Source organism: Campylobacter sp. 10_1_50 (assembly GCF_000238755.1).
Classification (GTDB): Bacteria; Campylobacterota; Campylobacteria; order Campylobacterales; family Campylobacteraceae; genus Campylobacter_A; species Campylobacter_A concisus_R.
This window is the reverse complement of the sequence record NZ_JH414887.1, coordinates 259,701-317,371: the sequence shown is the minus strand read 5'-3', so window position 1 is coordinate 317,371 and position 57,671 is coordinate 259,701. Positions and strand designations below refer to the sequence as shown.

Sequence of the window (57,671 nt, the reverse complement as noted above, 5' to 3'; positions counted from 1 at the left end):
AGCTTGTGATGCTACTAAAGTTAAGACCAACACCGATCGCAAAAAGTGCCACTGGAGTGACGCTACCTTCAAACATCCTAAGTGGCGCAAAGATAAAATCTGGAAGCGGGACTTCTTTTAAGATAAGGCCCATAATGAGCGCGATAAATGGTGGAAATTTTAAAATTTTCATTGTATTTTGAAATAGCGAAACCTTCTCTGGTGCGGCAAAAGATAGGATGAGTGGTCCAAGGATCGAAAGCGGGATACCAGTGGCTATTTGATCATAAAAGATGACCTCATTTACCATCGCATCGCCAAAGAAGCCCTGAATGACAGGCATACCGACAAATAGTGTGTTACCAAAAAGGCTTAGCATGACCATACTGACGGTTGTTATTTTGGTAAATTTAAAAACCTTACCTATGACAAATGCCAAAGCGGCACTAATGGCGGTTGAGGCAAAGCCGATAAGGATCGTGTTTATAAGCGAGGCATCGACATTTACGTGGTAAATTTTGTCGAAAATTAGCGCAGGCATTGCAAAACAAAGGACAAAATCCACAAAAGGGATCGAGTGCTTTTGCTCAACAATGCCGACTTTTTTAGCAAAAAAACCAGTTGCAATTATAAAAAATATTGCAAAAAGTGGTGTGAAATTCATAGCAGTCTCTTTTAAGTTTGGAATTTACAAAGAATTGATTATATGCCCCAAAAGATTAAATTACAATAAACTTTTTTTGATTTTACCCTCAAATTTAAACCCTAGCATCAACCTTTTTGTAAAATTTATCTCTTTCATCTATCTTTTCTATATTTTTTAGATCGTTTTCAAGATAGCTGATATTATAAATTTCTCTTGCGGATATGCTTTTGCCGCTATTTAGGCTGATTAAAAATTTACTCTCAAATTTATTTGATAGGTTGATGATAGCGATCGCTCCAGCATCTTTTAGGCTTGTGATCTTGCCACTTTGCATGACGGCAATATCATTGAAATTTAGCCCATTTAGTTGCGCATTGTCCATCTTTTTTGCCTCTAAATTTACGCTAGTTTTTAGCTCGCTTGGCGTATTTAGTTTGCCAGTGTCATTGTAAAGCTCATTTACGTCTAGCTCTCTGCCGCTATCAAATTTTAGTCTTATCGTGCCATCTTGATTTAGCTTCATAGCTATGACGCTATCGCTATCTCGCAGTGCAGTGGCGGCTGTGGCTTCATTTGCACTAAAAGCTTTTTTTACCTTTTTTAGATTTGAGATGCTAAAATCAAGCCCAGTTGCTTGCTTAAATTCATTTTCCATTGCAATCATTTTGGCTGATTTTGTATCTTCAAGCTTTGATATGTAAGCGTCTGCATTTTCGTCAAATTTCTTTAAATTAGCGCTAAGATTTTCTATCGTCTTTTCATGCGCATCAAGCTCAGTGTTGTAGTCACTATAAAATTTCATAAAACTATCTTTTTGAAATTTTGTATATGAGAAATTTTCATCTTTTTTCTGCTCTTTGCTCGGCTCAATGATCGGATTAAACTCGCTTAGTCTTGCAGTGTCATCAAAGCCTATTTTTGTATAAGCGAAATTTTTAAAAGAGCTATCCTTGCCAAAGATATTATTGTGCCTTAGATCGACCCAGCCGTCATTTTGAGCATATTTTTTAAAGAAATTATTTATATCATTTTTGCCTATCTTTTCATATCTATTTTCTGCAGCAAACAAGGTATTTGGATCTGAGGCGTAGTAGGAGTGCCTGTGATCGATCTCTTTTGTATCTACGTAAAGATCGGGACTATTTGTGATTATTGCTTTATGGTTTAGCTCTTCTCTTGTTATTTGATTGTGATTTATGACATTTGTGCTGATAAACTGCCTAAGATCAACTCTAGTCGTGACGTCACTTAAATTTGCTATTTTTTCATTTCCGTCTTTGTCGTATCCTCTTACTTTTAGCTTGTCAAAGAGCATATCTTTTTGATCTAGCGTGCCGTCATTATTGCTATCAAAGCTAAAAAGTGCGCTGTTGTTTTCTAGCTTTCCAACGCCTAGCTCGTCGTTATCGCCATAAATGTCTAAAAAGACTTCCACTTCGCCATAATTTGTCTTTAGATTGTTTGAGTGGGCGTAGTCATTTAAATTTTTAAATTTTGTATTTTCTAAGTAACCACTTTTTAAGACAGGTAGCATGGTGGCATCATCTGTGGCATTTATATTTTTAAAGTAGGCGTTTTTGCTAAAGCCATTAGAAAGTTCGTCTGAGTAAATTTTATTGTTGCTGTTTATTAAATTTTGCGAGTAATCTTTTAAAATTTCTTTTGCTTTTTGTGTTGCTAGACGTTTGTTGTATTCTTTGATATCAGCCTCAGTTATGTAGATGGTATCTGTTTTATTTGCTTCATAAAGCTCGTTAAACTGCCTTAAATTTACTTTTGAGCTATTTTGATCGCCATGATTTGAAAATCTTTTAGAGAGATTTTGCAAATCATCTAAATTTATAAAATCATACTTTTGCGGTGCAACATTCATCTAAAATCCTTTTAAAGAAGTTGCACTCAATATCGGCTAAATTTATAAATTATTTAAATCAACTGATCTTACCTCTATAAAAGAGGCAAATTTATTTATAGATATAGCATCGTCCCAAGGCGGATCATGTTTGAGCCACATTTTATCGCCAGCTCGAAGTCGCTACTCATACCCATCGAGCAGATAGTTGCGCCTTTTGGCTTTAGGCTCTCGTAAATTTTATATGTTAGCTCGAAGCTCTTTTGCACCTCTTTTGGCTCATCCACATGCGCTCCGATGCTCATCACGCCTTTTAAATTTATATTTTTGCACTCGCTTTGGATGCGCTCATAAATTTCAGCCGCATTTGCGACGCTGACACCTTGCTTTGTATCTTCGTCGGCCGAGTTTATCTGAAGTAGGGTGTCTAGCTTGTAGCTAAGCCTTTTATCGACCTCTAGGGCTCTTTCGAAGCTATCGCAGCTTTGCCAAAGCACTGGTTTTAGGCTTATCATTTGATTGATTTTGTTATTTTGCAGGCGGCCTATCATATGCCATTTGATGTCAGTGAAATTTTGCAACTCTAGCTCTTTTTTGGCTAGCTCCTGGACTCTATTTTCGCCAAAATTTCTCTGCCCTTGTGCGTAAAGCTCCCTCACTTCAGTGCATGTCACATTTTTGCTAACGGCTATCAGCGTCACATCTTTGCTTAAATTTTCTATCTTTTCAAGTAGATCTTTTAAAACTATCATCATAAACCTCCGCTTAATCTCATAATGTCATTGAATGTCGCGAGCACCATGATGCCAAGCAGTAGCGCCCAGCCGCAGTAGGTAAGCGTAACAAGCACTCGCTCATTTATCTCGCGTCTGAAAATTAGTTCATAAATGTTAAATAAAATGTGCCCGCCATCAAGCGCTGGGATAGGAAAGAGGTTTAGCACGCCCAAATTTACAGAGATGAGCGCTACGATTGTTAAAAGCACACTAAGGCTGATCTTAGCGGCCTTTGATGTGACATCGGCGATCTGCACGATACCGCCAACCTCTTTTAGTGGCACAGCTCCAACGACTAGCTTTTCAAAGCTTTTAAAGATGAGCTTTGAAGCCTCAACTGTCTCACCAAAGGCAAATTTTAAGCTCTCTAAACCTGTGTGATAAATTTTCACCACTTCGCCATTAGGCTGGATGCCGATAAGTGGGCGCTGCATCTTTTCATTAAATAAATTTATCGTTTCACCTATCTTTGGTGTTAAATTTATAGTCATTTGCGAGCCGTTGCGATCTATCAAAATGGCGCTAGGTTCAAGCTTTACATTTTTGCTGATCTCGTCCCACTCGTTTATTTTTACGCCATTTATCTCTAAAATTTTATCGTTTATTGCTATGCCAGCGCTTGCAGCTGCCGAGCCTTCAGCTATGTGTCCGACACTTGGCGCAAGTCTTTCAACACCGATAAATCCAAGCAAAATGTATATGAAAAATGCCAAGATAAAGTTAAAAAATGGTCCTGCAAAGAGGATGTAGATGCGCTTTATGGGACTTAGTACGTTGTAGCTATCAGCGTCGTAGTTTTTGGCCTTTGGGTCGGTGTCGTCTTGCCCTTTTAGCTGCACGTATCCGCCAAGCGGGATAGCGCTTAGGCAGTAGTCGGTGCTGCCAACATTTTTGGTGTAAATTTTCTCGCCAAAGCCGATGCTAAAGGTATTTACTTTGACGCCGAGCATTCTTGCTGCTAAAAAGTGGCCAAGCTCATGGAAAAATATGAGAAAACTAATGGCTAAAACGGTCACTAAAAAATAAAACGAATACGCATAAAGCCCAAGGCAAAGCAGGGCTAGCGTGAAGAGAATGCCTTTCAAAACTTACCTTTTTTTGAAAAAATTGATGAGATTTTAGCCAAAGTTTATAAATTTACTCTCAAATTTGGCTTGCCATCTAGCTAGGCGAAAATTTCTCTTAGCCAAGAGAGTGTTTTGGCTCTATTTAGCCCTTTGCTGAGACTAAAATAAGTTTTATCTTTATCGTCTAGGTCAAATTTCACATTAAAACGTGACTTTGCTTGATCAACAAATGGCTTTAAATTTAAAATATCAGGGCAGGGCAAAATATCTTTTGGCAGCTCTTGTAAAAAGCTCATGCCATCATCGTTAAAATTTATTCTAGCCCTTGGCACAGCGTCGTTTCTAAGCTCTATCTCAAATGTGTGATCATACACAAATGGCGCAAAAAGGCGAATTTCTAAGTGAAATTTACCGGCTAGCTCATCATCGCTTAAGCCTTGATTACTAAACCAGTAGCCAAAATTTACAGCATTTAGCGAGATGTCAAAATCATAAGGATCAGCAGGGCTCACGCCTATACGGCGCAAAAGCTCATATATAGGCAGTTTTGCCTGCAAGTCACCATAATAGTCATAAAGCTTGGCAAGTAGCGGATGTGAACGGCCGGCTCTCTCTTGCAAGCGTAAAATTTCAAAGATATATCTGTGCGCAAACGAGCGGTGCGATACCGAGCGAGTGACCTGCGTGCTTAGATAGTCTAAAATTTCAGGGCTTTTTGAAAAGCTCATCGCGCTCCAAATGCCACGCAAAGTCTCTACGTCGTTATCAAACGTATCAAATTTATCTGCATGGGTTTTGTTGTATTCTAAAGCGCAGCTTAATAAAAATTCATTTAGCTCGGGACCGATCACACCGCCGATCTTTTCTAAATTTTTAGCATCGTGATAAAAATTTGTATTAATGATCTTTTGATTTAGTTTTTTCGCTTGTTTTTGCAGTGCCAGCTCTAAATTTGCAACGCGTTTTAGAATGATCTCTTTTAGTTCGTAGCTCAAATTTAACTCTTTTTCATCGCCTTTACATAGGCAAAGATGTATTCAAACCCAGAATAAAGAGTGAGCGCAACAGCGATCCATAGCAAAAGCTCGCCACCAGGCCAGCTCATCAGTAAAAATCCAACCGCAAACATCTGCGAAACGGTTTTGACCTTGCCAGCCATCGAAGCTGCGACTTCGACGCCGTCACTTGCCATCACGACACGAAAGCCAGTTATAAAAAACTCTCTTATCAAGATAAGATAAACAGCCCAAGCACTCGCTCTACCAAGCATCATAAGGCCTAAAAATGCAGCCAAAATCAGCATCTTATCGGCTAGTGGGTCAAGGATCGCGCCAAGTTTAGTCTTTTGATCCCAGCTTCTAGCGATGTAGCCGTCAAAAAAGTCAGTCACCGAGGCGATCACAAAGATGAGGGCTGCGAAGTAGTTTATCCAGCTTATATGAATTTGCGTAAAAATCCCTGGCGCATTTACGAGCATAAAAAACATAAGCGGAGCTAGCAATATCCTAAAAAATGCCAGTGAATTTGGTAAATTTAAGCTCACAAATATGCCTTTATGCTTAGAAATTTCACTCTCATTTAAAAGTCGTGCCACCATCTATTATAAATGTATGTCCAGTCACCCAGCTAGCCTTAGACGAGCATAAAAATAGACATGCTCCAGCTAGATCAGCAGGCTGTCCCATGCGGTTTAGCGGGCTAAGCTTTGCCGTCATATCGCGCACCTCTTCGTAGTTGGTAAAGGCTCTTAGCGCGTCTGTCTCGATAGGGCCGCCGCTTACGACATTTACGCGGATGTTTTTCTCACCAAGCTCGGTCGCAGCGTATCTTGCCATCGCTTCAACGGCTGCTTTTGCTGTGCCGTGGCCTGCGTAGTTTTCGATATAGACTAAATTTCCAGTTGAGCTTAGGCTAATGATACTGCCTCCACCCACTTTTTCCATGCGTTTTGCAGCCTCTTGCGCGCCCACGACAAAGGCATTTACGGTTGCTGTGAAGATATTATTTATACCTCTTGGTTTTAGCTTCATAAATTTAGTGTATCCACCAGCCACTGCGCGACCTGAGATAATAGCGTTTGAGATGAAAAAATCAACTCTGTCAAAGTCCTCATCTATCTTTAAAAATAGCTCCTTATAAGTCTCTGGCTCAAGGATATTTAGCGCGTAGGCTCTAGCTTTTATCTTGTAGGTAGTCTCAAGCTCTTTTGCCTGCTCTTTGGCAAGCTCCTCGTTTGAGTTGTAGGTAAATGCTATATTTACGCCAGCTTTTGCAAATTCTTCGACTATGGCTCTGCCGATGCCTCTAGTGCCGCCGCTGATGACTAGCGTTTTACCTTTAAATTCGTTTAGTGCGTCCTTCATTAAAATCCCTTTATTTCGTAATTTTTAATAACTTCTTCGATCTTTTTGAAATTTTCTTTGCTCGGTTTGCAAAGTGGCAAGCGGTACTCCAAAGTGTTGATCAGTCCTGCTAGATACATCGCCGCTTTGATCGGTATCGGGTTGCTTTCGCAAAAGAGCGTTTTGTTTATCGTATAGAGGTTGTCATTTATCAGTTTTGCTTTTTTGTACTCTTCATTCATCGCAAGGTGAGTAAGCTGTGAAATTTGATCTGGTAAGAGGTTTGCAGTGACCGAGATGACGCCCTTTCCGCCGTATGATAGGATAGGGTAGTTTATCGCATCTTCGCCGCTAATGACCACTAAATCAGGCTCGTGAGCTAGCAGATCGACGCATCTATCGATGCTGCCTGTTGCTTCTTTGATGCCAAAAATATTTTTACAATCTTTAAAAAGTCTAAAAACGGTTGCTGGCAAGATATCTACGCCAACTCTGCCTGGGACGTTGTAAAGAAGCACCGGAATTTCTATGCTGTTTGCGATAGCCTTGTAGTGCTCGTAAAGCCCTTCTTGCGTCGGTTTGTTATAGTAAGGAGCGACTGATAGGATGCCGTGAGCACCGTGAGCTTGAGCAAATTTAGCGATATCGATGGCCTCGTGAGTGGCGTTGCTGCCAGCACCAGCGAGCACCTTGACATTTGTGCCTTTACATGCATCTACTGCGATCTCGATGCAAATTCTATGCTCATCATGCGTTAGAGTTGCGCTCTCACCAGTTGTTCCCACTGGCACAACGACGTCTATGCCGTTTTTTATCTGTCTTTTTATCAGTTTTTCAAAACTGACTTCGTCTATTTTTTGGTTTTTAAATGGCGTAACTAGTGCTGTCATCGCACCTTGAAGCGAATTTTTCACGTCTATTCCTTTTTTAAGATTATTGTCGTGCTAGTTTTTTCGTTGAAATATCTATTTGCTATCTCTTTTAAAAGCTTGGCATCTATCTTATCTATATTTTTTTCAAGCTCGTAAAGTGGCTTTATATCGCCTCTAGCAAGGTATGAGCCGTATAAATTTGCCACCTTGCTCGCGCTCTCAAATGAGTAGATAAAATCAGTTTTTATCAAATTTTTAACTCTTAAAACGTCCTCTTTGTCGATCGGCTTTCTCTTTAGATCATCTATGATCTTTAAAATTTCAGTCTCAACCGCGCTAGCCTCGACGTCTGGGTTGCAAACTGCTAAAAATATAAATAAATTTTCATCAACGCAGCTCATATTGTAAGCGTAAATTTGATTTACAAGCATTAGCTCATCGACAAGGCGTTGCTGCAAGATAGAGCTTTTGCCAGTGGCTAGATATTCACTTATCGCATTTAGCCCCACTTGATCAGCATGCCTAAAGTCTGGGATCTTATAAGCGATTGCTAGCATTTGCGTTTGGCTATCTTTGTAGATGATAGCCCTTCTTGCACCGTCTTGCTCAGGCTCTTTGCAGTGTAGTTTTGGTATAGCTCTTTTATTTTTTATGCTGCTAAAGTTTTTCTTAGCTAGCTTAAATGCCTCGTCTTTGCTGATGTCGCCACTTACCATTAAAATGGCGTTTTTTGGCTGATAGTATGTAGCGTGAAATTCTTTTATATCAGCGATCTTCCAGTTTTCGATATCTTTTATAAAGCCTATTGGTGTCCAGTGGTATGGGTGGTAGATAAATGCGTGGTTGTAGAGCCTAAAGTAGAGGTATCCCATGGGGTTGTTGTCTGTTCGCCACCTGCGCTCTTCGTGCACCACCTCGCGCTCTGGCTGAAATTCTTTATCTTTTAGGCTTAAATTTTTCATAAGCTCGGCAAAAAGACCAAGCGTTTTGTCTAAATTTTCATTTGAGGCTTTTATAAAGTAGTGAGTGTAGTCAAAGCCCGTGCTTGCGTTATTTACGCCGCCAAAACCCTTTACGATCTCGTCAAACTCCCCAGCTCGTAAATTTTTGGTTGATTTGAAATTTAGATGCTCTAGCATGTGAGCGATGCCACTTTTGCCCATCACTTCGTTTCTGGAGCCAACTTTATAAAAGACATCAACGCTTATCACTTTTGAGCCAGGATTTACTGGCACGTGATAAATTTCAAGTCCATTTTCTAGTTTAAATTTATTAAATTTTATCAATCTCTTGCCCTCTATTTTTTAACATTTGCGCCGACTGCTTCGCTGATAGAGGCAAAGCCATCTCTTTTTAAAAGCTCTAAAATTTCTAAATTTATATCTCTTGCGATCATCGGCCCTTTAAAGATAAAGCTTGTAAAAATTTGGACTAAATTTGCTCCCATTTTTATGCGCTCATAGGCCTCTGCACCGCTATCTATGCCGCCACATGCGATAAGCGTCGTCTTGCCATAAAGCTCGTCTGCCACGGCTTTAAAGATATCTTTTGATTTTTTGGCGATCACCTTGCCGCTTAGTCCGCCAAAATCCTTTAAATTTGACGAGTGAGAGAGCGAATAATCAACGCTTGTATTTGAAACAAGCACGCCACTAGCGCCGTTTTCTACCGCGCAGCTACAAAGTTTGATCGCATCTTCGTGGCTCATGTCAGGAGCTATCTTAAAGATGATCGGCTTTTTGGTTAGTGGCAAAATGACGCTAAAAAGCTCTTTTATGAAGCTTTCATCTTGAAGAGCTCTTAAATTTGGCGTGTTTGGCGATGAGACATTTATGACAAATGTGTCGCAAATTTCACTAAATTCTCTTACTAAAATTTCATAGTCTTTTATCGCATCTTCATTTGGCGTAACCTTGTTTTTACCGATGTTTGCCCAGATCGGTATGGTAAAAGGATAGATCTTTTTTACTCTATTTTTGATAGCCTCACAGCCTTCGTTGTTAAAGCCCATCGCATTTTGGATGCTCTCTTCGTCTATGAGTCTAAAAAGCCTTGGTTTTGCGTTACCAGGCTGCGGTTTTGGCGTAAATGTGCCAAATTCTAAGTGTCCAAAACCAAGGGCAGTAAGCGCCTCAAACATCGTGGCGTTTTTATCAAAGCCGCCAGCTATGCCAACTGGGTTGTGGTAGGTGCTTGAGAATAAATTTTGTTTTAGCGCGTTGTCATCGACCACGCATTTGTGTGCCAAAAAGCTTAGCGAGCCAGGGAATATTTTATTTGCCCCAACCATCGCGACTTCAGCGATCTTATGGGCTGTTTCAGGATCAAATTTGAAAAATATAGATTTTAAAGTATTGTAGTTTAAGCTCATTTTAACCTCTTTAAAATGCCTAAAAATTTACGCAAATCTTAGCAAAAATCGCCTTAAACTAAGGCTTTGCCCTTAAGTTTTGCATAAATTTCATTTCTCTTGCTAAGCTCCTCGTCGCTTCCAGTATCAACTATCTTACCATCACTCAAAACCGCGATCTTATCGGCACTCTCGACCGTGCTAAGGCGGTGAGCGATGACGAAGATGATCTTTTTGCTTCTTAGATTATTTATCGCTTTTGTGATCTCTTTTTCGCTCTCGTTATCAAGCGCTGAAGTAGCCTCGTCAAAGATTAGGATTTGTGGGTTTTGATAAAGCGCTCTAGCTATGGCGATGCGCTGTCTTTGACCACCTGAGAGGTTGGTGCCAAATTCATTTAAGATAGTGTTTATGCCGTTATCAAGCTTGCTTACAAACTCGTAAGCATTTGCTAGTTTTAGTGCGTTTACAACGGCATCTTCATTAAATTCTCTGCCGTAAGCTACGTTTTTAGCAACTGTGTCGTTAAAGATATAGACGCGCTGGGTTACAAGCCCGATATTTTGGCGAAGTGAGTGAATTTTGATATCTTTTAAATTTATGCCATTTATCAAAATTTCTCCGCCATTTACGTCGTAAAATCTCATAAGCAAATTCATAAGCGAGCTTTTTCCGCCGCCACTTGAGCCAACAAGGGCTATAAATTCTGACTTATTTGCCTCTAAATTTATCCCTTTTAAGACCTCTTTGTCGCCGTAGCTTAGGCGGACATCGTTAAATTTGATCAAATTTATCTCTTCGTTTAGCTCTTTTTTGCCATCTTTTATCTGACTTACTTTATCCATTAAGAAAAACGTCCTCTCGCTTGCTGCGATGGCATCTTGCATCTTGTTGTAGATATTTACGATGCGTTTTAGCGGGGTGTAGAGCATGAAAAGCGCTGTTAAAAATGAAAAGAACGCGCCCATATTTATCTGTCCGTCGATGACGTCTTTACCGCCTATTATTATGACCGCTGCCACGCCTATCGAGCCTATGGTCTCCATTAGCGGGCTTACTAGCTGTTCGATCTTGACGCTTTTTAAATTTAGCCTAAAAAATTTATTGTTTTCATCAACAAAGCGTGAATGCTCGTATTCTTGTGCGTTATTTGCTTTGATTATCTCGATATTTGTAAAAATTTCACTAAGCGCAGATGTGATGTCTGATGTTTTTTCTTGCGACTGCTTTGAAATTTTCTTCATCCTTTTAGCAAGGCGCGAGATCGGATAGATCGCCACTGGCATGACGACAAGGGCGAAAAATGCCAGCTTTGGACTTTGATAGATGACGACGCAAAGAAGTCCGATGATAGTTATAAATTCCCTCGTAAGTTCAGGGATCATGCTTGATACTATCGATCTTATGCGATCGATGTCGTTTGTTGTTCTACTGATTAGCTCGCCAGTTCTAAATTCATTGAAAAAGTCCATATCTAAATTTAAAAGGTTTGCAACCATCTTTTCGCGAAATCTTCTAATCGTATCTTGCCCTATATATGCCGTAAAATAGGCCTGCATGAAGGTTCCGATGTTTTTTATCACGTAGATCGCGATGATGGCGCAAGGCAAGATGTAGAGCAACTTTTCGTTTTTCTCAACGAAAATTTTATTTAGCACAGGCTCTACGAGATAGGCACTTACCGCCGTTCCGCCACTGGCAAGCCCCATGCCGATGATGGCAAAAATAAAGTGTGGGATATAGTCTTTAAAATATGGACCAAAGCGCTTTAGCACATCTTTTAAGCCAAAATTATTCATTATTTTTCTCCCAAACTGCGCCATTTGGTGTATCCATGATAGAGATATTCATTTTTGCTAGCTCATCTCTTATCTCATCAGCCCTTGCAAAATTTCTCTCTTTTTTAGCTGCTGCGCGCTCATCAAGAAGCCTCTTTATCTGCTCTTTTTGTTCGTCACTTACGCCAAACTGAAAGTACTCCACATAGTTTGTGATAGCAATGCCTAAAATTTCGCCTATAAGACCCAAATTTGCCACCACTTCGGCCTTATATGCTTTATCTTTTGGATTATTATTAAGTCTTTCATTTGCCGTTTTTACAAACTCATCGACGCTTGCAAGCGCTTTTGAAGCGTTTAGATCGTCACTTAGTGCCTCAAGTAGCTCATTTTTAAAGCTCTCATTTGCCATGCCAGCTTGCACGCCATCAACTCTTTTTTTGAGGCGGTAAATTTTATCAAGTCTCTTTTTTGAAGCTACTAGATCTTCATCTGAATAGTTAAAATGCGCTCTGTAATGGCTCGTAAGCAAATAATATCTAAGCACTTCGCCATGAACGTTTTTTAGGGCATCCTTTACGAAAAAGCTGTTATTCAGGCTCTTGCTCATCTTTTCGTTATTTACCTTTATAAAGCCATTGTGCATCCAGTATTTGCTCAAATTTTTATGATAGGCGCATCTGCACTGGCTAGCCTCGTTTTCGTGGTGCGGAAAGAGTAGGTCGATGCCGCCAGCATGGATGTCGATCTCAAATTTATCATTTTCTTTGTCGCTTAAAAACTCCCTTATCATCGCTACGCACTCAGTATGCCAGCCAGGGCGACCCTTGCCAAATGGGCTCTCGTACCATTTTTCGTCAAATTTCCAAAGCACAAAGTCTTTTTCGTCTCTTTTCTCGCCAAAACTAGCCACACGCGCGATAAGATCAGTGTTATTGTCCTTGCCGCTAATGCTAAAATATCCACTATCCTTGCTCGTGTCAAAGTAAATTCCATCGCTGGTTTTATACGCCACACCTCTATCCATAAGCACCTTGATGTAGCTAATGATCGCCTCCAAGCACTGCGTAGCCTTTGGCTTAAAGTCTGGATCAAGCACGTTTAAAGCGCCCATGTCGCTCTCGTAGTGCGCTATATATTTGTTTGTGATCTCCTCTAGGCTTTGACCAGTTTGCGCCATTTTATTTAAAATTTTATCGTCGATGTCGGTGTAGTTTCTTGCAAATTTGACCTTGTAGCCAAGCGCTTTTAAGACCCTTCTTAAAAGATCAAAGCTAACGGCTGACTTTGCATGCCCCAAATGCGCGTCGTCATAGACCGTTGGACCACACAGATAGACGCTCACCTCGCCATCTTTAATAGGGCTAAACTCAACCTTTTCTCTTTTAGAAGTATCAAAAATTCGCATTAAATATATCCTTTAAAAATGTTAAACCAAAATAGAGCAAAACCGCCAAAATAGCGATGGCGGCTATAAATTTAGGCTCGATTATAGCTAAAAATCGCTTAGCTCCAAAGGCTCTTATATATAAAATAAGCTGCAAAAATCCCCCAAGCGAGCTTGCAAATGCAAGGCCAGCAGCTCCAAATTTCTGCATCAAAATGACCGCTAGGATCAAATTTATCACAAGGCAGATGATAGAAATTTTAGCTGCTTCTTTTTGCTTCATATTTGCATAAAGCCAAAGTGAGAAAATTTTAGCTAGACCAAATGGCGTAAGCCCCACTAAATAGGCACTTAGCACCTTGGCGCACTCGGTCGTGTTTGCCCTTGTGAAATTCCCTCTCTCAAACAAGAGCCAGATGATAAACTCACTTAGCACGACGCCTGTGATCGTGGCTGCTAGTAGGGCGCAAAGTAGCAGATAAAAGCTCTTTTTTGTCCAAACTAGGGCGTTTGCTTCGTCTTTTTGCTTTAAAAGCCTAGTGATCTTTGGAAAGAGTGCCTGAGAGAGCGCGATCGCAAAGATGGCAAGCGGGAGCTGGAAAATTCTATTTGCATAAAAAAGGTAGCTTATCGAGCCACTTACCAAAAAGCTAGCTAGCCAAGTGTCCATAAATGCGCTTATCTGCATCGCACTTGAGCCAAGTAAGCCGTGGTAGAAATTTATAAAAAAGCCTTTGCTTTGCGCTCTTTTGCCTTTAAAATATCCGCTTAGACCACCCCAAAAAATTTTATTTAAGGCGTTAAATTTCATAGCGATTAGATGCACCAAAACTTGCAAAAAGCCGCCTATAACGACGCCAAAGCTAAGATAAAGCGCAACCACACTCTCGCTCTTGCCACGAGCCAAAAGTAGCGAAGCGATCATGGCTAAATTTAGCAGCGCAGTAGAAAACGCAGTCGTTGCAAAGTGCCCTTTATACTGAAGCAGCGCACCCATGAAAGTGACGATATAAACAAGTGCTAGATAGTAGAAATTTATACGCACGAGTGGCACTGCGTCTGTGATATTTTGCTCGCTCAAGCCGCTTGCGATGATCTTTATAAAGTAGGGCGTAAATAAATTTACAAGAAGCGTCAAAATGCCTATAAAAAGTAGAAATTTGATGAAAATTTCAGCCTGAAAGATCGCTTTTTTCTTGCTATTTGCAAAATTTGGCAAAAATGCCTGTGTAAAGGCACCCTCACCAAAGATGCGGCGAAATAAATTTGGTATCTTAAATGCTATGAAAAAGAGGTCGCTAAATATGCCAGCACCAAGGATAGAGGCCGTCAAAAGATCTCTTATAAGCCCTAAAATCCTTGAAGTCATGATGCCAACTGAGTTTGAAAAAAAGCCTTTTATAAACATCGCCCACCTAGTAAATTTAAAAACGCAATAGTAACAAAAGATGCTTTAAAGCTTACATAACCCAAATTTAATAAAGTTTTAGAGATAATAAGAGCCAAAATTTTATGTGAAATGGATCAAATTTGAGCGAGAACGTGCAAGAAAACGAGAGATTTTTACCGCCAACGCAAATTCAAACTTCAACACCTTATCTATCGCTTAAAGAGCTAAGCAAACAATACAGCGTGCCGGTGGAATTTATAGATTACAAACTCTCAAATATCTTAACTTACTATAAAAATAAAGACAACGTCGAGCCAGTTTTTGTCCCTGAAGAAAATTTAAGCTTTTTTGATGACAACACATTTTATCTTGACGAGACGCTAGAGATCGAGCAGGTCTATGACGTGGAGTTTTTTGACGTTAGACTAAATGCCATGCCAAAGCTGCCAAAGATCGATATAGGCGTAAATTCAACCATCACAAAGGTCATCGCAAAGATTAGAGCGAGCAAAGAGTGCGAATATGAGCAGCACTACGAAGATAAGCTTTATGAATACATCGCAAAGCAGCTTATGAAGGCTCAAATTTTAATAGGCATAAGGATCGGCAAGCTAAAAGAGGAGCTAAAGCAAATCGCCTCGATAATCCACGTAAAAGGCGAGCTTGACAAGGACTACACGCTAAATTTAACCCAAGGCATCAACCCTAAAAAAGCGATTGACGCAAAGATCATCTACTACTACAAAGATAAGCTTGATGGGTTAAAAGACGAGGATAAGGTTGATTACGCTGATAGGGGCTTTGTCTTTGGCGTGGCAAAAGATGAAGTGATAATGGAGGAGAAAAAGTCTCACGAGGGCGCAAATGGACGCGATGTAAGAGGCAAGCTTATAGAGGTTGCAAAGCCAAAAGAAGAGAGCGAAAAAGAGATAAGCATAAGCGAAAATATCGAGCGCGTAGAAAATGATGAAAGTATAAAATATATCGCTAAAAAAGCAGGCTACGTGGTCGAGAAAAACGGCTCTTTTGACATAGAAGAGCGCATAGAGATAAATGAAGCAAATTTTAAAACAACTGGCTCTATCCAAGCAGGCACCGACACAAACGTCACTTTAGTAGTTCGTGAGACTGACACGATAAAAGACGCTATCGGCACTGGCATCATCGTGGAGGCTGATGAGATCGAGGTAAAGGGAAACGTCGGTGCAAACGCGATGGTCAAGGCAAATGATGTAAATATCGGCGGTCAAACTCACCAAAAGGCTAAAATTTATGCCAAACACGCCAAAATTTCTATCCACATCGGCAAGGTAGAGGCTGAAAGCGTCGAGATAGATAGGCTTGAAGGTGGCACTGTCATAGCAAAAAGAGTGAAGATAAATAGCGTAGTTGGTGGCTCTATAACAGCTCAAAATATCCAGATAGACACGCTTGGCTCAAACTGCACCATCACAGCCTCGCACCTAATCGACGTTAGATATCTAAGAGGCACTGATAATAAATTTATCATTGACGCCAGCAAGATGCCTGAGAGTGCGGAGGCTACGCAAGATCAGCTAAGCAAGATCGAAAGCACCAAGTCTGAGCTAGCTACGCTTCTAAAAAACATAGAGAGCAAGAAAAATGTCATCAACGAGAACAAAGACTCGATCTATACGATAAAAGCTAAGATCGAGGAGCTATCAAAAGCCAAGGTAATACCGCCAGTTACGTTTATGAAAAAGCTAAAAGAGTATCAAGGGCTCGTTAATGAGTACAACACCTTGCTTAGGATATTTAAAGAGAAAAAAGAGCTTTTGGCTGATCTAAAAGATGAGCTTGAGATCATGCAAAATGGCATATTCTCAGCCAAAGTGATAAACAGAGGCAACTGGATCGAGCTAAATGAGATAAGATTTGTCATAGTCGATCCTCCGCAAAACGTCACCTACATCTCAAAACAAAACGAGACCGCTCACGTCATCACGCTAGATAAATTTGATAACGGCGGCGAGGTCGAATACAAGATAAAAAAGTCAAACAAACTCGAAGACTACGCGGATATAAATTTCATGGAACAAAAGGTTAAATGATGATAAAAGCAATCGAAGGCGTCGTTACAAAAAAAGAGCCCGCATTTGCCATACTTAAGACAAATAGCGGCGTAAGTTATGGGATTTTCATCTCGCTTTTTTGCTCAGCAAAACTCAGTAAAGGCGAAAAAGTCGAGCTCGCCATAACGCAGATCATAAGAGAGGACGCAAATTTACTCTACGGCTTTTTAGACGCAAATGAGCAAAAGATGTTTGAGATGCTTATAAAGCTAAATGGCATAGGGGCAAGTACAGCAATGGCGGTTTGCTCAAGCCTTAGCTCGCAGGCATTTACAAACGCCATAATAAGCGGCGACGCCGACACCTTTAAAAGCGTGCCAGGCATCGGACCAAAGACAGCTAGGCGCATAATAGCCGAGCTAAGCGATGCTAAACTTATAAGCGACGATAGCGTGCCAAGCTACCAAAATGAGGCGCTTTTGGCACTTGAGGCACTTGGCTTTAAGCGTGAGAAGATAGTGAAAATTTTGCCTGATTGTAAGAGTGAAAACACGAGCGATCTTATAAAAGAGGCACTTAAAAAACTAGGATAAGGATAAAAAAGATGAATTTAGGCGTGATATTTGGGGCAAAGAGTTTTGAGCATGAGATAAGCATAGTAAGCGCGATAGTTTTAAAAAACGTCCTAAAACAGGAGCTAAAATTTATATTTTGTGATGCAAATAGGGACTTTTACCTGATCGAGCAAAAAGATATGAGGGCAAATTTTTTTAGCTCTGGCAAATACAAAAACTCAAAGAAGCTATCTTTAGCAAAGGGCGGCTTTTACGCGCACTCGCTTTTTGGCGCAAACAAAGTTGAATGCGACGTCATTATAAATTTGATCCACGGTATGGACGGCGAAGATGGCAAGATAGCGGCACTTTTTGACTTTTACGGGGTCAAATACATAGGTCCAAGGCTTGAAGCAAGCGCGCTTAGCTACAACAAAGAGCTTACTAAATTTCTAGCGCAAAAGGCTGGTGTAAAGGCGCTTGACTATGAGATGCTAACTCGTCAAAGTGAGCCAAAATTTCACTATCCTATTATATTAAAGCCAGCAAGGCTAGGCAGCAGTATCGGCGTGAGCGTCGTGCATGATGATAGCGAGCTTGCCTACGCAAAAGACGTGGCGTTTGAATTTGACAAAGATGTTTTGGTAGAGCCCTTTATAAAAGGCGTCAAAGAGTACAACCTTGCAGGTTGCAAGATCGATGGAAAGATCAAATTTTCTATCGTCGAAGAGCCAAAAAAGAAAGAATTTCTTGACTACGAGCAAAAATATCTAAGTTTTTCAAATGAAAACAAGGTAAAAGAGGCGGAAATTTCTGAAGAGCTAAAGCAAAAGCTTAAATTTAACTTTTCTAAAATTTATGATTGTGGATTTGACGGAGCGATCATTAGATGCGACTTTTTTGTGATAGATGACGAGGTCTATCTAAACGAGATCAACCCAAACCCAGGCAGCCTTGCGAACTATCTATTTGAGGACTTTGAGAGCACACTAAATGCCCTTGCAAACTCACTTCCAAAAGAGCGTGAGATAAAGATTGATTATAAATTTATAAACTCGATCACTTCGGTAAAAGGTAGCGGTAAGCTCTAGTTTATTTAGCGATATATAAAGTAGTTTGTGATATTTTACGTAAAATTTTACATAAAGAGCGACAATGGTAACTTTTACAAAAGATGAAATTTATACAGCAACCGAGGTGGTTAGAAATTTTAGCTCAGTGCTTTCACGTGTGGGAGCTAGCGAGTTAAAGCGCGCTGTCATCGTTAAAAACAATAAATTTGAAGCAGTCCTTTTAAATATGGAGGAGTACGAGCGCCTTTGCGAGGCAGTAAGCGTGCTTGAGAGCATTTACGCTGCTAAAAAGAGAGAAAACGATGGCGAGTAGGGCGGTAAAATACGGCTCAGACGAGTACGATATCAGCTACGAAGTAGTAAATCCAAAATGCAAAAAAGTAGTGCTTTTCTTGCACGGCTGGGGCGCAAACAAAGAGATAATGAAAAAGGCTTTTGGGCACTATCTAAATGACTTTTGCCACGTATATATCGACATGCCAGGCTTTGGTAAAAGCTCCATTTTTAAGCCTTTAAAAACAAGTGACTACGCAAAAATCGTTGCAAATTTCTGTGACGAGCTACAAATAAAACCAGACATCATCGCAGGACATAGCTTTGGCGGCAAGGTTGCAACACTTCTAAAACCGCCATATCTAGTGCTTTTAAGCTCTGCTGGCATAGTCGTCAAAAAGCCATTTATCGTGCGAGCAAAGATAGCGATATTTAAAATTTTAAAGATATTTGGCTTTGGTAAATTTTATAAACTCTTTGCCACAAAAGATGTGAGCGGCATGAGCAGAGTGATGTATGAAACCCTAAAAAACGTCGTTGATGAGGATTTTGCAAAGCATTTTGCTGACTTTGGTGGCAGAGCTTTTATATTTTGGGGAGAAAATGACAAGGCAACGCCTGTAACAAGCGGCGAGAGCATAGATAGACTTATCAAAAATAGCTCATTTTTCCCGCTTAGTGGCGATCACTTTTTCTTTTTGCTTCACGCTAAATTTATAAGCGACGAGATAGAAAAAGGGATAAATTTTGAGCCAAATGAGGCAAAAAATGTCGTGCTAGATGACGATGAGAGCGGGATCGAGGAGATAAGATGAGTATATTTTTAAGCATAAGCACAGTTTTATTTATCTTTGCGCTTGCTTTTTATGTGATCACTTGCTTTCAGTGGTTTTCATATAGGCCTGAGCGCGTGCTCTTTCACTTCACAAAGCCCGCTTGGCACGTTTTTTTCTTCATCGTGCCTTTGGTGCTATTTTACACGACTGGCAAGTGGTTTTTTATCTATTTTTACTTTGCGCTTTTGCCAGCTCTTTATCTTTGGCATAAAAAACTTGATAAAAAGCTAGTCTTTACAGGTAGGATCAAGCACTTTTTTGCCATCCTTGCTTGCGCTATCATCTTAAACTACGCTTTAAATTTCATCATCCACAAGGCGTTTTTGGCTCCTATGCCACTTTTTGTCTTGGTCGTGAGCCTATTTTTTAGTGAAATTTTAGAAAAGATCAAATTTCAAGGCTTTAAAAACAAGGCGCTTAAAAAACTGGGCGCAAACAAAGAGCTAAAGATCATCCTAATCACCGCAAGCTACGGCAAAACGAGCATTAAAAATTTCCTATTTGAAATTTTAAAAGATAGCTTTGTCTGCTACAAAACGCCTCGTAGCGTAAATACAATGGCTGGCATCATCAAAGATATCAACGAAAATTTAAGCGAGCAAACGCAAATTTACATCGCTGAAGCAGGCGCTAGGCTAAAGGGCGACATCCTAGAGATCACTAAATTTCTAAATCCACAAATCGTCATCGTTGGCGAGATCGGCGCGCAACACATTGAGTACTTTAAAACGCTTGATAACATCCGCGCGACAAAGCTTGAAGCACTTCAAAGCGCTCGCTTGCAAAGGGCATTTTTGCATAGCTCGACAAAAAAAGAGCCAAGCCAAAATTTAGAAATTTATGATGAGAACCTAAAAGATATAAACGCAAATTTAGATGGAATTTCATTTACGCTTGATGGCAAAAACTACGCTTCGCCGCTACTTGGCAAATTTAACGCTACAAATTTGGCCGTCTGCGTCAAGGTGGCAAGATACCTAAAAATGAGCTATGAAGCGATAAATGGTGCGCTATCTAAGATGAAAAACGTCGAGCACCGTCTAAGCAAGATCGAGGCTGGCGGCAAGCTGATAATCGATGATAGCTTCAATGGAAATTTCTCAGGCATGAGCGCAAGCTACGAGCTTGTAAGCACCTACGCTGGCAGAAAAGTACTGCTAACGCCTGGTATCGTTGAGAGCGATGCGGAGCAAAATGCTAATTTAGCCAAGGTGATAAATGAAATTTTTGACCTCGTCATCATAACAAGCTCGCTAAATGCCGAAGTCTTGCTAAAACACATCGTTAAGCCAAAGATCATCATCCTAAAGGACAAGAATAAAATGCAAGAAATTTTAGCCCAAAACACGCATGCTGGCGATCTTATACTATTTTCAAACGACGCACCGAGTTTTATATGAAAAAGATAGTTTTTTTAGCTCTAATCTTAAGCTTAGCCTCAGGCTTTGACATCGATGACTACGATAGGGGCAATGAGGCTAGAAGCGCCGGAGACTACGCAACTGCGTATGAAATTTTTTACGATGGTTGCGAGCAAAAAGATGTGCTTTCTTGCGAGGCTTTGGGCGATATGTTTGTAAATGAAGAGATAAACGAGCAGATGGATAGTGATCTAAAAAAGCACTCAAATATCGAGCTTGGAGTGAGTTATTTTATGAAAAGCTGCGACCTTGGCTATCAAAACGCCTGCGATGATGTGATGAGCCTAAAAGATGATCTAAACATCACCTTGCCATCTGGCGTATACGAAAACGCTAAGGCTAGGTATGACGAGCTTTTTGAAGAGTTTAAAGAGCAAGAGGCAAATAAGACGGTAGAAGAAGAGGAACCAAAGGCTAAAAAATAGTCAAATTTGACTTTGCAAGCAAGCTAAATTCCTCATCAAATTTTAAATTTAAAACTTTAGTATTTTGCTGTCTTTATGAAGGTGGCTCATTTAAAAGAGTTGTAAAAACAAGCCACATCTTGCGTTAAAACTACACACTTTTTATATAAGCAGGGTTAAATTTATACCGCGAGGTTTTTGGCTTGCTCATCTGCAATTTTTATGTTTTCTCTAAATTTTGCTTTCTGGTGGCATTACAAGCTCTGAAAAGAAAATAGTTATGATAAAGCCTAAGGTGCCAACTATAAAATTTGCTCGGATTAGTCTAATGGCATTTTGCAGATATTCGTTTATAATGTTTGTAACTGCGTCAAGTGTCGCACCGGTTATGACTATAAAAAGGACGGCGTGAGCTAGAAAAATGGCTAGTTTTAGCGCTCCAAGCCAAATTTGCCTTGTTATAAAGTTGAGAGTGTATAGGCGGTTGCCTTTGGATTGCTTGGGCTTTAAGCTAAATTTGTCCCGTCATAAAGCGGTTTATGTCAAGCGCACCAAAGATGAAGCTCCCCACTCAAAAGACAAAGTAAATTTAAGATCGCTATCTTTTTTAAGCTAGCTCATCAAGTCTTTTATCTTCAAATTTCTAGCATTTTTGAGAGAAGCAAAGTCCTTTGACAGCTTGCCTTGCAATAACAAAATGATAAATTTGAGTTTTTTAGCTATTAATGAGTAAATTTTGATTTAAATTTACTCATTCGCCAAGTCCTCAGCCACTTTGGCAGCGAGCTTTAGCTTGTCGCTATCAAAGTGCGTGTAAATTCGTGAGGTATTTAGGCTCGCATGTCCAAGGGCTTCTTGCACTAACACAAGGTCTTTTTGCTTTTTATAAAGCATCGTCGCAAAGGTGTGGCGCAGCATGTGAGCGCCGTTTTTCTCTTTTCTGATGCCTGCTTTAAATAAAATTTGCTCCACGATACGGCTAACATAAGCTTGCGTGAGCCTTGTGCCTTTTTTATTTATAAAAAGATAGCCCTCTTTGTTGATGTAGTTTATGGCGATTGCGTTTAGATGATCTTCTATTAGGTGGCGCTTTATCATTACTATGCGGTATTTGTTGCCTTTACCACGGATTCTAATGATAAAAAGATCGCCATCTTCGGTGATATCTTTTCTCTTTAAATTTAGCGCCTCGCTCACGCGGATGCCAGTAAAGATAATGACCTTGATGATGAGCTTGTTGCGGTTTGAGTTTTGCTTAAAGTCGCTCTCCTCGATCGCTTCAAGAAATTTCTTGACCTCCTCTTCGCCCATAAACTCAGGCAGCTTTTGGCCTTTGTTGCCACTAACTCCGCCCCAGTTTTTTAAATTTATATCAAAAACATGAGCCTTGCCGTCCTCTTCGTTTTGTTTGTCTAAAAAGGCAAAGAAATTTATCACTGAAATTCTGTAGTTTTTCTTGCTTGCATCGCTTAGCCCGCCAGTAGTACTTGCTAGAATTTCACTTAGCAGCTCTTCATCGATCTGCTTTAGGCTGCTAAGCTCATAAAATTTCATCGTCTCATATATCTTTTTAAGTGGGTTAAAGTAGGTATTTATACCAGTTAGACCTGCATTTCTAGCGCTTTTTACCAGCCCATCAAGCTGCTCTATATTTTTTATCTCACGGCTTAGGGCGAAATTTACACTTGCAAGCGCCTTTGGGTCTCTTAGCTCCTTGTTTGAAAGCGAGCTAAGTTTAAATTTGACATAACGAGTTAGCCAAAAGATAAATGAGCTCTCAAAACTATCTTTGCAGTCAAGTGGAAATTTCATGCTTAAAGCGTTCTCTCTTTTATCACTCTGGCTGTCTCTATTGCGATCTCTAGCTCTTCGTTGGTTGGGATGATGAGCGTTTTTATCTTAGCGCCTTCTTCATCTATGCACCTCTCGCCTCGCTCATTTGAGAAATTTAGCTCGTGGTTGATGTGGATGCCAAGATGTTTTAGATCATCACAAATTTTTTGCCTTGTATTTGGCGCATTTTCGCCGATACCGCCAGTAAATATGAGCGCATCAACACGTCCTAAAATGGCGTAGTATGAGCCGATATACTTTTTCACTCGGTAGCAAAACATCTCAAACGCAAGCTTTGCGCGCTCGTCGTTTTGCATCTTGGCTACGACCTCTCTCATGTCGCTTGAGCCACAAATTCCAAAAAGTCCGCTCTTTTTGTTTAAGAAGTTATCGATCTCGTTCCACTTTAAAACGCCGATATTTAGCAGATAGATGACCACGGCTGGGTCCATATCGCCGCTTCTTGTGCCCATTATGAGCCCTTCAAGCGGGCTAAGACCCATCGAGGTGTCGATGCTTTTACCATTTTGCACCGCACAAGCTGAGGCGCCGTTGCCTAAGTGAAGCGAGATGGCGTTAAATTTATCAAACTCTATGCCAAGCATTTTAGCAGCTTGCCTGCAGACATATCTGTGCGAAGTGCCGTGAAAGCCGTATTTTCTGATGTGATGGGTCTTGCAAACGTCGTAGGGTAGGGCGTAGCGGTAAGCGTACTCTGGCATGCTTTGATGAAAAACAGTGTCAAAAACGACGACGTGAGGCACGTTTTTGCTCTCTTTCATCGCGTTTTTGATGCCAGCAAGGTGCCCTGGGTTGTGAAGTGGGGCAAGTGGGCTTATCTCCTCGATCTTTTTTATCACGCTCTCATCAACGATCATCGAGCTAAAAAAGCTCTCGCCGCCATGAACTATCCTGTGTCCGATGCCGTCAAGCTCGCTTAGATCGTGCAGTGTATGCGAGGTGGTAAAGAGCTCGTTCATCGCCTCAAGTCCGTCGTGGTGGTCTTTTATGAAGCGTTTTATCTCATAAACTTCGCCATTTGCTTTTAGCACCGCCCTTGAGCTAGAGCTGCCGATCTGCTCGACTAGACCGCTTGCTAGGCTCGTTTTTGTCTGCATTTCAAAAAGTTGAAATTTTATCGAGCTGCTACCTGAGTTTAAAACTAAAATTCTCATATCACTCTCCTGCTTGTATCGCGCTTATTAAGATGGTGTTTACGACGTCTTCGACGAGGCAGCCGCGGCTTAGGTCATTTACTGGCTTTTTTAGCCCTTGAAGTATCGGACCCACCGCTAGAGCGTTTGCACTTCGCTGAACTGCCTTATAGCAGATGTTTCCGCAGTTTAAATTTGGAAATATAAATACATTTGCAAGACCTGCGACATCGGAATTTGGCATCTTTTTGCTAGCCACGCTTAGATCAACTGCCGCGTCAAACTGAATTGGCGCAGCTATTTTTAAATTCGCATCAAGTTCGCTTGCTTTTTTGGCAGCCTCTTTTACAAACTCCACGTCAGCCCCGCTGCCACTATCAGCAGTTGAGTAACTTAGCATGGCGATCTTTGGGTTAAGACCAAAGGCACTTGCTGTTTGAGCGCTACTTAGCGTGATGCTAGCTAGCTCGTCCGCGCTTGGGTTTGGCGTGACGGCGCAGTCTGCAAAGAGTAAAATTTCCTCTTCAAGCGCCATGAAAAATGCCCCGCTTACCACACTTACATTTGGCTTTGTTTTTATGATCTGAAGGGCTGGGCGGATCGTATCAGCCGTGCTCATCGTAGCGCCACTTACCAAAGCATCAGCTATGCCTTCATGAATTAGCATCGTGGCAAAGTAAATTTTATCTTTTGCAAGCGCATTTGCCTTGGCTTCATCCACACCTTTATGTTTTCTTAGCTCATAAATTTTCTTTGCAAATTCATCTGTTAGCTCATTTTGCGCAGGGTTTAACACTTTGGCTTTGCTTAAATTTAGCCCCAAAGTGGCTGCCTTTTTTGAAATTTCGCTCTCAAGCCCTAGCAAGATGATATTTGCCCCACCTTTTTCTAGCACGATGTGAGCTGCTTTTAAAATTCTCTCATCATCACTTTCTGGCAAAACGACCGTTTTGTTTGCCGCTTTGGCTCTTTTTAGAAGCAGGCTTTGAAATTTAAATGGCGTGATGATCTCATGCTTGTAGCTTAAAATTTCATCAAATTTATCAGTTATTAGAAGCTTTGAGTTTAAATTTAGCGCCCTTAGCTCGCTTGCATCTTCGTCAAAAACAGGCGCGTTTAAATTTCTAGCTAGCTTTAAATTTAGCTCGCTCTTGCCAAAGACGCTAAAGCCCTCACAGCCAACGACTACGACGAAGTCGCTTTTAGCCTTTATCTCTTCAAATTTATCTATAAATTTTAAAAAAACTCCTTATCATTTAAATTTATTAGATTTTTTTTGTCGTTTTCGTCTGGAGTTATCTTAAAGATCTCAACTTTTTTGAATTTTGTAGCTATAATTTCCTGCAAATATGCTAGATTTTTGTCTGAAAAAATGTAACAACTTTTCATTTGTGACCTTTTTGGGAACTTAAATTGCTTAATCTTAGCACAAAGATACTTATTTTAAGGCATTTTATGAACTATAAAAAGATATGGCTCGTCACATTTGCGGGCATTTTTTACACAGGTTGCACCCCAAGTGCAGATCCTCACATCAATATGAAACCTCCGGTTTATGTCGAGCAACTCCCTTCAAAAGATAGTGGCAGCGGTCAAAGCAACGCCGGTAGCCTCTTTGGCAAGGGCGAAAATCCGCTATTTTCAGACAGAAAGGCGATGAATGTAAATGACATCGTAACCATCGTCATCTCAGAAAATGCAAGTCAAATTTCAAGCGGCAGCAAAAGCACCAACAAAGATAGCACCATTTCGCTTGGCGGTGGCGTTTTCACAGCTGGAGCCGCACCGCTCTCAACCGTGGCTGATAATCTAAACAAATATGGTGACATCGGCTTTAAAGCAGGTGGCGGCAATAAATTTACAGGAAGTGGCACTAGCAACAGAAGCGAGAAATTTACCGCGACCATCTCAGCTAGGATCATCAAGATCCTAAACAACGGCAACTACTTCATCGAGGGCAGCCGCGAGCTACTCATAAACGGCGAAAAACAGATCATGCAAGTAAGTGGCGTCATCAGGCCTTATGACATCTCGCAAAACAACGAGATCGACTCAAAATACATAGCTGACGCCAAAATTTTGTATAAAACTGAGGGCGAGCTAGACAAATCAACCAAAAAACCTTGGGGCACAAGGCTTATGGAGGCTATCTGGCCATTTTAATGCAAATTTAAAAGCCTAAATTTAACCCATTTAGGCTTTTAAAAATTTATATTTCAAAGCTCTTTCTTATAAAATATACTAAATTATATTTTTTAAAAATTATTAAAATTTAATTGATATTTACTTTCAGAAAAATAGAATTTTTGCCATATCATTTCTCAAAATAGGATAAATTCTCACTAAATATTATTTTTTAGCATATTTTATGATTATTGATATCAAGGCATTTAAAATTTTATTTTAAAATTTATTTAAATATAATTATTAATGAAATAAAATAATATTTGTCTTTTTTAAAAAAGATAAGATACAAAATAAACAAATTTCAAATGAAGGAGCTTATATGAATAATGACTTGCGTCAAAAGATAAATAGACGCTTAAGCGAACTTAGTGCATTGCCTAAGATGAAAAATGACACTAGCATTGCGCAGCTTTTAAAAGATAAGGGCTTTACTAGGCGTGATTTTATGAAGTGGGCTGGTGCGATGACAGCTTTTATGGCATTGCCAAGTGCGATGACACCGATGGTTGCTCGTGCTGCTGAGCTAAGCGATAGGCTCCCTGTGATATGGCTTCACATGGCAGAATGCACTGGCTGTAGCGAGGGCCTACTAAGAACCGACGCTCCAAGCATAGATAGCCTTATATTTGACTACATAAGCCTTGAATACCACGAAACTATCATGGCTGCTGCTGGCTGGCAGGCTGAAGAAAATTTAGAGCATGCGATAGAAAAATATAAAGGCAGATACATCCTGCTGGTTGAGGGTGGCGTGCCAACGGGAGCAACTGAACACTTTTTAACAGTCGGACCTCACGGCACAAGCGGCAAAACTCACGCTGTAAATGCCTCTGCTAACGCGGCTGCTATCTTTGCCATTGGCACCTGTTCTAGCTTTGGCGGTATCCAAGCAGCTAAGCCAAATCCAACAAATGCAGTCGGTCTTTCAAAGGTGACTGATAAGCCAGTCATAAACGTGCCAGGCTGTCCTCCAAGCGAGAAAAACATCGTTGGCAACGTGCTTCACTACTTGCTATTTGGCACCTTGCCTGCACTTGATGTTTATAACAGACCAAAATGGGCTTATGGCTTAAGAATTCACGATCTTTGCGAGAGACGTGGTCACTTTGATGCAGGCGAGTTTGTCCAAAGCTTTGGCGACGAGGGCGCAAAAAATGGCTATTGCTTATATAAAGTAGGCTGTAAAGGTCCATATACATTTAATAACTGCTCACGCGAGAGATTTAACCAGCACACATCATGGCCAGTTCAAGCAGGACACGGCTGTATAGGCTGCTCAGAGCCAGACTTCTGGGATACGATGGGGCCGTTTGAAGAGCCAATGGCTGATAGGCTATTTGACACTGTTTTAGGGCTTGGCGCTGATAATGTAAGTGATAAAATAGGCATTGGAATTTTAGCTCTAGCTGGTATTGGTATAGCGGCTCACGCTACACTAGCTTGTATGAGTAAAGATAAAGAATAAGGCGAAAAAATGAGTGAAAAAAGAATAGTAATAGACCCTATAACACGTATCGAAGGGCACTTAAGAATAGAAGTCGTAGTTGATGAAAACAACGTTGTAAAAGAGGCTTACTCTGGCTCAACTCTTTGGAGGGGCTTAGAGCAGATAGTAAAAAACAGAGACCCAAGAGATGCTGGCTTTTTCATGCAAAGAATTTGCGGCGTTTGCACATACTCACACTACAGAGCAGGCATAGTCGCAGTTGAGGACGCCCTTGGCATCAAGCCTCCACTAAATGCAGAGCTAACTAGAACGCTCATGAACGCAGCTTTATATCTTCACGATCACATCGTGCATTTTTATCAGCTCCACGGCATGGACTGGGCGGACGTCGTCTCTGCACTAAGTGCAGACGTGCATAAAGCTAGCGAAGAGGCGTTTAAATACACAAGCACGCCATTTGCCACGGGAGCTGACAAACTAAAAGAGGTAAAAGAGAGGGTTGAAGCCTTTGTTAAAAAGGGCAACCTTGGACCATTTGCCAACGCATACTGGGGACATAGCACATATAAATTTACTCCAGAGCAAAATTTAATCGTCCTCTCTCACTATCTTGAGTGCCTTAGAATCCAAAGAACAGCAGCTCAGATGATGGCTATCTTTGGTGCAAAAAACCCACATCCACAAAGCCTAACAGTTGGCGGCGTGACCTGTGTGATGGACCTTATGGATCCAGCTAGAATGGGCGAATATATGAGTAAATTTGCCGAGATCAAAGAATTTGTAGATAGAGCTTACTATCCAGATATTTTGATGGCTGCTAAGGCTTATGCAAACGAGCCAAGCGTTTTAAACGACGTTGGTGTATCAAATTTATTCTGCTACGATGAGTTTTTGATCGGCAAAAATGACCATCTATTTAAAGGCGGTATCATCTTAAATGGCGATCTTAGCAAGGTCTATGACATAGACGAAGACAAGATCACAGAAGAGGCGACAAGAGCTTGGTATAAAAATGACAAAGCACTTCATCCTTATGATGGTGAGACAGAGGCAAACTACACTGGCCTTGTCGATGGCGAGAGCATAGATGGCGAGGGCAAGCTAGCTCACAGCAAGCTTTTTGACACAAAGGGCAAATATAGCTGGATCAAAGCGCCAAGATATGACGGCATTCCTATGCAAGTAGGACCGATCGCAAGCGTCGTCATAAACTACGCTAAAGGCAACGAGAGAGTTAAAAAGATAGTTGATGAGTTTTTAGCAAAGAGTGGCTTGCCACTAAGCGCAGTTTTCTCAACTCTAGGCAGAACCGCTGCTCGTATGCTTGAAGCAAAAGTGGTCGCAGAGCACACAATGGACGCATTTAATGCCTTGATCGAAAATTTAAAGACAGATCAAGAGACTTGCGCAAAATATGTAATCGATAACAAAAAGGAGTACAAAGGAAATTTTCAAGGCAATGCTCCAAGAGGCGCGCTAAGCCACTGGTGCCGCATAAAAGATGGCGTCATCTCAAACTGGCAAGCGGTCGTGCCAAGCACTTGGAACGCCTCACCAAAAGACGCTAAAGGTCAAATGGGCAGCTACGAGGCGTGCTTGGTTGGTATGAAGATCGCTGATCTTTCAAAACCACTCGAGATAATACGAAAAATTCACTCTTACGACCCTTGCATCGCGTGTGCCGTGCATGTTATGGATACGAAGGGAAATGATTTGAGTACTTATAAGATAAATCCAAATTTATAAGGAGAAAAGATGTCACATAAAAATCCTGACAGGATCAGCGAATATGAATTCTCCATCGGCGTTAGGCTGACACACTGGATTAGATTTGTAGCTATCACACTTTTGATTGTGAGCGGCTACTACATCTCTTATGTCTTTATGAGCCCAGAGATCACAAGCGAGCCTACAAATTTCATGCAAGCAAAGTGGCGTTTGGCGCACCAGGTCGCTGGCTTTGTGCTAATAGCGGTATTTATCTTTAAATTCTATCTATTTGTCTTTGATAAACACAGCAAAAAAGAGTGGATGAGCGTGCTTGACTTTTTGAGCCCAAAAGTTTGGATAGCGCAGATAAAATACTACATTTTTATGGGCCCACACCCGCATTTAAGGGGCGTTTATAACCCATTGCAGTTTGCCTCATACTTTTTCTTTTATGTCATCTTGGCACTCATTTGCCTAACTGGCCTAGTGCTTTACGCTCACGTTTATCACGAGGGGCTTGGCGGAGCGATCTACGAGCCAGCAAGATACTTTGAAGAGCTTATGGGCGGACTAGCAAATGTTAGAACGATACATAGAATTTGCATGTGGATCATCATGATATTTGTGCCAATTCACGTTTATATGGCGATATTTAACGCCGTTAAAGGCAAAAATGGAGCGATGGACGCCATCGTTAGTGGCTATAAATTTGTAAAAGAACACTGATGAGAGTGCTGGTTCTTGGCATTGGCAACGTTATGTTTGCTGATGAGGGCATAGGTGTTCATTTTGTAAATTTGATGGCTAAAAACTATAAATTTACAAGTTCTAAAAACGAGCTTACTCTAATGGACGGGGGCACTTTAGCCCTCGCTCTAACTCACATAATAAGCGAATTTGACTATCTCATCGTCGTTGATTGCATTAGCGCAAATGGCGCAAGCGTGGGCGATGTTTATTTTTTTGATTTTCTAAACATGCCAAATTTTATCAGCTGGGACGGCTCGGCTCACGAGATCGAGATGCTTCAAACCCTTCATCTAATGGAGCTTGCAGGCGACAGGCCGACAACTAAAATCTTAGGCATCGTACCTAGCCGCATAGAATCATCAAATTTTAGCCTCTCAGATGAAGTGATAAAAGCTTCTAACATCCTAGAAAAAACGCTACTTGATCACTTAAAAGAGCTTGATTTTAAGTGCGAAAAGGTGGCAAATTTCACCCTAAACGATACCCTCCTCGATGACTACGCCAAAAAAGGTTTAAAATGATACTTGCTTTTAAATTTGACTGCTTTAAAGAGCCAGCCTTTTTGGCGCCATTTTTACGCTCATTAGCTGGGGAGCTTAAGCACTCTATAAGCTGCAAAAATGATCAAATTTGCCTAAAAGTAAGTGGCTCTGTCGAGGAGCTTAGCGCCCTAGCAGATAGAGCAAGCGCCATTTTGCCTTATAGCCTTTTTATAAAGCATAGCGAGGTTGATGTGGCAGATGAGCTTGACGAGGCGGGTGAAATTAAAAAGATAAAATTTGGCACGCTTAGCCCATCTCAAGCGGCGGCATTTTTGGCTAATGGCAAGGCTATTTTAAATGAAAGCGGCGTACTTACTTGGAGTAAATTTGATGGCGAAATAACGCTTGGTAATTTTAATGAAAAGCTAAAAACTTGCCTGAATTTATTAAAAAACGGCAAAAGTGTTTGCATAGAGCAAGATGAAAATTTATATGAAATTTCTCTTGGGGTAAATTTTGATGCAAATTTCTTGATGCCTGTAAATTTAAAAGAGCTACCTAAAATTTTTATCGCCGATGATAGGGCGCAGATCGCGCTTGCTAGCTTTGAAAAGCCACTTTTGGCACTAAAGACGACAGCCATTTATAGGCAAAATCACGAGAGCGCACCGCTATTTTTTGACGTGATGGCGCCAAATGATCTTTTTCTTTACGCCCTTTGCGAGCAGCTAAACAAAGAGGGCTTTAGCTTTTTAAGTATTTCTGTAAAGGAGCAAAAAAACGCCCTTTTAAGGCTAATTTTACTTGAAAATAGCGCACTTTTAAGCCAATTTTTTTACACAAAAGATGAGAAATTTGAGCTTAGCTATTTTGGCGAAGTGTCTTTGGGGCTTAAATTTAGCAAATTTAGCGATGATGAAATTTGCCTGCTTTCAAAAACAAGCAAAACACAACTTCTATTTTTACCAAAATTTAGCAGCTTTGAAGAAATTTATGAGCTCATAAGAGCCGATGAGAGCGGCGAAAGACTACTTGAAAACTTTAGTAAAGAGCGCGCCCTGCCAAGTGGTAAATTTAGCTCAAATGCTAGCTTTTTCTCGCTATTTTGCATAGCTGGACGCTTGCTTGGCTTAAGTGATGAGTTTAAAAAAGCAGGGGAGAATTTGCTTCTTATAGCAGCTGATTTTAGCGGTCAAAAGGGCGTTAGGATCGATTATAAGATGAAAGATGACTTTGGTTTAGACGGGGTTAAGTTTGCAAAAAGTATTATTTCATTTATCCTTGCTGGCGCTGGAGAGAAGAATATCAGCTTTGGTTGCACCGAGTCTTTGGCGCATTTTCTGAGCGATTTTAGCTATGAAAAACGAGATAAATTTAACATTAAAAATGTTACTTTAAGCGGGGATTTATTTTATAATAAGGTAGTTAGCAACTTGATAAAAAAGCACCTAAACCCAAATATAAAAACAAATTTTGACCCCGGATTTGGCGTTGAGATCAAGCTTTAGATATGAGATCAAAGGCTTAGTTCAAGGCGTTGGTTTTAGACCTTTTGTCTATACTTTAGCGGACAAATTTAAGCTTGTTGGCGAAATTTACAACGATGATGAGGGCGTGAAGCTAAATTTTAGCGGCGAAGAGGCTAGCTTTTTGGCTTTTGAAAAAGAGCTTTATGAGAAGCTACCAGCCCTTGCTAGGATCGATGAGCTAAAGAAATTTAAGATAGATAAAATTTATGAAAAGCTTGAGATCATCGCTTCAAAAAGCGCCACCAAACAAGCGCCTATTTTGCCTGATTACGCACTTTGCGATGACTGCTTGCGTGAGTTTTATGACCCTACAAATCCACGCTACAAATACCCATTTATAAACTGCACCAACTGCGGACCGAGATTTTCTATCATCAAAGCATTGCCCTATGACAGGGTAAATACGACGATGAACGAGTTTAAGATGTGCGAGTTTTGTGAGAGCGAGTATAAAGACCCGCTTAATCGCCGCTACCACGCAGAGCCGATCTCTTGCCCAAACTGCGGACCAAAACTCTATCTAAAAGATAAATTTGGCAAAGTGCTTGCCAGTAAAAACGAAGCAGCCAAAGAAGCGGCTAGACTCATAAACGAGGGCAAAATTTTAGCCATTAAAGGGCTTGGTGGCTTTCATCTAGTTTGCGACGCGACAAATGAAGCCGCAGTTTGCGAGCTAAGAGCCAGAAAGCACCGCCCAAGCAAGCCTTTTGCTCTGATGAGTAAAAATCTACAAAACGCTAGAAAAATAGCGCAAATTTCAGAGGCGGAGGCGAAGCTTCTTAGCTCAAATTTAAAGCCGATCGTCTTGCTTGAAGCAAAAAACGGCTCAAATATCGCAAAAAGCGTCGCTCCAAATTTAAATAAGCTTGGCGTTATGCTCGCATTTAGCGGCATACATCTTTTACTTTTTGACTATTTAGAATACGACATCATCGCAACTAGCGCAAACATCTCAGGCGAGGTTGTGATAAAAGATGAGAGTGAGCTAAGAGAAAAACTAGGTGACGTCATAGACTTTTACCTTGATCACGACCGAGAAATTTACTCGCCAAGTGACGATAGTATCGCATTTTGCGTTGGAGATGAAGTTGTTTTTACAAGAACAAGCCGCGGTTTAAATCCAAATTTCATCCATACAAATTTTAAGCAAAAAGGGACATTTTTAGCCCTTGGAGCGGAGCTAAAAAGCTCATTTTGCATCTACAAAGACGGTCTTTTGATGGTTAGTCCATATATCGGCGATCTAAAAAATGTGGCTACTTTTGATAGGTTTAAGGATATTTTCACACTTTTTGAAAGGACTTATGATCTAAAAATAGACAAGGTCATAGCCGATCTGCATCCAAATTTTTTAAATACAAAATGGGCGAAAGATCAGGGCTTTGAGCTAGTTCATTTGCAGCATCATTACGCGCATTTGCTAAGTGTCATCTTTGAAAATGATTTGCCAGATAAAGAGTATCTTGGCTTTTGTTTTGACGGCACTGGATACGCAGAAGACGGCAAAATTTGGGGTGGCGAGGTTTTTAGGCTGGATAAAAAAAGCTATAAAAGGGTTTGTCACTTTGATGAATTTAGCTTATTTGGCGGCGAAAATAGCATAAAAAATATCTATCTCATCGCTTATTCTATTATTTTAAAGTATGAGCTTGAGGACGAGGGGTGTAAATTTTTAGTAAATTTTGATGAAAAAGTGCTTCGAAATTTCAAGATGATGGAGCAAAAGGGGCTAAATTTAGTAAAAACTAGCTCGGTTGGTAGGATATTTGACGCATTTGGTGCGATAATATGTGGCATTTCTCACTCGAGTTTTGAGGGCGAAAGCGGCATGAGACTTGAGGCGCTTTATAATAAAAATTTAGATGTGTGTTACAAATTTAGCCTAAATGACGGAGTTATCGGCTTTAAAGAGGCCTTTAAAAGCGCTTTAAAAGATGAGCCAAGAGTGGCGGCAACGGCATTTATAAATGGCATGGCTGATATTATTTTTGAAATTTCTAAAAATGAGAAAAAAGAGATTTTACTAAGCGGTGGAGTTTTTCAAAATAAGACTTTGCTTGAACTTATTTACAAAAAATTTACTAAAGCAAATTTGAAATTTTATATCAATAAGAAATTCTGCAGTAACGATTCTAACGTAAATTTAGGGCAAATTTATTATTATTTATCCACATTTTCTAATAAGTGATGTATAATGATTATAAACGGTAATCAAACGAGAAAGGAGCAAAAAATGGATAGTGTTATACGTTTTAGTGTTTCTTTGCCTAGTCAATTACTAGACGAACTAGATAGAAAAGTTAGCGAACAAGGCTACGCTTCTAGGAGTGAATTTACAAGGGATTTGATCCGTGAAAAGATCGTAAGCGACAGCTGGAAGGACGCTAACGAGGAGTTGATTGGGGTTTTGACGCTCATTTATGTGCATCATCACAACGATTTGGTGAATAAAAAAATGGATATCGAGCATGACTCTGATGTGAAGATCATCTGCACAAATCACGTTCATGTCGATCACCACAACTGCCTAGAAACGATCTCGATAAGAGGTGAGGCTAGCAAGATAGAGCGCTTTGCTGATAGGATTGCTGGCTTAAAGGGTGTTAAGTTTTCTAAACTTACAAAGGCCGCTGTGCCTAAATTTTAAGCTAAAAGCTTTTTTGGCTGTTAAATTTAGGTTTTTGTAAATAGCTAGCAGCGCTTATTTGGCTGCAGAGCTTGTCTTATTTTGTCTTTTTGGTAGTTTTTAGCAGTTTTTGTGATCCATTTTTGCAAATTGTTATTGGGTTTTGCTATTTTTTGCTTGCCTGATATCTTTTTGTGGCGAAAGTTTGATGACCGTTTGTTTTTTACTTGGGCTTTGGCTAAAGCTAAATTTGCAAAAGCCCGCCCAAGTTTTTTTGGCTTTTTAAATTTCTCCCTTTTTTTACTTTATTTTTGTTCTAGCATTTTTGGCGCTTGTATGCTATCATTAGCCACAAAAAAATGTCATTTAAAGAGAATGAAAGATGAATTTTTACAATAGAAATTTTCTAGCCAAAGAGCTAGATCGCTGGCAAAAAGAGGATGTGGTCGATAAGGCCACCGCTTTAAAAATAGCAAATTTATATGATATAGATCTAAACGCTCATAGCGAGAAGACTAGCTTTATCTTAAAGTTGGTTGCCTATCTCTTTTTTGCGCTGGCATTTTTTACCCTTGTTGGAGCTTACTGGGAGGAGATACCAAGGATGGGGCGCCTTGTCATCATCTTTGGCGTGCTTGCTCTTTTAAATTTTGGCGGAGTTTATTATCTCAAAAAGGGCAAAGACAAGCTTGGCACGGCTACGCTCTTTTTGGGAAATTTCTGCTACGGAGCAGCCATAGCGCTTATCGCTCAAATTTATAATATTAGCGACGAGCCAAGTGGCGGAGTTTTGCTCTGGAGCGTTGGAGCTATGGCGCTCTCTTTTGCTAGTAAAAAGCCCTTGCTGGTGGCTCAAAGCCTTGTTTTTGCGACGATCTGGTTTGTTTTAAAGGGCACGGGCGGCGAGTTTGCTTATGAATTTGTCGTCTTTATAGCCCTTGGCGCCTACACGCTTTATAAAAGTGACTCGGCATTTCTTGCGATTGTGCTTCTAGCAGATATATTTTTCTACATCGTTTCGCTTTGCGCTAGGATCAGCGGGTTTAATGAATTTTATGGCTATGACCTTATGTTTAGAGCGCCGATGGCTGCTACTTTATCGCTCTCATACGCGCTTTTACTTGTCGCGCTCTTTAGCACGTTAGCTGGCTTTAGAGATAGGCTGGCGCACCTTGTAAAAGGCTTTGGCAAGTATCTTGGCATCGTTATCTTGATCGTTTGCTTGATAGCTTATGCAAATGGCGATATCTACGAGCTAGAAGAAGATAAATTTTGGTTTGCAAAAGCATTTTTTTATAGCAGTTTTGGCAAGGTTTTTGCCGTATTTAGCATCGCTAGCATTGCGCTATTTTTCAAAGAGAAAAACAAAAGCGGCTTGCTTCTTGGCTTGATACTCTTTGCGTTGCCATTTGTCTTTAGCTTAGGCGTGGGATATGCAAATATCTTCTTCTCGCTAGCAAACATCATCGTCGCTGCCGTGCTTATCAAAAATGGCGAGCTAACGCTTGGACTATGCATGATATTCTTAGTTGCGGTGGTTAGATACTTTGAGCTAATAGGCGATTATTTGGGGGCTACGGCGCTATTTATCGTCTTTGCCTTCGTCGTGCTCGCAGTCGCTGCTAAAAAAGGACGTACAAAATGAAGATAAGATCACTAATACTAGCCATAATTTTTCAAATTTTACTAATAATTGCGATGCTTGCATACGCGCTCATGCCACTTTATCTTGGAAAAGAGGTAAAAGTGAGGGTAAATCTTTACGATCCAAGGGATCTCTTTCGCGGAAACTACGTGAGCTTGAGCTATGATTTTTCAGATTTTTCAAATCTGCAGCAGTCTAAATTTGATGAAAAAACTGGCGTTGAGATATATATATATGATAGAAATATCTCAAAAAATGATGAAATTTACGCCATTTTAAAACAAGATGCTAACGCCACTTACGCTTTTGATAAATTTAGCTTTACTAAGCCAAAAGACGCTCTTTTCTTAGCTGGCAAATTTGATGGATATTTATTTGTAAAATATGGCATCGAAGAGTTTTACATGCCAACTAAAAAGGCAAAGCAGACTGAGCGAGAGATGATGGATCAAGATGTGGATGCTGTTGCTGTTTTGATGGTGATGGATGATGGCAGGGCAAGGCTAAAAGATCTCATCATCACACCAAATGGCAAACAAAAAAATAGCGATGAAAATTTTGATGAAAATGGCTACACAGATGATAACGAGAGCCTTGAAAAGCTAGATAAAAACATTCGCTTGCAAGATCAAAGGTGAATTTAAAGGGTAATTAAAAAACGGGTTAATTTATCTCATTTGCATAAAACGCCCTTAAATTTTAATTTTATTTTTAAATTTAAGCGTTAAAATCTCTAAAAATTAATAAAAAAGGATAATAAAATGTGTAAAGATTGCGGTTGTTCAATGGGTAATCACGCCCACACTCACACTGATGGCACCACTCACTCACACCCACACACTCACGACGGGCATACAGACCACGCTCATGACGCACACGAGCATAGCCACGAGGCTCACGCACACCCTGTGCTAAACGAGAGCAAAACGATAGACGTGATAGAGAAAATCCTATCTGAAAACGACAAAGAGGCCGCTCACAACAGAGCGCATCTTGATGAGAAAAAGATACTTTGTGTAAATTTGATGAGTAGCCCAGGTGCTGGTAAGACCACGCTTTTAGAAGCTACGATAAAGGCTGGTAAATTTAAAATAGGCGTTGTAGAGGGCGATTTAGAGACAAATCAAGATGCCGACCGCATAGTAAAAGCTGGCGCAAAAGCTCATCAGATAAGCACAGGTCAGACCTGCCACTTAGACGCATTTATGGTGCATGAGGGGCTTCATCACCTGCCACTAAATGAGCTTGATCTAGTCTTTATAGAAAATGTTGGAAATTTAGTCTGTCCTGCAAGCTATGACGTTGGCTCACACTTTAACGCTGTGCTTCTTTCAGTGCCAGAGGGCGATGATAAGGTTAGCAAATATCCAGTGATGTTTAGGGCTGCTGACGTGCTTTTGATCACAAAAGCTTCGCTTGCGCCGCACTTTGACTTTGATATAGAGCGAGTAAAAAACGACGCTAGAAAGCTAAATCCAAAGGTTGATATCTTTGTAGTAGATAGCAAAACAGGCGAAGGCATCGATAAATGGATAAGTTATTTGGAATTTAAAAAAGAGCTAAGATAATGTGTCTTTCGATCCCTTCAAAAGTAATAGAAATAGATGAAAACAACGTTGCTACCGTTGAAACCTTGGGCGTTACTAGAAAGGTAAGCCTAGATCTCATATCTGAAGAGGTAAAAGTTGGCGAATATGTGTTAATCCACGTTGGATACGCCATGCAAAAGATCGATACGCAGTTTGCGCTTGAGAGCTTGGAGGTCTATCAAAAGATCGCTGAGGATATGGACGCGGGGAAAATTTGATGGATCTTATCAATGATTTTCGCGATAAAAATTTAATCCTAGCCCTTTCAAAACTCATCCAAAAAGAGAGCGTAAAACCGCTAAATATCATGGAAATTTGCGGTGGCCACACGCATAGCATTATGAAATTTGCACTGCCAAGCTTAGTTGGAGAGCATATAAATTTCATCCACGGCCCAGGCTGTCCGGTCTGCGTCATGCCAAAGAGCCGCATAGATGAGGCCTGTAAGCTTGCTAGTATGGATAATGTGATCTTTTGCACGCTAGCTGATATGCTAAGAGTGCCTGGCTCAAAGACAAGCTTGCAAAAGCTTCGCGGCGAGGGACACGACATAAGGGCACTTTACACGCCACTTGATGCATTAAATATCGCTAAGCAAAATCCAGACAAAAAGGTCATATTTTTTGCCATTGGCTTTGAGACGACGACGCCGATGAGCGCAAATTTGGTTGAAAAAGTGGTGCAAGAGGGCATTAAAAATTTATACTTTCATATAAATCACGTAACCGTCCCAGCGCCAGTTAGAGCTATAATGAGCGATGAAAACGTAAGGATAGACGCATTTTTGGGACCAAGTCACGTAAGCGTCATCACTGGTAGCAAAATCTACAAAGAATTAGCGAGCGAATTTAAAAGACCTATCGCCATTAGTGGTTTTGAGCCACTTGACATCATGGCAAGTGTGCTAAATTTAGTCCGTCAGCAAAACGCAGGCACTTATGAAGTCTATAACGAGTACGCAAGGGCGGTCAAAGAAGAGGGCAACGTCAAGGCAAAAGAGCTCATAGCTAAGTATTTTGAGCCGTGCGACTTTGTCTGGAGAGGGCTTGGCGAGATAGCGCAAAGCGGTATGAAGCTAAAAGATGAGTTTGCCTACCTTGACGCCAGAGTGCAGTTTGACTGCAGTGTAGAGAGTGCTGGCGAGAGCAAGGCTTGCATTTGCGGGCAAATTTTAAGAGGGCTAGCAAAGCCGACTGATTGTAAGGTCTTTGGCAAGGTCTGCAACCCGCAAAATCCGATAGGATCGTGCATGGTATCAAGCGAGGGCGCTTGTGCGGCATATTTTAAATACGCAAGAGTTGGTTAAGGAATTTAATGAAAAAGATAATGCTAAGCCACGGCGGCGGCGGCGAGGAGATGAACTCGCTTATAAACGAGACGATATTTAAAATTTTTGATAATGAAATTTTAAGGCAGAGCAACGACTCAGCGATACTAAATTTAAACGGCAAGATCGCATTTAGCTCCGATAGTTTTGTGGTAACTCCCATTTTTTTTAATGGCGGTGATATCGGCAAGATCGCAGCTTGCGGCACGATAAACGACCTAGCGATGGTTGGAGCAAGCGCAAAATACCTAAGCTGCTCGCTAATCATCGAAGAGGGGCTAAGTATAGAGGAGCTCGAGCGTGTGCTTGGCTCGCTTGCAAAAACTTGCAAAGAGAGCGGCGTGAGCGTCGTTTGCGGCGATACGAAGGTCGTGCCAAAGGGCAAATGCGATAAAATTTTCATAAACACAGCAGGTATCGGCGAGATAGTTTGTGAAGGCGTGGAGCTTAAAAATTTAAAAGCAGGGGCAAAAATTTTAATCTCTGGAGATGTTGGCAGACACGGCGGTGTGGTGCTTGCAGCAAGAGAGGAATTTGAGCTTGGGCTTGATCTAAAAAGTGACTGCAAAAGCCTAAAAGAGGTTGCCTTAAAGCTATTTAGCGCTGGTATAAAGCCACAAACTATGCGTGATGCGACAAGGGGCGGACTAAGTGCGGTGCTAAACGAGTGGGCTAAATTTAGCAAATTTGACATCTTGGTTTTTGAAGAAAATATCAAGGTCGCAGACGAAGTGATGGGCGTTTGTGAGCTATTTGGATTTGAGCCTTATGAGCTTGCAAATGAGGGCACTTTTGTGATGGCTGTCGATGAGAGTCAGGCTGAGAAGGCACTTAAAATTTTAAGAGAATTTGATCAAAACGCGATGATAATAGGCGAGGTAATGGAGGCCAAAAACGAGCGTGTCATCATCGAAAACGCCTATAAATCAAGAAGATTTCTCGAGCCGCCAAAGGGTGAGCTACTACCAAGGATCTGCTAATGCACGAGCTTAGTATCGTTCAAAATTTAGTCACTCTTTGTGAAAAAAATGCCGCCAAAGAAAATGCCAAAGAGATAAGCAAGATCGAGATAAAGGTTGGTCGCTTAAGCGGAGTAGAGCCACACTATCTGGAGAGTGCCTTTGATGTTTATAAGGCTGGCACGATCTGCGAAAACGCCGAGCTTGTGATAAATTTACAAGGCATTGTGATCGAGTGTTTGGATTGTGGATTTGGCGGGGAGCTTAGCGAAAATGACTTCACCTGTCCAAAGTGCAAAAGCCAAAATTTAAAGGTAACTGACGGCGAAGATATGTATCTCATGCGCCTTGAGATGAAGTAAAATTTTACGTATTATAATGCGTAAAATTTTATGTTTTTTTATTAAAATATTTTAATAGTGGTAGTAGTAAAAAATAGCTACCAAAACCTTGATCTCTAGCTTTTGATATCTTTACGCACTTTACGAGCCTGGGATAATATAAATAATCAAAAATGAGCGCCACTCTTGGCTTTAGAAGCAGCCAATAATTTTTTTCTATAATTTTCGTGCGTTACAGATTTAAACTACTCAAATATCAAAAACGGAGCCTGCAAGACGTTTCTTATTATCTTTAGTGGCGAGAGCAGGGCATCTTGCAAGATCTGCGTCGAGTACTCTGGCTTTTCAGTCGTGCCGCGTATGGCGATGACGGTTGATAGCGAGCGGTCTTTTCCAAGGATGATTTGGTTGATAAGCGGGATCTTGTCGATGATGCCACTTGCGTCTTTTAGTATCTTTAGCTCAAGGTCGATGTTTATCTTTTTGCTCTTTAGATCGATCGTGCCACGTCCGCCGATATCTGCGCTCGTGCCTATCATCTCAATCGCTAAAAACTCGATCACATCGCCCTTTCTGGTTAGTAAAATTTTACCGTTTTTAACAGTAAAGCCTTTGTCGTTAAAGTCAGGCGTTTTAAAGCTAAGAAGCGATGGCACCGAGTTTAGGAAGCTTAAGAGTTTTTGATAAAAGATGTAGTCTTTTAGATACGTGCCAAAAAATCTCACCTCAGCCTTGAAATTTTTAGAGCTCTCCCCAAGCATTTTTAGGCGAAATTTACCGCCCTCAAAGCTCTTTATGCCAAAAAGGTCGTTGATAAATTCGCCGCTTATATCAGTTGCGTCTAAATTTATGCTTTTCTCATCGCTAAAATATCCAACTCTGCCTTGCTTTGCTAGTCCATTTAGCGAGGTGCTTTTGCCTTTTTTCTCGGCGCTAAAGCTAGTAAATGGCAAGGTTTTGTTTAAGTCCTTTAAGATGATGTCGCCATTTTTTGCAAAGAGCTCAAGTGGCGTGCTTTGTTCTTTTGTGCTGTTGTCATCAAGCACTAACAAATTTAGGTCGTTGCTCTTAGCCTCTATGCCTTTTTCGGCAATATTTAAAGAGAGCTTTTTGCTCGCACTTTGCACTTTTACGCCAGCCTTTGAGACCGTGATCAAAAAGTCGTCACTATCATATTTTGAGCCATTTTTATCCAAAAACGGCATGTCAAATTTAAGCCCTTTTGCCAAAATTTCAAGATTGACAAAGTCCTTGCTTTTTATGCTCACATCATCAAAACCAAGCACGCCATTTTGCTTTAAAAGTGGGGAGTTTTGCATTATGAAGTTGCTATTTTTTGTAGCTATCACGCTCTCATCGCCAAAGCTTAAATTTATCCCAAAAGGATCGATGCTAAGCGTGGTCTCGCTTGGCTTGCTAAAGTCAAGAAGCGCGGTAAATGGCTCATTTTTAAAGGCTAAAATTTCATCATTTTTCTCTTTTAGATCAAAGCTTTCTATGACGCCTTTTATTTCGCCGGTGCTTTTTTGTAAATTTATATCTGCTTTTGCATTTGCTCTGAAAAAATCAAGGCCAAAGCCGCTTACATCGATGTTTAGCACAGAAGTATTTACGAGCTTTACAAGGGCACTTTTAGCGTTAAATTTACTCCCGGCGATATCTAAAACCGCATCACTTATCTTAAAATCGCCATTTGCGATGACGCTTTTTTCATCAAAATTTTCTAAGCTTTTTTCGTCAAGCTTTATCAAAATTTTTAGGCTAGCGTCCATTTTGCCGCTTAGCTGCCTAACTGGCACGTTAATCTTATAAGCTCTTAGTATCTCATTTATCGCCTCATCGTAAATAGAATTTGTCTTTATAAAAAGCTCTAAATTTGCACTCTTTTCATCAAAGATGTTATTTATAGCAACATTTGAGCCATCAAGCTTTTTGCCTTTATAAACTGGAGCTGTAAGGTCAAATTTAAGCTTTGAGTTATTAAGCGTGATATTTGCCTCAGCGACATTTACGGCTGGCAAGCCTTTATCAAATTTAACAAGTAAATTTTTGGCATTTGCAGTCGCGTTTAGCTCGTTTAAGAAAAGATCATTTTCTTTAAGGTCAGCCTTGCCATTTATCTCATTTATATGATAATCATCAGCCACGATGTAGCCATATATCCAGTTTTTAACCTCACTGTTTAGCTCTATGCGCCTATCAAGCTCGTCTATGAAGTCCTTGATGCTGCCAGCATTTACGTCATAGGCTTTGTAGGTTAAAAGCGTATCTTTTAAGGCAAAGCTAAGCTTGCCATTTAGCTCGTGCGAGGTGAAATTTCCATCAAATTTATAGTCATCTTTGTCAAAATTTGCACTGCCTTCGCCGCTGATGCTTACATTAAAATCTTTAAGGCTCAAATTTTTTACTATAAAGCGATCGACGCCATTTTGCTGCTCTTTTTGAAATTTGATATCGATGTTTAGATAAGGGCTATCAACGAAAAATATATCATCTAAAAATAAAATTTTGATCTTAAAATCATCGCCTATTTGCACGCTCTCAAGCGAAATTTCTTGGAAAAAGGTCTCGAGGTAGTCCACGCCCTGACTAAGGTTTAAAAGTCTCTCATCGCTACTTTTTTGTGCTGCGTCTTTTTTAAAGCTTGGAAGCTTGATCTGCTTTGCTCTTACAATTAATTTTTTATCTAACTTTATATATAATTGCTCCAATTTTACGCCGTAAAACTCGAAATCGTTAATTTTTATGCCGTATTTTAAAAGCAAAAGAAGCGAAAGAATTAAAATGATAAAAAATTTTATAAAAAAGCCATACCTAGATATTTTCTTTGATATCGTACTCATCGTCGTCCTAAGTGTATTTGTCTATTTGGCACGCCCCATAAACACGAGCAAAGTCGTCTTTGTGCCAAAGGGAAGTGTGGGCGAGATTATATCTTATTTAGCTAATCGCAACTTTAACTTAAGCGCCATAGATAAATACGCCATGCGCTTCATCGGCTCGCCTCAGTCTGGCTGGATCGAGATAGGCAAAGATAAAATTTCAAGGGTTGATTTTTTAAAAAAATTAGCCAAGGCAAAGGCAGCGATGACCGAGATCACGCTCATCCCTGGCGAAACTACTATCGTTTTTTTAAACCAGATAGCAGCCCAGCTAGGACTTGACGGAGCTAAACTAAATAGCGAGTATAACGCCATTGCGCCAGTAAGTGATGGCTTTTTAATGCCAAATACTTATAAAATTCCAGTTGGCATCAGCGAGAGGCATCTGGCTTACTACCTTGTAAATTCATCCAAAAAGGCGCAAAGCGAGATCAGCAGAAAAATTTTTGGCGAATACAACGAGAAAAAGTGGTTTAAAATTTTAACCATCGCTTCAATCATCCAAAAAGAGGCCGCAAACGACGCTGAGATGCCACTTGTCGCCTCAGTCATCTATAACCGCCTAGATAATGGCATGAGGCTGCAGATGGATGGCACGCTAAATTATGGCATCTACTCGCACGATGTGATCACGGCTGAGCGCATAAGAAGCGATATGAGCGAGTTTAACACCTATCTAAATGACGGCATACCGCCAAGTCCAGTCTGCTGCGTCTCTATAAGTGCGATAAAAGCGGCGATAAACCCTGCAAAGAGCGATTATCTATACTTTGTGCTTGATAAAAAGGCAAAAAAACACATTTTTTCAAAAACCTTAAGCGAGCACAATCAAAATATCGCAAAATAGGGCTAAAATACAACTAGCTTTAATAAAAAACGTGATAAATTTCAAAAAATCAAAAGGGCTAAAATGAGTGACATTATCTGGACTAAAACTGACGAAGCACCGCTATTTGCAAGCTACTCTCTCTTTCCTATCGTTAAGAGCTTTTTATCACGCGCTGGCATTAGCATAACTAGGGCTGATATAAGCCTAGCAGGGCGAATTTTATCTCTTTTTAGCAAAGAGCTTGGGCTAAATAAGGCTGATGAGCTAGAGCTTTTGGGTGAGCTAACCGCACACAAAGAGGCAAATATCATAAAACTGCCAAACATCTCAGCCACGCTCGTTCAGCTAAAAGCGGCTATTGAGGAGCTTAGAAGCAAGGGCATAAACGTGCCATTTTATCCAGACGAGATCATCACAGATTACGATGAAGAGGTCGCTAAAAAATATGCAAAAGTGCTAGGAAGCGCTGTTAATCCAGTGCTAAGACAAGGAAACTCAGACAGAAGAGTCTTGCCACCGGTTAAAGAATTTGCCAAAAAGCATCCACATAGCAACGGCGACTGGGACAAGGCAAATAAAACTAAAATTTGCTACATGCAAAAGGGCGATTTTTATGAAAATGAGCGCTCAATAATCGCTAGTAAGGATGAGAAATTTTATATAAATTTTATAAACAAAGAGGGCAAAAAAGAGCTTTTAAAAGAGCTTGCTGTTCAAAGTGGCGAGATCGTAGATGCTACCTTTTTAAGAGCAGATGAGCTGGGTAAATTTTATGAAAGCTGCTTTGACGAGGCAAAAAAAGAGAATTTGACCTTGAGTTTGCATCTAAAATGCACGATGATGAAGGTTAGTGACCCAGTCATCTTTGCTCACGCGATAAAGAGCTATTTTAAAGAGGTTTTTGAGCTATTTGGTGAAGAGTTTAAAACTCACGGCGTCGAGGCAAAAAATGGCTTAAAAGATATGTTTGCTAAAATTTCTCAGCTTAAAAATAAAGATGAAATTTTGGCTAAATTTGATGAAATTTTGAGCAAAAAGGCAAAAATTTGGGCACTAAATGAAAATGCCAGTAACTTTGACGTGCCAAATGACGTCATCATCGACGCCTCAGTGCCAGCGCTCATTAGAAACTCTGGCAAGGTAAAAGATAAGGACGGTGAGCTAAATTTCTCACTTTGTATGATCCCAGATAGGACTTACGCTAGGGTTTATGAGGCCTGCGTGGCGGACTTTAAAAAGCATGGCGCACTTGATGTGAGTAAGATCGGCAGCGTGGCAAACGTGGGGCTGATGGCTAAAAAGGCCGAGGAGTACGGCAGTCACGATAAGACTTTCATCGCAAAAGAGGACGGAGAATTTGTTGTTTTTGATGAAGCTGGCGAGAGTGTCTTTAAATTTAGCGTCAAAAGTGGCGACATTTTTCGGATGACGCAGGCTAAAGAAGATGCGATAAATGCGTGGTTTGAGCTTGCTTTAAAAAGAGGCGAAATTTCAAAAGATGAGCTTATATTTTGGCTAGATAGCAGCCGTGCTCACGATAGAAATTTGATAGCTAAATTTGAAAAATTTAGAGATAAATTTACTAGTGCTGGCGTGAAATTTGAAATTTTAAACTACGAGCAAGCAACTAAAAAATCGCTTGAAGCAATAAGAGCTGGCAAAGACGTCATAGGCGTAACTGGCAACGTTTTAAGAGACTATCTAACCGATCTTTTCCCGATATTTGAGCTAGGCGGCAGCTCAAAAATGCTCTCAGTAGTGCCACTACTTGCTGGTGGAGCGATGTTTGAGACTGGTGCTGGTGGGACGGCTCCAACGCTTGTAAAAGAGCTAAAAGAGAGAAATCACCTACTTTGGGACAGCTTAGGCGAGTTTTTGGCGCTTAGTGCATCGCTTGAACATCTAGCGTTTTTTAGGCAAAAAAAAGAGGCAAAAGAGCTAAGTGATGCGCTAAATAGAGCCGTTGCTAGCTATCTTGATGAAAACAAAACGCCAAACGCCACTCTTGATACTAGAGAGTCGCACTTTTATCTAGCGCTATTTTGGGCGAGAGAGATGGCAAAAAGCAGTGGAATTTTAAGCAAAATTTTTGAAAATTTAGCAGACGAGCTAGAGAAAAATGAGAGCGAAATTCTAAAGCAGATCAGAGAAAAAGATGGTGCAAGCGTAGAATTTGGCGGATACTACCTGCTAGATGAAGCAAGAGCAAATGAGGTCATGAGACCAAGTGAAATTTTAAATCAAATAATAGGATAAGAGATGAAAATAAGTGTAGTTGGAGCTGGAAACGTCGGTGCTAGCATAGCTTATGCGCTTTGTATGAGAGAGCTTTGCGATGAGATCGCGCTTGTAGATATCTTTGGTGACGTGGCGCGCGCAAAAGCGATCGATCTAGCGCAGTCAAGCTGCGTCTTTAACGCTAAAACTAGCGTTTGTGGTGGCGATGATTTTGTGCTAATTGAAGGCAGTGACATCGTTATAGTCACAGCTGGAAGCCCAAGAAAAGAGGGTCAAACTAGAGAGGACTTGCTACTTAAAAATGCCGTTGTCGTAAAGCAAACAGCGCAAAAGATAGCTGAATTTGCCAAAAACGCAGTGATAATAGTCGTCACAAATCCGCTTGATGTGATGGTCTGGACGGCTCATAAATTTAGCGGTTTTAGCAAAAACAAAGTAATCGGCATGGCTGGCGAGCTTGATAGCGCAAGGTGCAGATATGAGCTAGCACTTTTAAAAGATAAGGACGCTAGCAAGCTAAGAGCAAAGATCGTCGGCGCTCACAATGACGAGATGATCGTATCAGCTAGCAATATCAGCGAAAATTTAAATGAAAATGAGCTAAAAGCGCTCAAAAAAGAGACAAGCACTGGCGGCGCAAAGATCGTTAAACTGCTTGGCACTTCAGCTTACTACGCACCAGCGGCTGCAGCTGTGAAGATGTGCGAGATGATCGTTGGCAAGAGCGATGAGATAATAAGCGCTAGCGTGCTAATAGACGATGAGCTAAGTTGCGGCAGGCTAGTAAGGCTCGGACGTGATGGCTTAAAAGAAATTTTAGAGCTAAATTTAGACGAAGACGAGCAAGAGCAACTAAACAAAAGTGAAGCTGAAATTAGAAAAAATATCAAATTTTTAAAAGAAAACTTAGAGTAGGAAGATATATGATCGTAAAAGAAAATGTCCCAGTTTGGGTCGATGAGAGCAGGTGTAAGGCCTGTGATGTCTGCGTGAGCTACTGCCCAGCAGGCGTGCTAGGTATGAGGCTTGAGCCAAAGGCGGTGCTTGGCAAGATGATAGAGGTGGTCTATGCTGACTCATGCATAGGATGCCGTGACTGCGAGCTTCACTGTCCTGATTTTGCCATTTATGTGGCTGATAAAGGCTTTAAATTTGCAAAGCTAACGCCTGAGAGCAAAGAGCGAGCTGCAGCCGTAAAGGCAAATAAATTTGCAAAACTTGGAGAGAGCGCATGAGAGAGGTAGTATCAACTGGTAATGCCCTAGTAGCAAGGGCTGCGGTCGAGTGCGGCTGTAACTTCTTTGGCGGATATCCTATCACTCCAAGCAGTGAAATCGCCCACGAGTTAAGCGTGCTTTTGCCAAAACATGGTGGCACATTTATACAGATGGAGGATGAGATAGCTGGCATTTCCGTAGCACTTGGTGCAAGTGCGAGCGGTGCAAGGGCGATGACTGCTAGCTCTGGTCCTGGGATTTCACTAAAGGCTGAGCAAATAGGCCTTGGCTTTATCGCTGAGATACCGCTTGTCATCGTAAATGTCATGCGCGGTGGCCCTTCAACTGGCCTACCAACCCGCGTCGCACAAGGCGATATCTTGCAGGCTAAAAACCCAACTCACGGCGATGTAAATATGATAGTGCTAGCGCCTAGTAGCCTAGAGGAGTGCTATACGCAAACCGTGCGCGCCTTTAATCTCGCAGCTAGGTTTATGACGCCAATTATGTTATTGCTTGATGAGACGATAGGCCACATGCAAGCAAGGGTTAGTTTGCCTGAGATTAGCGAGCTAGAAATTTATAAAAGAAGAGAATTTAATGGCGAGCCAAAAGAGTATAAACCATACGAGGCAGCACCAGATGAGCCAGCTACGCTAAATCCTTTCTTTAAAGGCTATCACTACCATATAACTGGGCTTCATCACGGCGCTACTGGCTTTCCAACAGAAGATGGCAAGATCGTTGAATACTCGATGAATAGGCTGTTTAACAAGATAAATTTACACACTGATGAGTGCGAAAAATTTGAAGAGTTTATGCTAAATGACGCTGAAATTTGTATCATCGCCTTTGGCAGCGTGGCTCTCTCAGCCAAACAAGCGATATTAAATTTACGTGAAAAAGGGCTAAAAGTAGGGCTATTTAAGCCACTCACACTTTTCCCGGCTCCAGCTAAAAAGCTAAAAGAGATATCAAATAAATTTAAGAAAATTTTAGTCTGCGAGCTAAATTTAGGTCAATATAGCGGCGAAATTTCAAAGATCATCTTAAGAGATGACTTTGCAAAACTGCTAAAAGCAAACGGCAGACCGATAAGCCCAAGCGAGATCGAGGCGAAGATAGGAGAAATTTATGGCTTTTAATTACGATAAATATTTACGAACAGATAAAATGCCTACTCTTTGGTGCTGGGGCTGCGGCGACGGCGTCATACTAAAGGCGCTCATCCGCGCTATCGACACCATGGGCTGGGACATGAACGACGTTTGCGTGGTCTCAGGCATAGGCTGCTCTGGTCGCTTTAGCGGATATCTTGACTGCAACACCATCCACACAACTCACGGCAGAGCCGTAGCTTACGCGACTGGCGTAAAGATGGCAAACCCAGATAAGCACGTCATCGTAGTAACTGGCGACGGCGACGGACTGGCAATCGGAGGCAACCACACGATACACGGATGCCGCCGAAATATCGGGCTAAATCACATCTTAATCAACAACTTCATCTACGCGCTAACAAACTCGCAAACCAGCCCAACCACGCCAAAAGGCATGTGGACGGTCACAGCGCAATACGGCAACATCGATCCTAGTTTTGACGCCTGTAAGCTCGCAACTGCCGCAGGAGCTAGCTTTGTCGCACGTGGTAGCGTCATCGAGCCTGAGAAGCTTACAAAGCTCTTTGTGGAGGGCTTTAGCCACGATGGATACAGCTTTTTTGATGTATTTTCAAACTGCCACATAAATTTAGGTCGTAAAAATAAAATGGGCGAGGCGGTGAAAAATTTAGAGTGGATAAAAGGCCGCACGACGAGCAAGGTCAAATTTGACATGCTGAGTGACGAAGAGAAAAAGGGCATTTTCCCACTTGGCGTGCTTCACAAAGATGAAGAAAAGATCGAATACACCAAGGCTTACGACAAGGTAAGAAAGGCTGCTATGAGCAATGAAGCGATAAATTTTGAGGAGCTAGCATGAAGTCACAACTAAGATTTGTCGGCGTTGGCGGACAGGGCGTCATACTAGCAGGCGAGATCCTCTCAGCTGCCAAGATAAAAGCAGGTGGATACGGCGTCAAGGCCTCTACCTACACATCTCAGGTGCGTGGCGGCCCAACGAAGGTCGATATCATACTTGATGAGAAAGAAATTTTATACCCTTATGCAAACGAGGGCGAGATAGACTTTATGCTTGCCACTGCGCAGATAAGCTACAACGCCTTTAAAAACGGCGTGAAAGAGGGCGGTGCGATCGTTGTCGAGCCAAATTTGGTAAAAGTAAGTGATGAAGACAAAAAGCGCTGGAAAATTTATGAAATCCCTATCATCTCTATCGCAAAAGACGAGGTTGGTAATGTCATCACTCAAAGCGTCGTAGCCCTTGGTGTGGCTGTGGCGATGAGTAGGTGCATGGATGAAAATTTAGTGCGTGAAGAGATGCTAGCAAGCGTGCCAGCTAAGGTTAAAGAGGCAAATGCTAAAGCTTACGAGCTAGGCCTAAAATACGCAAAAGAGTTTTTAAAATAGAAAATTTGGCTAAATTTAAATTTAGCCAAAACCTCCCAAAATGGATCAGATAAAACTAGAAAATTTCCGCAAAGAACATGGCTTTGAGATGCCGATCATTAGGAGCTTATCGCCTAATGAGTGCTTAAAGATAAGAGAGAATTTACTTCATAAATTTAGCCTAGACGATATAGATGAGTTTTTTAAGATAGATAAATTTAGCAAGCTTGATGGCTTTAATGCAGACGAAGCAAATTTTGATCTCAAGACCGCTTTTAGCGAGCTTGGCATCGCCACGCCAAATGAAATTTGCATAAATTTTAATAAATTTGAGAGCATTGATATTTTACGCTTTGATAATCTTTTTAAATTTTTTAGCGATATCTGGTATCCATCACTTGATGACATTGAGATATTTGATATAAATTTAAGCTTTATTGTCTCAGTCAGACACTACGGGGCTATCTATTATTTTACTTTCTAGCTATCAAAAATTTACAAATTTATATGATTTTTGATAATCATGAGATTTTTATCCCATTTAAATTTATTAGTTTTAATTATTTATTTAGTTTTAAGAAATATCCTCAAAGATACGTAAAATTGGCTATTTTATAACATCTTATCTATTTTCATTAATATATTTTGCACGATAATATTATTTTTATCTTTATCGAAATAATAAATTTATAAGTAGTTGCTATAAATACGATAAAATGGTCTTTTGCTAAATGATTTTAGCTATCAAATCTCACTATATAACCTAAAATAAATTCTTATGTTTCTTTTAAGTAAATTTTATGTAAAGTTTTATTATTAATTTTTTTATTAATATAGTTGTTTTAAAAAATATTAAGAAATGAACTGGCGGTGCGTCTTAACGCTAATAAACTTATTAAAATAGGAAGTTATCAATGAGTGAAAAATTTACCAGAAGAGAATTTCTACAAAGCGCCTGTATCAGCGTAGGTGCGCTAGCTACAACAGCTGGTGCGACCAATGTTTTCGCTGGCGAGTTGCCAAAGGGCAATGAAAATGGCTTGCCATCTGTTGATGTGCTAATAATCGGCTCTGGCGGTGCTGGACTTCGTGCAGCAACAGCTGTTCGCAAGCAATATCCAAACTCAACCGTCGTTGTCGCAACAAAGATGATGCCATCACGTAACGCGACTTGTATGGCAGAGGGCGGTATAAACGGCGTTACAGACTTTAACAACGGCGACAGCTTCAAGCTTCACGCCTATGACACCGTAAAAGGTGCAGCTTATCTTGCTGATCAAGATGCGGTAGTGAAATTTTGCGAGGCAGCAGGCGCAGTCATCCACGAGCTAGACTACAACGGCATGCTTTTTTCTCGTAAAGACAATGGCGACGTGGCATTTCGTTTCATGGGTGGCGCTAGCAAAAAACGCTGTAACTACGCAGCTGATAAAACCGGTCACGTTTTGATGCACGCCTGTCTTGACGACGCTATCACAGCTGGCGTTAAATTTTTAATGGATCATGAGCTACTTGAGATCGGTCTTGAGGATGGCAAGGTTGAAGGCGTCGTTCTTCGCAACATCCAAGATGGTCAAATTTACCCAGTTCTTTGCAAATCTCTAGTCATCGCAACTGGCGGATACACTAGAATTTTCTATAACCGCACATCAGTTCCTTTTATAGCAACTGGTGATGGCATCGCTGCTGCGCTTAAAGCAGGTCTTGGTTTTGAAGACCCTGAGATGCTTCAGTTTCACCCAACTGGTGTTCAAAATGGCGGCACACTAATCACTGAAGCTGCTCGCGGTGAAGGTGGATACTTGTTAAACAACAAGGGCGAGCGCTTTATGAAAAACTATCACGAAAAGATGGAGCTAGCTCCTCGTGACGTCGTCGCTCGTGCTATCGAGACAGAAATTCGCGAGGGTAGAGGCTTTGGCGAGGGTATGAGCGCTTATGTGCTTTGCGATGTTTGCCACCTTGGCAAAGATACTATTATGAAAAAGCTTCCTAAAATTCGCCACACTGCTATGCTTTTCCAAGACATCGACCTTATCGAGCAACCAGTGCCTATCCGCCCAACAGCTCACTACTCAATGGGTGGTATAGAGGTAGCTAAATTTGATGATATGAGCACAAAAATCCCTGGAATTTACGTAGGTGGCGAGGCTTCATGCGTATCTATCCACGGTGCAAACCGCCTTGGTGGTAACAGTCTAACTGACGCAGTTGTAACTGGTGATCTAGCTGGCAAAGGTGCTGGTGCTTATGCTCAAAATGCAAAATTTGCAAGCGGTAAGAAAACTTCTGAGCTAGCAAAAATGTGGCAAGATAAATTTAAAGCTATCGCAACAGGCGAGGGTGGCGTAAATGATATGTACGCACTTCGTGAAGAGCTTGGTAAAAACAACTGGGATCTAATGGGTATCTTTAGAACTGGTGCAAAACTTGATCAACTCTCTAAAAACCTAGAAGCTATCCAAGCAAAATATGACACCCTCAAAGTGCCAAATCAAAACCCAGTAATGAATACTGCCTTTACTGACTATGTCGAGCTTGGCAACCTTATACTTCTTTCTCGTGCAGCATGTCTTGCAGCGCAAAATCGTCTTGAGAGCCGTGGCGCTCACACAAGAGAGGACTATCCAAAAAGAGATGATGTAAATTTCTTAAAACACAGCATAGTCACACTAAAAAACGGCAAGCTTGAACTTAGCTACAAAGACGTTGTGACAGGCATATTTTCACTTGACGGCAAGAAGCCAGAGTAAGGAGCTAGGATGAAAATTATTATCGACCGTTTTGACGGAACTAAAAAATATTAATCAATTTATGAGCTAACAAATGAAGAGATCAAAGGCAAAACTCTTTTAACAGTGCTTTTTGACATCAAACAAAAAAAAGATGCGACGTTAAATTTCACAGCATCTTGCCGCTCAGCGATATGCGGTGCGTGCGCTGTTAGAGTAAATGGTCACTCATATCTAGCTTGCGATACAAAGATGAACGAGCTTTTAGCTGAGTATGGCAACCCAGATACTATTAGAATTTCACCACTTGGAAATTTCAAGGTTATCTCAGACCTTATGGTGGATTGGGAGCCAAGTATTGAAAATTTACGCAAGATCAAACCAAGCATCACTGCTAAGCTAGAATTTAGCGCTGCAAAAGGCTGTAAGCAAAGCCAAAAAGAGTACGACAAAGTCGCACTTGAATGGGACTGCATACTTTGCGGTGCATGCGCTAGCGAGTGTAATAAACTTGAAGCAGACGCGAGTGATTATATGCAGCCATTTGTATTTGTTCATGCTTATAGAGCTGCCTTTGACTCACGTAGCAAAGATCCTATGCCACACCTAAAACCAGCTATCGATAATGGCCTTTGGATGTGTGTAAAATGCCAAGAGTGTGCTGATCGCTGTCCAAAAGGCATAAGCGCATGCGGCGACATAACTGATCTTCGTATCATGGCTATACAAAAAGGCTTTAATGAGGGCATGGGACCAGATCACGCTGAGGCGTTCTTAACTGATCTAGTTGATGGCTCAGGCAGACTAAATGAGGTTAGACTTGCACTTCGTTCAGAAGGCGTTATCAAAAATATGGGCAAACTAGACATCGCTGCAAACTTAATGCTTGCTGGTAAGATGAATCCGCTTCATGTATTTGGCGAAGAAGACATAGAAGGTCATGACGATCTAGTAAAAATGATAAATGCGGCTCGCAAAGCTGCTAGTAAGGAGTAATTATGCAAAATGAATTCGCTTTTTTCCCAGGATGCGTACTCACTCAAGCAGCTAAAGAGGCTAAGATGTCGCTTGAGGCCATCGCTCCAGTGCTTGGCTGGAAGCTTCACGAGATAAAGGGCTGGAGCTGTTGTGGTGCTCAACAAGCACAAGACGTAGATCCTATGGCTGCGCTTGTAGCAAATGCTAGAAACATAGCGCTTGCAGAGCAGATGAATATGCCGATGCTTACGACATGCTCAACTTGTATGCTAACTCTAACAAGAGCTAAAAGCACGCTTGACAAGGGCGCAAAAGATCGTATCAATACATTTTTAGCTGAAGGCAATATGAAATATAATGGTACATCTGAGGTAACAAGCCTTCTTTGGGAGCTTTACCAAAATGTTGATACGCTAAGAGCAAAGGTTGTTAAACCACTTAGCGGACTAAAAGTAGCTCTATTTTACGGCTGCCATAGCCTAAGACCTGAAAAAGATCTACACAACAGAGAAAGCTCAGTAAATCCAAAGAGCTTTGAAACTGTTGTAAGCGCACTTGGTGCTACTATCGTGCCATTTGAGAAAAGACTTGACTGCTGCGGCTTCCACGCTAGCTATCCAGCTGGAAAATCAGTAAGAAAAATGTCAAGCCAGATCGTAAATAACGCTGATCAAAATGGGGCAGACGTAGTTGTAACTCCGTGCCTACTTTGCCAAATGCAACTTGATATCTATCAAGAGAGATATCAAGATGAGAACCACTCAGATGTTAGAAAACCTATCATCCACCTCTCTCAGCTTGTAGGTCTTGCACTTGGTCTATCTGTCGAAGAGCTAGGACTTGATCTAAATATCATCGACGCTAGCAAGATAGCGTAAATTTTATCCCACGTCTTTTGGCGTGGGAAATTTGACTTACACAATTAAATTTTTACTGCAATAAAACAATAAATATAAGAAATTAAAAAAAATATGGAAGTGAAGTAAAGCCCAAAATTTCTCTTGGGCTTTTTAAATTTATATAGCTTTTATCATCACTTTTGTTAGAAGTTCTGAAAATTTAGCTGGATTTTCTAGGCTCATGCCCTCATTTAGCCTTGCCATATCAAGAAGCAAAGGCGCTATGTCATAAACCATCGCCTCGTTTTTCTCAAGTTTTGCGAAAATTTCATGATCAGCATTTATCTCCAAGATCGGCTTAACTTTTGGAGCATTTACGCCTTGTCCCATCTGTTTTAACATCTCTTGCATAGCGTAATCAGGGTCGTTTTTATCATATATTAGCACCGCAGCCGAGCTTGAGAGTCTTGAGCTTAGCCTAACATCTTTAACCTCGTCTTTTAATATCTCTTTCATCTTAACAAGCGTGTTTGCAACCTTGCTCTCATCGACCTTTTCATCGTTTTTGATCTCGTCGTTTATATCAGCGTGTGAGACTGATTTTAGAGGTGTTTTGTCAAATTCATTGACCATTGGCATGACGATCGTATCGATCTCTTCGTCCATTATTAACACTTCGATGTCGTTTTTCTTAAAGCTCTCAAGAAGCGGCGAATTCCTTAGCATATTTTCGTTGTTGCCGCTGATGTAGTAGATCGACTTTTGATCCTCTTTCATCGCCTCTTTGTACTCTTTTAGGCTGATAAGTCCGTCTCTTTTTGAGCTTTTAAATAGGCAAAGATCCAAAATTTGCTCTTTTTCAGCATTAAAGCCATAAAGTCCCTCTTTTAAAACCTTACCAAATAGTTTGTAAAATTTTATGTATTTTTCACGGTCGTTATCTTTTACTTTTGCAAGCTCGCTTAAAATTTTCTTCACACTCTGCTCTTTAACGGTTCGCATGATCGCATTTTCTTGTAAAATTTCACGGCTAACGTTTAGCGGCAGATCCTCAACGTCGATCACACCTTTGATAAATCTTAAATACGGTGGCAAAAGCTCTTTTGCATCGTCAGTTATAAAGACCCTCTTCACATAGAGCTTCACGCCACTTTGATAATCAACCCTAAAAAGATCGAACGGCTCGGTGCTTGGCACATAAAATAGTGTCGAATACTCGATCTTGCCCTCAGCTTTTGTGTGGATATAAAGGAGCGGATCGCTGCTATCGTGTGAAATTTGCTTATAAAAGTCGTTGTAGTCTTGCTCTTTTAAGCTGGCTTTATTTAGTCTCCAAAGTGCATTTGCCTTGTTTATCTGCTCGTTTTTGGTCTCATAAGTGCCTTCTTTTTCACCTTCTTTTGGTGCGACGTAGCTCTCTTTATCCATAAAAATAGGATAAGGGATGTGGTTTGAATATTTTTTGACTATCTCTTCGATACGCCAAGAATTTGCAAATTCATCGTCATTTAAATGAAGGATTATATCCGTACCAAAGCCATCTTTTTTAGCATCTTCGATCTCGTAGCTTTTTGCATCAGATGTCCATTTGTAGGCTTTGTCACTTAGTGCTCGTTTGCTTATGACTTCGATCTTGTTTGCCACCATAAACGCTGAGTAAAAGCCCACGCCAAACTGGCCGATCAGCGAGCTATCTTTTTTGGCATCGCCGCTTAAGCTTTGCATAAAGCCCTTTGTGCCACTTCTTGCTATCGTGCCTAAATTTGCGATGAGCTCGTCTTTATCCATGCCAATACCATTGTCGCTGATGGTTAAAGTCTTAGCTTTTTCATCTACTTTGATGTCGATCCTTGGAGTGTAGCTTAAACTTTTATACTTTTCATCGGTCAAGCATAGGTAGTTTAGCTTGTCAAGTGCGTCATTTGAGTTTGATATGAGCTCTCTTAAAAATATCTCTTTGTTTGAGTAAAGAGAGTGGATCATCAAATTTAAAAGGTCATTGACCTCGGTCTGAAATTCAAATTTATCTGCCATTTTCTTTTCCTTGTTTTAAAATTTTTGGCAGATTATAGCACAAAGTGATAAAAATATACTTAACCTTGATAGTACTACTATCAAGTTTTTTTATAAATTTTATAAAATATTCTAAAAGAGTTATATTTTATAAATAAAATAATAATACATATTTAAAAATTATTATTAATTATGGCTATTTGTATAGCTTTCATTTAAAATAGTAGTATAATCAAGCCATAAATCTATAGGAGGGAATCAAATGAATTTACGAAGTATTTTGGTAAAAGTTTCAGCAACGATTGCTGTAGTCTTGGCGGTCTGTATGGCTTGCTTTGTTTTCTACACGTCACATGTCTTAGAGCGTGAGATCAAGGATGGAGTAGTAACTACTGTTAAACAAAATGTCGCTCTTGCAATGGATACGGTTGAACTATTTAACAAGGACAATGTTAATAATGCAGAGACGTTAATGAGCGTCTTTAAAGAGTTGGTTGGAAAAATCTCAGTTGATCATCAGATGAGTAAGACTGGCAATTACGAAGCACTTGAACTAGTCTCTCAAAGCGGTATTTTAAATAACAACTACGATATTATCGATAAATTTGGTAGAGCATCAAATGGCGGAATTTCAACCGTTTTTGCAAAATCAGGCGATAGCTTTTTAAGAGTAAGTACTGCCGTAACACAGCCAGATGGTAGCAAAGCTGTCGGCACACTACTAGATAAAAATAGTCCAGTTTATAAAAATGCAATAAACAAAGAACGATATGTAGGTGTTGTAAATTTATTTGGTCGCAACTATATGAGCATATATGAGCCTA

General features: G+C 40.7%; 53 protein-coding genes (1 of these 53 only partly in view). 35 read left to right on the top strand and 18 right to left on the bottom strand.

The window, feature by feature from the left end; translation table 11 throughout:
* The 13 genes from HMPREF1019_RS01505 to murJ form a co-directional block, all read right to left on the bottom strand.
* A protein-coding gene (locus HMPREF1019_RS01505; RefSeq protein ID WP_009293909.1) for an AEC family transporter crosses the window boundary here: on the bottom strand, positions 1-643 show its 5' portion. It extends 263 nt beyond the left edge of the window; the window shows 643 of its 906 coding nt (coding positions 1-643); it begins with the start codon at positions 641-643; its stop codon lies beyond the left edge, outside the window.
* 94 nt (positions 644-737) lie between these two features.
* Positions 738-2,498, bottom strand: coding sequence for a hypothetical protein (locus HMPREF1019_RS01500; RefSeq protein WP_009293908.1), 1,761 nt, complete (start codon positions 2,496-2,498; stop codon positions 738-740).
* A 95-nt stretch (positions 2,499-2,593) separates the two neighbouring features.
* On the bottom strand, positions 2,594-3,232 hold the full coding sequence (locus HMPREF1019_RS01495; RefSeq protein WP_181000210.1) for a YggS family pyridoxal phosphate-dependent enzyme: 639 nt from the start codon (positions 3,230-3,232) through the stop codon (positions 2,594-2,596).
* Positions 3,229-4,338 (bottom strand): RIP metalloprotease RseP, encoded by a 1,110-nt coding sequence (gene rseP, locus HMPREF1019_RS01490; RefSeq protein WP_009293906.1) that lies wholly within the window; start codon positions 4,336-4,338, stop codon positions 3,229-3,231. The genes HMPREF1019_RS01495 and rseP overlap by 4 nt, the downstream gene beginning before the upstream one ends.
* 80 nt (positions 4,339-4,418) lie before the next feature.
* Positions 4,419-5,315: a hypothetical protein gene (locus HMPREF1019_RS01485; RefSeq protein ID WP_009293905.1), complete on the bottom strand. Its 897-nt coding sequence runs from the start codon at positions 5,313-5,315 to the stop codon at positions 4,419-4,421.
* A 2-nt stretch (positions 5,316-5,317) separates the two neighbouring features.
* The gene (gene pgsA / locus HMPREF1019_RS01480) at positions 5,318-5,863 is read right to left on the bottom strand and encodes a CDP-diacylglycerol--glycerol-3-phosphate 3-phosphatidyltransferase (RefSeq protein ID WP_009293904.1); all 546 of its coding nucleotides are present in this window, start codon (positions 5,861-5,863) and stop codon (positions 5,318-5,320) included.
* Positions 5,864-5,894: 31 nt separating this feature from the next.
* Positions 5,895-6,683, bottom strand: coding sequence for an enoyl-ACP reductase (locus HMPREF1019_RS01475; RefSeq protein WP_009293903.1), 789 nt, complete (start codon positions 6,681-6,683; stop codon positions 5,895-5,897).
* Positions 6,683-7,552, bottom strand: a complete 870-nt coding sequence (gene dapA, locus HMPREF1019_RS01470; protein WP_050805229.1) for a 4-hydroxy-tetrahydrodipicolinate synthase — start codon at positions 7,550-7,552, stop codon at positions 6,683-6,685. Before dapA ends, HMPREF1019_RS01475 begins: the two co-directional genes overlap by 1 nt.
* Positions 7,553-7,578: 26 nt before the next feature.
* Positions 7,579-8,820 carry a M16 family metallopeptidase gene (locus HMPREF1019_RS01465; RefSeq protein WP_009293901.1) on the bottom strand — a complete coding sequence of 414 codons (1,242 nt, stop codon included), beginning with the start codon at positions 8,818-8,820 and terminating at the stop codon, positions 7,579-7,581.
* An 11-nt stretch (positions 8,821-8,831) separates the two neighbouring features.
* On the bottom strand, positions 8,832-9,905 hold the full coding sequence (locus HMPREF1019_RS01460; protein WP_002942182.1) for a quinone-dependent dihydroorotate dehydrogenase: 1,074 nt from the start codon (positions 9,903-9,905) through the stop codon (positions 8,832-8,834).
* Between the two features lie 53 nt (positions 9,906-9,958).
* A complete protein-coding gene (locus HMPREF1019_RS01455) occupies positions 9,959-11,683 on the bottom strand; it encodes an ABC transporter ATP-binding protein (RefSeq protein ID WP_034900974.1) in 1,725 nt (574 codons plus the stop codon).
* Complete coding sequence (cysS, locus tag HMPREF1019_RS01450; protein ID WP_009293899.1) at positions 11,676-13,070, bottom strand: cysteine--tRNA ligase; 1,395 nt, start codon at positions 13,068-13,070, stop codon at positions 11,676-11,678. The genes HMPREF1019_RS01455 and cysS overlap by 8 nt, the downstream gene beginning before the upstream one ends.
* Positions 13,057-14,457: a murein biosynthesis integral membrane protein MurJ gene (gene murJ, locus HMPREF1019_RS01445; RefSeq protein WP_009293898.1), complete on the bottom strand. Its 1,401-nt coding sequence runs from the start codon at positions 14,455-14,457 to the stop codon at positions 13,057-13,059. Before murJ ends, cysS begins: the two co-directional genes overlap by 14 nt.
* A gap of 122 nt (positions 14,458-14,579) precedes the next feature.
* Here murJ and HMPREF1019_RS01440 point away from each other — a divergent pair, with 122 nt between their 5' ends.
* The 7 genes from HMPREF1019_RS01440 to HMPREF1019_RS01410 all read left to right on the top strand — a co-directional run bounded on the left by HMPREF1019_RS01440 (position 14,580) and on the right by HMPREF1019_RS01410 (position 21,054).
* Positions 14,580-16,511 carry a flagellar assembly protein A gene (locus HMPREF1019_RS01440; protein ID WP_009293897.1) on the top strand — a complete coding sequence of 644 codons (1,932 nt, stop codon included), beginning with the start codon at positions 14,580-14,582 and terminating at the stop codon, positions 16,509-16,511.
* Positions 16,511-17,065 (top strand): Holliday junction branch migration protein RuvA, encoded by a 555-nt coding sequence (gene ruvA / locus HMPREF1019_RS01435; RefSeq protein ID WP_009293896.1) that lies wholly within the window; start codon positions 16,511-16,513, stop codon positions 17,063-17,065. Before HMPREF1019_RS01440 ends, ruvA begins: the two co-directional genes overlap by 1 nt.
* 11 nt (positions 17,066-17,076) lie before the next feature.
* Positions 17,077-18,117: a D-alanine--D-alanine ligase gene (locus HMPREF1019_RS01430; RefSeq protein ID WP_002942187.1), complete on the top strand. Its 1,041-nt coding sequence runs from the start codon at positions 17,077-17,079 to the stop codon at positions 18,115-18,117.
* A 64-nt stretch (positions 18,118-18,181) separates the two neighbouring features.
* Entirely contained in the window at positions 18,182-18,412 is a 231-nt protein-coding gene (locus HMPREF1019_RS01425; protein WP_002942153.1) for a type II toxin-antitoxin system Phd/YefM family antitoxin, read from the top strand.
* Positions 18,402-19,187: an alpha/beta fold hydrolase gene (locus HMPREF1019_RS01420; protein ID WP_009293895.1), complete on the top strand. Its 786-nt coding sequence runs from the start codon at positions 18,402-18,404 to the stop codon at positions 19,185-19,187. Before HMPREF1019_RS01425 ends, HMPREF1019_RS01420 begins: the two co-directional genes overlap by 11 nt.
* Entirely contained in the window at positions 19,184-20,608 is a 1,425-nt protein-coding gene (locus HMPREF1019_RS01415; RefSeq protein WP_009293894.1) for a UDP-N-acetylmuramoyl-tripeptide--D-alanyl-D-alanine ligase, read from the top strand. The genes HMPREF1019_RS01420 and HMPREF1019_RS01415 overlap by 4 nt, the downstream gene beginning before the upstream one ends.
* The gene (locus HMPREF1019_RS01410; protein ID WP_009293893.1) at positions 20,605-21,054 is read left to right on the top strand and encodes a hypothetical protein; all 450 of its coding nucleotides are present in this window, start codon (positions 20,605-20,607) and stop codon (positions 21,052-21,054) included. Before HMPREF1019_RS01415 ends, HMPREF1019_RS01410 begins: the two co-directional genes overlap by 4 nt.
* Positions 21,055-21,780: 726 nt before the next feature.
* Here HMPREF1019_RS01410 and HMPREF1019_RS01405 read toward each other — a convergent pair.
* Genes HMPREF1019_RS01405 through pta form a run of 3 tightly spaced genes read right to left on the bottom strand, consistent with a single transcriptional unit; the run spans position 21,781 to position 25,002 of the window.
* On the bottom strand, positions 21,781-22,845 hold the full coding sequence (locus tag HMPREF1019_RS01405) for a tyrosine-type recombinase/integrase (RefSeq protein WP_009293892.1): 1,065 nt from the start codon (positions 22,843-22,845) through the stop codon (positions 21,781-21,783).
* A gap of 2 nt (positions 22,846-22,847) precedes the next feature.
* Positions 22,848-24,041 carry an acetate kinase gene (locus tag HMPREF1019_RS01400; RefSeq protein ID WP_009293891.1) on the bottom strand — a complete coding sequence of 398 codons (1,194 nt, stop codon included), beginning with the start codon at positions 24,039-24,041 and terminating at the stop codon, positions 22,848-22,850.
* Between the two features lies 1 nt (position 24,042).
* Positions 24,043-25,002 carry a phosphate acetyltransferase gene (gene pta / locus HMPREF1019_RS01395; protein WP_232210164.1) on the bottom strand — a complete coding sequence of 320 codons (960 nt, stop codon included), beginning with the start codon at positions 25,000-25,002 and terminating at the stop codon, positions 24,043-24,045.
* A gap of 473 nt (positions 25,003-25,475) precedes the next feature.
* Here pta and flgH point away from each other — a divergent pair, with 473 nt between their 5' ends.
* The 16 genes from flgH to hypA all read left to right on the top strand — a co-directional run bounded on the left by flgH (position 25,476) and on the right by hypA (position 40,633).
* On the top strand, positions 25,476-26,183 hold the full coding sequence (gene flgH / locus HMPREF1019_RS01390) for a flagellar basal body L-ring protein FlgH (protein ID WP_002940928.1): 708 nt from the start codon (positions 25,476-25,478) through the stop codon (positions 26,181-26,183).
* A 343-nt stretch (positions 26,184-26,526) separates the two neighbouring features.
* Positions 26,527-27,672: a hydrogenase small subunit gene (locus tag HMPREF1019_RS01385; RefSeq protein WP_009293888.1), complete on the top strand. Its 1,146-nt coding sequence runs from the start codon at positions 26,527-26,529 to the stop codon at positions 27,670-27,672.
* Between the two features lie 9 nt (positions 27,673-27,681).
* Complete coding sequence (locus HMPREF1019_RS01380) at positions 27,682-29,400, top strand: nickel-dependent hydrogenase large subunit (RefSeq protein ID WP_009293887.1); 1,719 nt, start codon at positions 27,682-27,684, stop codon at positions 29,398-29,400.
* 9 nt (positions 29,401-29,409) lie between these two features.
* The gene (gene cybH / locus HMPREF1019_RS01375; protein WP_009293886.1) at positions 29,410-30,090 is read left to right on the top strand and encodes a Ni/Fe-hydrogenase, b-type cytochrome subunit; all 681 of its coding nucleotides are present in this window, start codon (positions 29,410-29,412) and stop codon (positions 30,088-30,090) included.
* Positions 30,090-30,635 carry a HyaD/HybD family hydrogenase maturation endopeptidase gene (locus tag HMPREF1019_RS01370; protein ID WP_009293885.1) on the top strand — a complete coding sequence of 182 codons (546 nt, stop codon included), beginning with the start codon at positions 30,090-30,092 and terminating at the stop codon, positions 30,633-30,635. Before cybH ends, HMPREF1019_RS01370 begins: the two co-directional genes overlap by 1 nt.
* Positions 30,632-32,104 (top strand): hypothetical protein, encoded by a 1,473-nt coding sequence (locus HMPREF1019_RS01365; protein ID WP_009293884.1) that lies wholly within the window; start codon positions 30,632-30,634, stop codon positions 32,102-32,104. The genes HMPREF1019_RS01370 and HMPREF1019_RS01365 overlap by 4 nt, the downstream gene beginning before the upstream one ends.
* Entirely contained in the window at positions 32,088-34,313 is a 2,226-nt protein-coding gene (hypF, locus tag HMPREF1019_RS01360) for a carbamoyltransferase HypF (protein ID WP_009293883.1), read from the top strand. The genes HMPREF1019_RS01365 and hypF overlap by 17 nt, the downstream gene beginning before the upstream one ends.
* A 45-nt stretch (positions 34,314-34,358) precedes the next feature.
* Positions 34,359-34,772 carry a nickel-responsive transcriptional regulator NikR gene (nikR, locus tag HMPREF1019_RS01355; RefSeq protein ID WP_009293882.1) on the top strand — a complete coding sequence of 138 codons (414 nt, stop codon included), beginning with the start codon at positions 34,359-34,361 and terminating at the stop codon, positions 34,770-34,772.
* 111 nt (positions 34,773-34,883) lie between these two features.
* Positions 34,884-35,150, top strand: a complete 267-nt coding sequence (locus HMPREF1019_RS01350; RefSeq protein ID WP_034900971.1) for a hypothetical protein — start codon at positions 34,884-34,886, stop codon at positions 35,148-35,150.
* Complete coding sequence (locus tag HMPREF1019_RS01345) at positions 35,134-36,396, top strand: DUF2157 domain-containing protein (RefSeq protein WP_009293881.1); 1,263 nt, start codon at positions 35,134-35,136, stop codon at positions 36,394-36,396. The genes HMPREF1019_RS01350 and HMPREF1019_RS01345 overlap by 17 nt, the downstream gene beginning before the upstream one ends.
* On the top strand, positions 36,393-37,034 hold the full coding sequence (locus HMPREF1019_RS01340) for a GDYXXLXY domain-containing protein (protein WP_009293880.1): 642 nt from the start codon (positions 36,393-36,395) through the stop codon (positions 37,032-37,034). The genes HMPREF1019_RS01345 and HMPREF1019_RS01340 overlap by 4 nt, the downstream gene beginning before the upstream one ends.
* Positions 37,035-37,157: 123 nt before the next feature.
* Positions 37,158-37,964, top strand: coding sequence for a hydrogenase nickel incorporation protein HypB (hypB, locus tag HMPREF1019_RS01335; protein WP_009293879.1), 807 nt, complete (start codon positions 37,158-37,160; stop codon positions 37,962-37,964).
* A complete protein-coding gene (locus tag HMPREF1019_RS01330) occupies positions 37,964-38,203 on the top strand; it encodes a HypC/HybG/HupF family hydrogenase formation chaperone (protein WP_009293878.1) in 240 nt (79 codons plus the stop codon). Before hypB ends, HMPREF1019_RS01330 begins: the two co-directional genes overlap by 1 nt.
* Entirely contained in the window at positions 38,203-39,291 is a 1,089-nt protein-coding gene (gene hypD, locus HMPREF1019_RS01325) for a hydrogenase formation protein HypD (protein WP_009293877.1), read from the top strand. Before HMPREF1019_RS01330 ends, hypD begins: the two co-directional genes overlap by 1 nt.
* 8 nt (positions 39,292-39,299) lie before the next feature.
* Positions 39,300-40,292: a hydrogenase expression/formation protein HypE gene (gene hypE / locus HMPREF1019_RS01320; RefSeq protein ID WP_009293876.1), complete on the top strand. Its 993-nt coding sequence runs from the start codon at positions 39,300-39,302 to the stop codon at positions 40,290-40,292.
* On the top strand, positions 40,292-40,633 hold the full coding sequence (hypA, locus tag HMPREF1019_RS01315; RefSeq protein WP_009293875.1) for a hydrogenase maturation nickel metallochaperone HypA: 342 nt from the start codon (positions 40,292-40,294) through the stop codon (positions 40,631-40,633). The genes hypE and hypA overlap by 1 nt, the downstream gene beginning before the upstream one ends.
* A 224-nt stretch (positions 40,634-40,857) precedes the next feature.
* Here hypA and HMPREF1019_RS01310 read toward each other — a convergent pair whose 3' ends face one another.
* Positions 40,858-43,323, bottom strand: a complete 2,466-nt coding sequence (locus HMPREF1019_RS01310) for a YhdP family protein (protein WP_083827831.1) — start codon at positions 43,321-43,323, stop codon at positions 40,858-40,860.
* A gap of 73 nt (positions 43,324-43,396) precedes the next feature.
* On the opposite strand from HMPREF1019_RS01310, the gene mltG reads away from it, so the two are divergent.
* The 11 genes from mltG (at position 43,397) to sdhE (ending at position 54,873) form a co-directional block, all read left to right on the top strand.
* Entirely contained in the window at positions 43,397-44,341 is a 945-nt protein-coding gene (gene mltG, locus HMPREF1019_RS01305) for an endolytic transglycosylase MltG (RefSeq protein WP_009293873.1), read from the top strand.
* Positions 44,342-44,404: 63 nt separating this feature from the next.
* Positions 44,405-46,579 carry an NADP-dependent isocitrate dehydrogenase gene (locus HMPREF1019_RS01300; RefSeq protein ID WP_009293872.1) on the top strand — a complete coding sequence of 725 codons (2,175 nt, stop codon included), beginning with the start codon at positions 44,405-44,407 and terminating at the stop codon, positions 46,577-46,579.
* Positions 46,580-46,582: 3 nt separating this feature from the next.
* Complete coding sequence (locus tag HMPREF1019_RS01295; protein ID WP_009293871.1) at positions 46,583-47,476, top strand: lactate/malate family dehydrogenase; 894 nt, start codon at positions 46,583-46,585, stop codon at positions 47,474-47,476.
* 8 nt (positions 47,477-47,484) lie between these two features.
* The gene (locus tag HMPREF1019_RS01290) at positions 47,485-47,796 is read left to right on the top strand and encodes a 4Fe-4S dicluster domain-containing protein (protein ID WP_009293870.1); all 312 of its coding nucleotides are present in this window, start codon (positions 47,485-47,487) and stop codon (positions 47,794-47,796) included.
* Positions 47,793-48,923: a 2-oxoglutarate synthase subunit alpha gene (locus tag HMPREF1019_RS01285; RefSeq protein ID WP_009293869.1), complete on the top strand. Its 1,131-nt coding sequence runs from the start codon at positions 47,793-47,795 to the stop codon at positions 48,921-48,923. The genes HMPREF1019_RS01290 and HMPREF1019_RS01285 overlap by 4 nt, the downstream gene beginning before the upstream one ends.
* Complete coding sequence (locus HMPREF1019_RS01280) at positions 48,913-49,758, top strand: 2-oxoglutarate ferredoxin oxidoreductase subunit beta (protein ID WP_009293868.1); 846 nt, start codon at positions 48,913-48,915, stop codon at positions 49,756-49,758. The genes HMPREF1019_RS01285 and HMPREF1019_RS01280 overlap by 11 nt, the downstream gene beginning before the upstream one ends.
* Complete coding sequence (locus HMPREF1019_RS01275; protein ID WP_009293867.1) at positions 49,755-50,306, top strand: 2-oxoacid:acceptor oxidoreductase family protein; 552 nt, start codon at positions 49,755-49,757, stop codon at positions 50,304-50,306. The genes HMPREF1019_RS01280 and HMPREF1019_RS01275 overlap by 4 nt, the downstream gene beginning before the upstream one ends.
* 40 nt (positions 50,307-50,346) lie before the next feature.
* Positions 50,347-50,769 (top strand): hypothetical protein, encoded by a 423-nt coding sequence (locus HMPREF1019_RS01270; protein ID WP_009293866.1) that lies wholly within the window; start codon positions 50,347-50,349, stop codon positions 50,767-50,769.
* A gap of 430 nt (positions 50,770-51,199) precedes the next feature.
* Positions 51,200-53,038: an 8-methylmenaquinol:fumarate reductase flavoprotein subunit gene (gene sdhA / locus HMPREF1019_RS01265; RefSeq protein WP_009293865.1), complete on the top strand. Its 1,839-nt coding sequence runs from the start codon at positions 51,200-51,202 to the stop codon at positions 53,036-53,038.
* 57 nt (positions 53,039-53,095) lie between these two features.
* Positions 53,096-54,013 carry an 8-methylmenaquinol:fumarate reductase iron-sulfur subunit gene (gene sdhB / locus HMPREF1019_RS01260; RefSeq protein ID WP_232210163.1) on the top strand — a complete coding sequence of 306 codons (918 nt, stop codon included), beginning with the start codon at positions 53,096-53,098 and terminating at the stop codon, positions 54,011-54,013.
* 2 nt (positions 54,014-54,015) lie between these two features.
* Positions 54,016-54,873, top strand: coding sequence for an 8-methylmenaquinol:fumarate reductase membrane anchor subunit (gene sdhE / locus HMPREF1019_RS01255; RefSeq protein WP_009293863.1), 858 nt, complete (start codon positions 54,016-54,018; stop codon positions 54,871-54,873).
* Between the two features lie 138 nt (positions 54,874-55,011).
* On the opposite strand, the gene htpG is transcribed toward sdhE, so the two are convergent.
* Positions 55,012-56,868 carry a molecular chaperone HtpG gene (gene htpG, locus HMPREF1019_RS01250; RefSeq protein WP_009293862.1) on the bottom strand — a complete coding sequence of 619 codons (1,857 nt, stop codon included), beginning with the start codon at positions 56,866-56,868 and terminating at the stop codon, positions 55,012-55,014.
* A 241-nt stretch (positions 56,869-57,109) separates the two neighbouring features.
* On the opposite strand from htpG, the gene HMPREF1019_RS01245 reads away from it, so the two are divergent.
* Positions 57,110-57,671 (top strand): Cache 3/Cache 2 fusion domain-containing protein (locus HMPREF1019_RS01245; protein ID WP_009293861.1); only part of this gene is annotated, 562 nt, incomplete at its 3' end.

Bases quoted from the DNA above. Each gene is read 5' to 3' on its own strand.
- cysS (WP_009293899.1), bottom strand. From the start codon at position 13,070: ATGCGAATTTTTGATACTTCTAAAAGAGAAAAGGTTGAGTTTAGCCCT.
- HMPREF1019_RS01285 (WP_009293869.1), top strand. From the start codon at position 47,793: ATGAGAGAGGTAGTATCAACTGGTAATGCCCTAGTAGCAAGGGCTGCG.
- HMPREF1019_RS01475 (WP_009293903.1), bottom strand. From the start codon at position 6,683: ATGAAGGACGCACTAAACGAATTTAAAGGTAAAACGCTAGTCATCAGC.
- nikR (WP_009293882.1), top strand. From the start codon at position 34,359: ATGGATAGTGTTATACGTTTTAGTGTTTCTTTGCCTAGTCAATTACTA.
- HMPREF1019_RS01365 (WP_009293884.1), top strand. From the start codon at position 30,632: ATGATACTTGCTTTTAAATTTGACTGCTTTAAAGAGCCAGCCTTTTTG.
- HMPREF1019_RS01430 (WP_002942187.1), top strand. From the start codon at position 17,077: ATGAATTTAGGCGTGATATTTGGGGCAAAGAGTTTTGAGCATGAGATA.
- mltG (WP_009293873.1), top strand. From the start codon at position 43,397: ATGATAAAAAATTTTATAAAAAAGCCATACCTAGATATTTTCTTTGAT.
- HMPREF1019_RS01290 (WP_009293870.1), top strand. From the start codon at position 47,485: ATGATCGTAAAAGAAAATGTCCCAGTTTGGGTCGATGAGAGCAGGTGT.
- HMPREF1019_RS01300 (WP_009293872.1), top strand. From the start codon at position 44,405: ATGAGTGACATTATCTGGACTAAAACTGACGAAGCACCGCTATTTGCA.
- HMPREF1019_RS01380 (WP_009293887.1), top strand. From the start codon at position 27,682: ATGAGTGAAAAAAGAATAGTAATAGACCCTATAACACGTATCGAAGGG.
- HMPREF1019_RS01270 (WP_009293866.1), top strand. From the start codon at position 50,347: ATGGATCAGATAAAACTAGAAAATTTCCGCAAAGAACATGGCTTTGAG.
- HMPREF1019_RS01385 (WP_009293888.1), top strand. From the start codon at position 26,527: ATGAATAATGACTTGCGTCAAAAGATAAATAGACGCTTAAGCGAACTT.
- HMPREF1019_RS01295 (WP_009293871.1), top strand. From the start codon at position 46,583: ATGAAAATAAGTGTAGTTGGAGCTGGAAACGTCGGTGCTAGCATAGCT.
- HMPREF1019_RS01280 (WP_009293868.1), top strand. From the start codon at position 48,913: ATGGCTTTTAATTACGATAAATATTTACGAACAGATAAAATGCCTACT.
- HMPREF1019_RS01455 (WP_034900974.1), bottom strand. From the start codon at position 11,683: ATGAATAATTTTGGCTTAAAAGATGTGCTAAAGCGCTTTGGTCCATAT.
- HMPREF1019_RS01410 (WP_009293893.1), top strand. From the start codon at position 20,605: ATGAAAAAGATAGTTTTTTTAGCTCTAATCTTAAGCTTAGCCTCAGGC.
- hypB (WP_009293879.1), top strand. From the start codon at position 37,158: ATGTGTAAAGATTGCGGTTGTTCAATGGGTAATCACGCCCACACTCAC.
- HMPREF1019_RS01340 (WP_009293880.1), top strand. From the start codon at position 36,393: ATGAAGATAAGATCACTAATACTAGCCATAATTTTTCAAATTTTACTA.
- HMPREF1019_RS01405 (WP_009293892.1), bottom strand. From the start codon at position 22,845: ATGAAATTTCCACTTGACTGCAAAGATAGTTTTGAGAGCTCATTTATC.
- flgH (WP_002940928.1), top strand. From the start codon at position 25,476: ATGAACTATAAAAAGATATGGCTCGTCACATTTGCGGGCATTTTTTAC.
- HMPREF1019_RS01425 (WP_002942153.1), top strand. From the start codon at position 18,182: ATGGTAACTTTTACAAAAGATGAAATTTATACAGCAACCGAGGTGGTT.
- HMPREF1019_RS01500 (WP_009293908.1), bottom strand. From the start codon at position 2,498: ATGAATGTTGCACCGCAAAAGTATGATTTTATAAATTTAGATGATTTG.
- dapA (WP_050805229.1), bottom strand. From the start codon at position 7,552: ATGACAGCACTAGTTACGCCATTTAAAAACCAAAAAATAGACGAAGTC.
- HMPREF1019_RS01345 (WP_009293881.1), top strand. From the start codon at position 35,134: ATGAATTTTTACAATAGAAATTTTCTAGCCAAAGAGCTAGATCGCTGG.
- htpG (WP_009293862.1), bottom strand. From the start codon at position 56,868: ATGGCAGATAAATTTGAATTTCAGACCGAGGTCAATGACCTTTTAAAT.
- cybH (WP_009293886.1), top strand. From the start codon at position 29,410: ATGTCACATAAAAATCCTGACAGGATCAGCGAATATGAATTCTCCATC.
- HMPREF1019_RS01275 (WP_009293867.1), top strand. From the start codon at position 49,755: ATGAAGTCACAACTAAGATTTGTCGGCGTTGGCGGACAGGGCGTCATA.
- HMPREF1019_RS01415 (WP_009293894.1), top strand. From the start codon at position 19,184: ATGAGTATATTTTTAAGCATAAGCACAGTTTTATTTATCTTTGCGCTT.
- HMPREF1019_RS01420 (WP_009293895.1), top strand. From the start codon at position 18,402: ATGGCGAGTAGGGCGGTAAAATACGGCTCAGACGAGTACGATATCAGC.
- sdhA (WP_009293865.1), top strand. From the start codon at position 51,200: ATGAGTGAAAAATTTACCAGAAGAGAATTTCTACAAAGCGCCTGTATC.
- sdhE (WP_009293863.1), top strand. From the start codon at position 54,016: ATGCAAAATGAATTCGCTTTTTTCCCAGGATGCGTACTCACTCAAGCA.
- HMPREF1019_RS01495 (WP_181000210.1), bottom strand. From the start codon at position 3,232: ATGATGATAGTTTTAAAAGATCTACTTGAAAAGATAGAAAATTTAAGC.
- hypA (WP_009293875.1), top strand. From the start codon at position 40,292: ATGCACGAGCTTAGTATCGTTCAAAATTTAGTCACTCTTTGTGAAAAA.
- HMPREF1019_RS01330 (WP_009293878.1), top strand. From the start codon at position 37,964: ATGTGTCTTTCGATCCCTTCAAAAGTAATAGAAATAGATGAAAACAAC.
- hypD (WP_009293877.1), top strand. From the start codon at position 38,203: ATGGATCTTATCAATGATTTTCGCGATAAAAATTTAATCCTAGCCCTT.
- HMPREF1019_RS01400 (WP_009293891.1), bottom strand. From the start codon at position 24,041: ATGAGAATTTTAGTTTTAAACTCAGGTAGCAGCTCGATAAAATTTCAA.
- murJ (WP_009293898.1), bottom strand. From the start codon at position 14,457: ATGTTTATAAAAGGCTTTTTTTCAAACTCAGTTGGCATCATGACTTCA.
- HMPREF1019_RS01460 (WP_002942182.1), bottom strand. From the start codon at position 9,905: ATGAGCTTAAACTACAATACTTTAAAATCTATATTTTTCAAATTTGAT.
- hypE (WP_009293876.1), top strand. From the start codon at position 39,300: ATGAAAAAGATAATGCTAAGCCACGGCGGCGGCGGCGAGGAGATGAAC.
- ruvA (WP_009293896.1), top strand. From the start codon at position 16,511: ATGATAAAAGCAATCGAAGGCGTCGTTACAAAAAAAGAGCCCGCATTT.
- HMPREF1019_RS01370 (WP_009293885.1), top strand. From the start codon at position 30,090: ATGAGAGTGCTGGTTCTTGGCATTGGCAACGTTATGTTTGCTGATGAG.